The following is a 56,832-nucleotide window of genomic DNA, read 5'->3' on the forward strand; positions in this document are numbered from 1 at the left end:
GCTCCCGGACGCGCCCTCGGCCGAGCCACGCGCCGGCGGGGCCCCGGACCCGATCGAGACCGATCCGGCCGTCGTCACCGGGCTGATCGAGCGCAGCCAGGCATCCATCGCCGCGCTGCGGCGCGACGTCCGGACGAAGACCGGACCGGAACTGTTCGACTACCTGCTGGAGGCCTTCGAGGAACACAAACGAGTCCTCACCGATCCGCTGAACTTCAAGGCGATCATGGCCGGCATGGAGGCCACGTGGTGGCTCAACGACAAGCTGGAGGAGTGGCTCGGCGAGAAGAACGCGGCCGACACGCTGACCCTGTCCGCCCCCGGCAACGTCACCTCGGAGATGGGGCTCGCCCTGCTCGACGTCGCGGACGTGATCCGCCCCCGTCCGGAGGTGGTCGGCTTCCTGGAGGGCGTCGAGGACGACGGCTTCCTCGACGAGCTGGCGAAGCTGCCGGGCGGGGCCGAGGCACGTGACGCCATCGAGGCCTACCTCGACCGGTACGGCATGCGCTGCGTCGGCGAGATCGACATCACGAGGCCGCGCTGGCGCGAGCGCCCCAGCACGCTCGTCCCCGTGATCCTCGACCACGTCAGGAACTTCGAACCGGGCGCGGCCCGGCGGCGTTTCGAGCAGGGCCGCCAGGAGGCACTGAAGAAGGAACAGGACGTGCTGTCACGCCTGCGGGCCCTTCCGGACGGGGAGCGGAAGGCCGAGGAGACCAAGGGCATGATCGACCGGGTCCGCACCTTCATCGGATACCGGGAGTACCCGAAGTACGACATCATCAGCCGCTACTTCGTCTACAAGCAGGCCCTGACGGCCGAGGCGGAGCGCCTCGTGGAGGCGGGCGTGCTCACCGACGCGGAGGACGTCTTCTACCTCACCTTCGAGGAGTTCCACGACGTCGTGCGCTCGGGGCAGGTCGACGACCGGCTCGTCCGGGAGCGCAAGGACGCGTTCCGCTCGTACCAGGCGCTCACCCCGCCCCGGGTCCTCACCTCGGACGGTGAGGCCCTCTCCGGGGCGTACCGGCGCGACGACGTGCCGGACGGCGCCCTGATCGGCCTGCCGGTGTCCACCGGCACCGTCGAGGGACGGGCCCGCGTCGTCCTCGACATGGCGGACGCCGACCTCGAACCGGGCGACATCCTGGTCACCACCTTCACGGACCCGAGCTGGTCGCCGCTGTTCGTCGGCATCGCGGGCCTGGTGACCGAGGTGGGCGGCCAGATGACCCATGGCGCGGTGATCGCCCGGGAGTACGGCCTGCCGGCCGTCGTGGGCGTGGAGCAGGCCACCCGGCGGATCCGGGACGGGCAGCGGATCCGCGTGCACGGAACCGACGGGTACGTCGAGATCCTGCCCTGACCGCCGGGGCGGAGCCGGGACCCGGCTCCGCCCCGAGCCCGGCTCAGGGACGGGTGGCGCTCTCGCTGTCCGGGTGGAGGTGAAGATCTGGTCGAGGCCGACGATGCGCAGGACGCGCAGTATGTTCGGCGGTACGGCGGCCAGGACGACGTCCGCGCGGACGACCTGCGCGTTCCCGCGCGCGGCGATCAGGGCTGTGATGCCGCTGGAGTCGCAGAACTCCAGTCCGCCCATGTCCAGGACCAGGCACTGGCCCGGCCGGAGCGAGAGGCCGCCGAGCACTGCCTGAAGTTCGGCGACGTTGGCGTAGTCGAGTTCACCGAAAATCTCCAGGACGGGACCGGTCGCGGCATCTCGAATAGTGATCTTCAGCTTGCTCATCGTTCGTTTCTCGTCTGGGGTTCGGAGGCGGGGACACCGATGGCGAGCAGGGCGGTGTCGTCGTCGAGACCGTCACCGAAGCTGTCCAGCAGCCCGGTCAGGGCTTGGACGACGGCATGCGGTGGCTTGCCCGCGTGAGCGGTGACGAAGGCGAGCAGTGCTTCGTCACCGTAGAGACCGGTGCGGTCCCGGCCGGTGCGGGCTTCGGTGAGGCCGTCCGTGTAGAGAAGAAGCGTGTCGCCTGGGCCGAGCACGGTCCTGGCGTCGGTGAAGCGCGCGGAGGGCAGGATGCCGACGAGAAGGCCGCCAGGGGTGGGCAGGAAGTCGGCGGTGCCGTCCGCGCGCAGGACGATGACCGGTGGGTGGCCGCCCGCGGCCAGGTGGACGGCCAACCGTCCGGTCTCGGGATCGGGTTCGAGGGTGCCGAAGACGGCGGTGCAGTAGCGGGGGTCGCCGCTGCCGGCGTAGCGCTCGTGGAGCACCGTGTTGAGCGTGGTCAGGGTGGCGACGGGGTCGGGGTCGTGCAGTGCGGCTGCGCGCAGGGTGTAGCGGGTCAGCGAGGTGAGTGCGGCGGCCTGGGGTCCCTTGCCGCACACGTCTCCGAGGAAGAACCCGAAGCGTTTGCCGTCGAGGGCGAAGACGTCGTAGAAGTCGCCGCCCAGGCGGTCGGGCGAGGCGGTGTGGTAGTGGGTGGCCGTCTGCACGCCGGGCACCGGCGGCAGGCTGTCCGGGAGCAGGGACTGCTGGAGCACGGCGAGCGCCTCCTGCAGTCGGGCGCGGTCGGCCTCCGCCTGTCGGCGTGCTTCCTCGGCCGCTTGCCGACGACGCAGCAGTTCCTCTTCGTAGGCGCGGCGGTCGCGGGCGTCGAAGACCGTGGTGCGGATCAGCAGGGGCTGGCCGGTGGTGCCGTGTTTGACGACGGACGAGACCAGCACGGGCATCCGGCCGCCGCCGGTCTGCTTCATCTCCAGGGCTATTCCGCTGATCTCGCCCTGCATCCGCAGCAGCGGCGCGAAATGCGTCTCGTGGTACAGCTTGCCGCCGACGGTCAGCAGGTCGGTGAACCGCTTCCGGCCCACCACCGCCTTGCGCTCCAGACCGAGCCAGTCCAGCAGGGTGCCGTTGATCTTGGCGACGGTGCCGTCCATCAGCGTGGAGAGGTAACCGCAGGGGGCGTTCTCGTAGAGGTCCTCGGCGCCGTCCTCCAGGAGTGCGGCGAAGGCGGCGTCCGCGGTCTCGCCGTCCGTGTCGGCGTCCGCGTCGGCGTCCTGCGGGTCGGGCTGATGGTCGGCGCGGCACATCATCACAGGCTCGCGAGGAAGTCGACGATCGCCTGGTTGGTGGCCTCGGGCGCGGACAGGTGGGGGCAGTGCCCGGTGGCGTCGAGGGTGACCAGGGTCGAGCCGGGGATCGTCCGGTGGACGAAGGCTCCGACCTCACGGGGGGCTATCGCGTCCTGGGTGCACTCCAGCACCAGGGTCGGCACGCTCACGCCCTTCAGGTCGTCCCGCGAGTCCGACAGGAACGTGGTCCGGGCGAAGACGCGGGCCATGTCCGGGTCGGTGGCGCAGAAGCTGTTCCTGAGCTCGTCGCCGAGCTCGGGCCGGTCCGCGTGGCCCATGATCACCGGGGCCATCACCGCCGACCAGCCGAGGTAGTTGGCCTCCAGCGAGCCCAGCAGTTCGTCGATGTCCTCGGCGCTGAACCCGCCTCGGTAGCCCTCGTCGTCGATGTACCGGGGAGACGGAGCGACCATCACCAGCGCGCCGATCCGCTCCGGGGCCAGGCCCGCCGCCAGCACGCCGATCATCGCGCTGACCGAGTGCCCCACGAACACCGCGTCGCGCAGGTCGAGCGCCTCGCACACCTCGACCACGTCCCGGGCGTACCCGTCCAGAGAGGAGTACCGCTCCTCCGAGAACGCGGACCCGTCGGAGCGGCCCGAACCCACGTAGTCGAAGAGCACCACGCGGTAGTCGTCGACCAGTGCGGGCACCGTCAGCCGCCACATGTTCTGGTCACAGCCGAAGCCATGTGCGAGCACCACCGTGGGCCCCTGGGCGTTGCCGGTGACGGTCACATGGTTCCTGCTCACGATGTCCATACTCACCAGTCTCTCAAGCCGCACGCCCGAACCTCGACGCGCCCTCCGGCGCCCGCCCGTGCCGTCGCCGGGGCGCGGCCGAGGGGACGGGTCACGAAGCGTGCTCCGCATGTCCAGCACATCTCATGCCCCTTCCGCGACAGACCGGCCCACTCAGGCGCTGGTGCGTGCTCGTCCGCCGACGCCCGTCAAGGTGCGCAGCAGGCGGTTGCGTCCGCCGTTGGGCACGGTCCACAGGGGGTGGCCGCGTACCGCCCACGACTGGAGGAGGGCGTTGGCGGCGAGGAAGCCGCTGGTGGCGGCGCGTTCCATCAGGGCGACCGGGAGGTCCGTGCGCACCAGGTCGCCGGCGAGCACCAGGCCGGTCTGCGGGGTGCGTACCCCGGGGCGGTCGGTGTAGCCGCCGACGGGGAACAGGGGGCAGTCCTGGCGCCATTCGTGCCGTGCGTCGAGGACGCGCGCGTCGCGGGTCTCGGGGTAGACGTTCCGGAGCTGTGCGATCAGGTGCTGGGCCTGCGTGTCGGGGTCGGCGTCCCGCGGGAGCGCGTAGCCGTGGAGTTCGACCACGGAGCCGCCGGTGCGGGCGGACCAGCGGGCGGCCTCCCGCTCCCAGCGTTCCAGGACGCTGACGTTGTCCAGCGAGCCGTATCCGGCCGTGCCGAGGAAGCCTGGCCGGCCGGCGTCGACGGGGCGGTCGAGCCAGAGGCGGGAGACGAGGAAGGGCGGGGCGGTGCGGAGCCGGCCGACGCGTTCGCGCCAGGCGGCGTCGGCGAGCCGGGGTGAGCGGCCGACCAGGGAGCGCAGGCCGCCGGTGTCGAGGGCCAGGACGACGGTGTCGTACCGCCTCTCCTCGCGGTCCGTGGCGACGGTGAAGGCGCCGTCCGCGGTGGGCGAGACGTTCTCGACGGGGGTGGACAGGCGCAGGTCGGCGCGGTGGCGGCTCAGGTGTTCGGCGAGGGGATCCCACAGGGCTGTCGGGAAGGGGTCGTCGGGCACGTCGAAGAGGAGTCCCTCGGAACTGCCGAGGAAGTAGATGTGGAACATCAGGACCATCTCGGCGGCCGAGAGGTCGCGGGGGTCGGCGAAGAAGCTGCGGGAGAACACCTCGAAGGCAAGGTGGCGCGCGGCCGGCGGGAAGCGCAGCGACTCGAGGAAGTCGTGGGCACTGACGGTGTCCAGTTCGGCGTAAACATCAGGGACGCGGACGTCCAGCAGGGGAAGGGCCGCCGCGGGCCGCATGCGCGCCAGGTCCCGCCAGCGGAAGGAGGGGCTCAGTGCCACGAAGCCCAGTGCGCTCAGTGGCGGGGTGCGCGGCACCCTGCGGAAGCTGTCGTGCAGTCCGTCGCGGTGCCGCAGCGGGTAGTCGGGGAGGCCGGTGAGGCGGCCCGGCGGGGAGGCGGTACGGCTCAGCAGGCCGCGCAGGTTGTAGTACTGGCGGAAGAAGGCATGGAAGCCGCGGCTCATGGTCGCGGTGGTGCCGTCGGACAGGTGAGTGCTCCAGCCGCCGACGCGGCCGCCGAGGTAGGGCTCGCGTTCGTAGAGGGTGACGTCGACGCCGCGTTCGGCGAGCGCCGTGGCGGCGGCGAGGCCGGCGATGCCGCCGCCCACGACGGCGGTGCTGCGCGGCTGCCCGCCGACCCTGGTCGCTCCGGGCGGCGGGGGCAGGAGGACGGCGTGCCGGTCCCGTCCGGGACGGGCGGGGCCCGCCGCGGCGGTCACTGTCCGATCCCGGCGGCCGGGGCGGCGCGGCGGGCGACGACGGTGTGGGTGATGCCAGTCTGCCAGCCGGGCAGGGGCAGCGCCCGCACGCGGTCGAATCCCCGGGCCCGGACGCGGTCCGTGAACCGGTCGACCGTGTCGAAGTCGACGACGCTGCGCCACAGATGGCGGTACAGGTCGCCGTCGCCGAGGGCGGTGGCGACGGGCAGGACGAGGCCGCGGCACACGGCCGTCCAGACGGCACGGTGGATCGGGCGGCCGCTGAGGGTGTACTCGTGCACGGCGAGCCGGCCGTGCGGGGCCAGCAGGTCGTGGACCGTGTCCAGGACGGCGTCGGGGTCCGCCACGTTGCGGAACAGGTAGGCGGCGAACACCGCGTCGAAGGGCCCCCGCACGCCCGCGTCGGCGAGCGCCTCCGCCGGGGCGCACACGAAGCTGACGTTGCCGTGCCACGGCTTGGCCCGGGCACGGTCCAGCATCCCGGCGGAGGCGTCCACGGCCGTGATGTCGGCGTCGGGCAGCACGCGGGCGAGCGCGGCGGTGGAGGCGCCGGTCCCGCAGCCGAGGTCCAGGACGCGCAGTTCCTTGCCCGTCCGGGGCAGGCCGAGCCGGCGCGCCGAGCGGCGCAGGTGGGCGTGATAGCCGGGGTTGGCGGCCACGAGGGTGTCGTAACTGTGCGCCGCATGGTCGAATGCGGCGGCCAGGTCCGCGTCACGCAGCACGGTCACGCTGCCTCCTGGTACGGGTCGTCGGGGGGGCCGGGGATCGGGCCGCACGATGTCGGGCTCGGGGGGCCGCACCGCGGGTCAGGGGCCGGGGAACGGGCGTCGGGGCAGCCGGGGCACTTCCGCGGCGGCTCGCAGCATGGGCAGGACGGGGGTGCGCAGACCGATGGCGAGTTCTTCGTACGGTCGTGTTCCGCCGTCGAGGAAACGCAGGAGCCGGCTCATGGGGATCCTGGTGAACAGGCGTGCGAAAAAGTCCGCGCCGTCCACCAGGCCGCTGTCGAGGGCGTGCAGCAGGACCGCGTCCATGGCGCGGGAGCGGGGCGAGTGCGGCGACGGGGGTACGGGCCGCCGGCCTTGGCGCAGGGCCGCCGCGACGGCCGCGGTCTGGCGCTGCACGCCCGCGAAGGTGTAGCCCGTCGAGGGCCGGGTGGCTCCGCCGGCCGCCCCGATACGGAACAGGGACTCGCCCGTCTGCCGGGCGAACCTCGCGTCGGTCATCGGGATGACGCCGGTCTCGGTTCCGGTCACCTCGAAGTCCCCCAGCCCGAGCACGGTCCCGGTGTAGTGGCGCAGCGCCTGGTCGTACGCGTCCGCGGACAGGACGGCCGGCGAGAACTCCGTGTACTCCACCAGGGCCTGGTCCGGACGGGTGGGCAGCACGTAGCCGAAGGAGAGGCCCTTCGCGGGCTGGGAGGTGCGCAGGTCCATGAACTCCACGCGGGCCGGGTCGAAGACCGGGCGGCCGGTGCGGACGAACCAGCCGTGGAAGTGCTGGAGCAGCGTCGTACGGGCCGCGGGGAGGCTGCCCAGCGGCCGGGAGTCGAACACCCAGCGGGCCTGGACGGACGCGGGGCGCCCGTCCCCCGTACGGGCGTCGATCCGCGCTCCCTGCGGGAGTCCTTCGACGCTCTCGACCGTCGCCTCGACGCGCCGTACCCGTCCGCTCCGGTCGAGGGCGTTCGCGACCAGGGCCTCGAAGTCGTCCGAATGGATCATCTTGTAGCGCAGCGGGGAGATGTCGTGCTCGATCGGCTCCCCCGTGGGCCGGTGCACCCGCAGGCGCTGCCACGACCTGGTCACCGCCGCGTCGTAGGGTCCGCGGCCGGTCTCCCAGAAGCACCAGGTGCGCCGGGGCGGGCGCAGCGGGCCGGGCGGGGCGTCCACGAGGACGACGGACGGCTGCCGGGCGCCGGGGGCGGGTAGGGAGAGGCGGTGGGCCAGGGACAGCCCCGCGGCCCCCGCGCCGATGATGGCGACGTCCGCCTCGTACATGACCGGGTCACTCCCTCCGCGACTTCGCCGTGCCCTGCGGCGGTGTTCCGGTCGCAGTACCCGTCCGGATGCGGATGTCACCTGCCGAGCGTCGCGTGATCCGTCTGTCGCGGGCGACGGGGTGCATCGGTTCTGCGTCGTTGTCACGCGGCGCACTCGACGAGATCGTCCCTGCGCAGGCGGCCGGCGAGGCGGCGCAGGCCCCGGCGGGCGTGGCTCTTGACGGTTCCCAGGGGCCAGCCGGTGAGCTCGGCGATCTGGGTCTGGGTGAGGTCGTCGTAGAAGGCGAGGTTGAGCACCCGGCGCTGCGGTGCCGGAAGCTGCGACATCTCGTCGGCGAGCAGGACACGGTCGAGGGCGGCCTCCGGCAGTACGGCCTCGTCGTCGGCGCGCAGCAGCAACTGGGCGCCCGCGGCGGCGACGAGTTCGTTGCGCCGGGTGCGGGCGGCGAGCGCGTCGGCGATCTTGCGGCGGGCGATGCCGGTGAGCCAGCCGGGCAGGGTGCCGCGGTCCGGCGCGAAGCCGGCGCGGCCCCGCCACGCGGCGAGGAACACCAACTGGGTGATGTCCTCCGCCTCTCTCGCGTCCCCCAGGGAGCGTCTGGCGAGCGCGTGGACGAGCGGGCCCCACCGGCGGTGCACGACCGTGAGGCATGCCTCGTCCCCTTTGAGGAACCCCTCCACGAGGTCGCTGTCGTCGATGTCCCCGCCGGTTCGCTGTGCGGTCGTCATCGTCACTCCTCCGCTGGGCCTGGTGGTCGCCGAGAGCGACTGCGGCCCTTCCACCCTGCGGATTCCGCGCAGGAGCAGCAACTTGCATCGACTTCGCATCGAATCGAGCGGACGGGTGGGACACATGTCCAGCGGGACCGGTCCTTCCCTTCCCTCCCTTCACCTTTCCGCCCCGCATCCGTCTCCGCCACCCGAGGCGAACCGGTCATGACGACGCCAGCTCCGATCACGAGGATCCAGACGAGGGGAACCGGCATGAGTTCCACCGTGGCCAAGGGCCACCGCGCGGACCGGACTCCGTGCGCACCCACGACCGCCGAACGGGTCTCCCCCGCGCCGCCCCGCCGGACGGCCGCGGAGACCGGCCACGGCCAGGGTGACCACCGGCGCGCCACTCCGCCCGCGACGCGTCCGGCGTACGGCGACGATCCGCGGGCCGTGGACGCGGACGTGACCCACGCCGTGCGCACGGTGCTCGGCGACCTGCTCGACCGTCAGGTGGCCGCGGCCGAGGCCGTCGACCCGCTCTTCGGCGAGGACCTGGCCGCGCGGGTCGCCCGCTTCACGCGGGACGGCGGCAAGTTCGGCCGCTCCCGCTTCGTGTGGTGGGCGCTGCGGGCCTGCGGCGGCGACGAGCCCTGGCGGACTCGGTCCGCGCTGCGGATCGGCGCCGCCCTGGAGCTCATCCAGACCTGTGCCCTGGTCCATGACGACGTGATGGACGGCGCGCGCTCGCGCCGCGGACGGCCCGCGCTGCACATCGACGTGGCGGCCCAGTACGCCGGTGCGGGCGACGCGCGACGCGCTGGGCGCCTCGGGGAGGCCGCGGCGATCCTCGCCGGTGACCTGGCCCTGGCCTGGGCGGACGACGTGGTGGCGGACACCGAGCTGCCGCGCCCCACCACGCGGCGGGTCCGGGACCTGTGGAGCGCCCTGCGCACCGAGATGGTGGCCGGGCAGTACCTGGACATGCAGGGCGAGGCGACCTCGGCGCGTTCCGTGGCCAGGGCGATCCGCGCCGCCTGCCTCAAGAGCGCCCTGTACTCGGTGGAACGCCCGCTCGCGCTGGGGGCGGCGCTGGCCGACGCCGGCCCGGCCGCCACCAGGGCCCTGTGTTCGGCGGGCCGCTGCGTCGGGCTGGCCTTCCAGCTGCGCGACGACCTCCTCGACGTCTTCGCGGATCCGCGCGACACCGGCAAGCCGACCGGCGGCGACATCCGCAGCGGCAAACCCACCTACCTCGCCGCGGTCGCCCAGGCGCGGGCAAAGTCCTCGGGCGACCGGCGGGCCCAGGACCTGCTGCGCGACACGCTCGGTCGTACGGACGCCTCCGACGCCGAAGTCGCCGCGGTGCGCGAGGTGTTCGTGGCGATGGGCGCGCGCGACACCGTGGAGGAGAAGATCCGCAGGCTGGTCGCCCAGGGACTGCGCCACCTGGACACGGCGCCCCTCGAACCCGAGCCCACCAGGCAGTTGCGGACGCTGATGCGCTCCGCGAGCGGCGCGGCCGGCGCCGGGGCCTCCGACGCGGTGGCGGTCTCCCTGACCCTGGCGGCCGGCGAGGGGGCAGGCCGATGACGCGTACCGTTCCCGGGCGCACCGACCATGTGGTGGTCGTCGGCGCCGGCCTGTCCGGTCTGGCGGCCGCGCTGCACCTGCTGGGGGCCGGACGCCGGGTGACCGTGGTGGAGCGCGACGCGTCACCCGGTGGGCGTGCCGGGCGGATCGTCCGCGGCGGCTACCACATCGACACCGGGCCCACGGTCCTGACCATGCCTCACCTGGCGGACGAGGCGTTCGCCGCCGTCGGCGACAGCCTGGACGCCCGGGTCGACCTGGTGCCGCTGCACCCGGCGTACCGGGCCCGGTTCGCCGACGGCAGCGCCCTGGACGTCCACACCGGTGCCGAGGCGATGGAGGCGGAGATCGAGCGCTTCGCCGGGGGCCGCGAGGCCGCCGGGTACCGCCGGTTGCGGGCCTGGCTGGAGCGGCTCTACCAGGTGCAGATGCGGCGCTTCATCGACGCCGACTTCGACTCGCCCCTGCACCTGCTCCATCCGGACCTCGCACGCCTGGCCGCCCTCGGCGGGTTCGGGCGTCTGGACGCGCGCATCGGACGCTTCCTGCACGACGAGCGGCTGCGGCGCGTCTTCTCCTTCCAGTCCCTGTACGCGGGGGTGGCACCGGAACGCGCCCTGGCCGCGTACGCCGTCATCGCGTACATGGACACCGTGGCGGGCGTCTGGTTCCCGCGCGGCGGCATGCACGCCCTGCCCGGGGCGATGGCGGACGCCGCCGCGGACGCGGGGGCCGACCTGCGCTTCGGGCAGCCGGTCACGCGCCTGGAACGCTCCGGGGACCGGATCACGGCCGTCATCACCGACAGCGGCCGTATCGCCTGCGACGCCGTGGTCCTGACCCCTGACCTGCCCGTCACCTACCGGCTGCTGGGCCGCGCCCCGAGGCGCCCGGTGGGCCTGCGGTTCTCGCCGTCCGCCGTGATCCTGCACGTCGGCACGGACCGCACCTGGCCCGCTCTGGCCCACCACACCATCTCCTTCGGCGCGGCCTGGCGGCGGACGTTCGCCGAACTCACCAGGTCCGGCAGCCTGATGACCGATCCGTCCCTGCTCATCACGCGCCCCACCGCCACCGATCCGAGCCTCGCCCCGCCCGGACGCCACCTGCACTACATCCTCGCCCCCTGTCCGAACACCGTCCTCGGCCCCGACGCGGCCGACTGGGGCGACCTGGGTCCGCGCTACCGCGACAGTCTCCTCACCGAACTGGAGCGGCGCGGCCTGCCCGGTCTCGCCGCCGCCGTCGAGGAGGAGTGCGTGGTCACCCCGGCCGACTGGCAGGCCCAGGGCCACGCGGCCGGCTCGCCCTTCTCCGCGGCCCACACCTTCGCGCAGACCGGGCCTTTCCGGCCACGCAACCTGGTGCGGGGCACGGTCAACGCGGTCCTCGCCGGCTGCGGCACCACCCCCGGCGTCGGCGTCCCGACCGTCCTGCTGTCGGGCAAGCTCGCCGCGGCCCGCATCACCAGCGGTGCCCGCCCCGGGCGGCCGCGCCCCGCCGTACACGAAACCCGGGAACGGAGGCCGGCATGACCGACCGTGAACTCGACGCGGCAGGCGTCACCGAACCGGCACTGCGGCAGTCGTACACCCGCTGCCGACGGCTGAACGCCCTGCACGGCAGGACGTACTTCCTCGCCACCCGCCTGCTGCCCGTCGCCCGCCGGCCGGCCGTGCACGCCCTGTACGGCTTCGCCCGCTGGGCCGACGACATCGTCGACACGGTCGACGGTACGACCACCACCGCCGAGCGGGCCCGACGGCTGACCCTGCTCCAGCACGAGCTGGAGTTGGGACTGCGGGCGGGCGACAGCCCCGAGCCGGTGGTCCACGCCCTGGCCGACACCGCGCGGCGCTACGACATCGACCACCGCCACTTCACCGACTTCATGACCGCCATGCGCGCCGACCTCGACATCACCGGCTACGCCACCTACGCCGACCTGCGCACCTACACCTACGGTTCGGCGGAGGTCATCGGCCTGCAGATGCTGCCGGTGCTCGGCACGGTCGTCGCGCGCGAGGAGGCGGCACCGCACGCGGCGGCCCTGGGCGTGGCGTTCCAGCTCACCAACTTCCTGCGGGACGTGGGCGAGGACCTCGACCGCGGCCGCGTCTACCTGCCCGCCGACCTGCTGGCCGCCCACGGCGTCGACCGGCAACTGCTGCGCTGGAGCCGGGAGACCGGCCGGCCCGACCGCCGGATCACCGGCGCCCTAAGGGAGTTCGAGAAGCTGACCCGCCAGCTCTACCGCGAGGCCGCACCGGGGCTGGCCATGCTCGACCCGGTCTCGCGCCCGTGCATCCGCACCGCCTTCGTCCTGTACGGCGGCATCCTGGACGCGGTCGCCGCGGACGGGTACCGCTCGGTGCAGCGCCGTGCCGTGGTCCCCGGGCGCCGCCGTGCCGTCGTGGCCCTCGACGGGCTGGTCCGGGTGGGCGCGGCGCGACTGCGGCACGGCACGGCCCGCGAGCAGATGGACCCCCCGCCGGACCCGGCGGCCGACACCTCATCACCCTGGCGGAGGATCGCATGAAGCCGCGGCGACCCGCGGGACGCGCCCGCTACCCGCTCGCCCTGCGCCGCCGCCCGGTGCGGTGGGAGAACCAGCAGCCGACCTGGCGGCAGGCCCGGCCCGCCCTGATCGCCGAGGCGCTGAAGCGGGCCCAGGCCCGGCCGTCCGGCAACTGGTACGTCGTCGGCGCCACCCGGGACGTACACCGGGACCGCCCTTTGTCCGCGACGGTGGCCGGGCGGGAACTGGTGGTGTGGCGCACCGCCGACGGGCGGCTCGCCGCGGGTCCCGGCATGTGCCCGCACCTGGGAGCACCGCTCGCCGACAGCCCGGTGCGTTGCGGGACCCTCGTCTGCCACTGGCACGGACTGGCCCTGGACGGAGGGCCGTTCGCCGGCTGGGAGCCGCTGCCCGTGCACGACGACGGGCTGCTGGTCTGGGTGCGCCTGGACCAGATGGGCGGCGAACCGCCGACACGGGCACCGGTCGTCCCGCCCCGGCCCCGGCTGTCGCGCTCGGTCGCCGCCGTCTACACCGGGGTGGGCGTCTGCGAGCCGGAGGACGTCGTGGCCAACCGGCTGGACCCCTGGCACGGGGCCTGGTTCCACCCGTACTCCTTCGTCGACCTGACCGTGGTCGACACCCCCGCCCCGGAGGGGGTGGGCGAGGACGGGTTCACCGTGGACGTCTCCTTCAAGGTCGCCGGGCGCGTCGTCGTGCCGGTGCGGGCCCTGTTCACCACGCCCGAGCCACGGACGGTCCTCATGCGCATCACCGGGGGCGAGGGCCTGGGGTCCGTGGTCGAGACGCACGCGACCCCGCTCGGCCCCGACGAGCTGGGGCGGCCGCGCACCGCCGTCGTGGAAGCGGTCGTGGCCGCCTCCGAACGACCGGGATTCGCCGCGGCCCGCGCCGCGGCCCCCGTCCTGCGCCGCCTGATGACGGCGGGGGCGGCGCGGCTGTGGCGCGACGACCTGGCCTACGCCGAACGCCGCTGGCTGCTGCGCTCCAGCGGACGCTTCCCCGGCTGACCCTCTCGAAGGCGGCCGTGTGCCTGCCGCGTTCAGTCCGACGGGGCGGCGACCGCGTCGGAGTGATCGGTGAGGTAGTCCTGGAGCACCGACTGGAAGCTCGGGTCGGGGCCGAGTCCCAGAGCTGCGGCGCGCCGGTGGTCGAGGACGGCCGGCCAGGAGCCGACGATCGCCTCGACCGCCGGGTCGGGGGCGACGGTGACCCGGTCGGCGACCGTGTCACCGGCCACCCGCCGCAGGGTCGCGAGCATGTCGGCGACCGAGACGGTCAGGGCGGGCAGGTTGACCGGCAGCGGGCCCTCCAGGCGCCCCGGGCCGGTGCCGCGTTCGGCCTCGGCGACGCGGAGGATGCCCTCGACGGTGCGCCGTGGTGAGGACAGGGCCACTCGCAGACTGGGATCGACCGGGCAGACGGCGGGCTGGCCGGCGAGCGGCTCGCGGACGATGCCGGACAGGAAGCCGGAGGCGGCCGCGTTCGGCCTGCCCGGCCGTACCGCCACGGTCATCAGCCGCGCGACCCGCCCGTCGACGAAGCCGCGTCGGGTGCAGTCCGCGACGAGCTGTTCGCACATCAGCTTCTGGGTGCCGTAACTCGACCGCGGTACCGGCACCGTCGTCTCGCTGACCGCCGGCGGCAGAGGCAGGGCCGGGTGGGAGCCGTAGACGGCGAGACTGCTGGCGAACAGCACGCGCGGCACCGGCCCGCCCGACCGGGACTGCGCCCGCGCCGCCTCCAGCAGCGCGCGGGTGACGTCCACGTTGGCGCGCATCCCGAGGTCGAAGTCCGCCTCGCACTCGGCCGACACCGCGGCGGCGAGATGGAACAGCACGTCCACCGGCTCGGCGAACACCGCGTCCAGGTGCCCGAGCAGGTCCCCGTGCACCACCTGGACCGGCACTTCGGCCCCCTCCCGGTGGTCGGGCCGGGCCACGCGGTCCACCAGCACCAGACGGCTGATCGGCCCGCCGCCGAAGGTCCCGGCCCGCGCCAGCGCGCCGACCAGCAGTCGTCCGAGGAACCCGGACGCACCCGTCACGACGATTCTCACCTGTTCATCTCCCACCTCGGCCGACGCGCTCCCCCACGTGATATCAGGGCAGAACACGCAAGCCAGGACGCCTCCACGTGCCGAACTGGTGAAAGATTGACGGGAGTTGTGAAGACCGACAAGAATGCGGCTCGCTCGCTGCGACTGAAGCGAGCGAAGTGACGCGAGTGGCTCAGCCACGGCACGCATTCCCACTCTCCGCCCACCGCGGTCGCTCGCGTCCTGCCACCTCCCACACTTCGAAACCGCTAGGGCATATCTTGACGCGCCTTTCACGCTCCAGAACGTCGGCCGCTGTCGCCGCAACCGCCTTCCTCGCCATGGCCACTCCCCTCATCGGGGCCACCACCGCCGCCGCCACGCCCGAGGGCGGCTGCCGCACGGCCACGGTTCAGTACCGCCTCGTCGACGCCGCCGGAAAGCCGGTCGAAGCCGACTGGACCTCGCAGGGCGGATTCCACCAGTGGTCCGCCGCCCCCGGCACCGTCGAGGTACGGCTGGCCCCGGGACAGACCGTCGGCGAGGGCTGCAAGTACCCGGTCTCGCTGGCCGAGTACACCACCGAGGGCCCGAACTGGTACACCTCGGGCCTCCAGACACTCGTCGACCACGCCACCGTCTACCTCGGCGCCGCGGACCTTCCCGGCGCCGACGACGCCGAGCGGACCTGGCAGAAGCTCACGGTGAAGACGCCGGACTGCTACGGCCAGATCGACCTCTACGGCGACGACGTCATCTACGACGGCGGGTCGGGAGAGGGGCACGGCCCCGCGCCCTACCAGCCCGACAACGTCGTCACGCCCTACCACCTGATCGCCGCGTGGAACGGCGGCGACAAGTCGTGCACGCCCGAGCAGCCGAGCTCGCCCACGCCCCCGGCCTCCCCGTCCACGCCGGACAGCCCGAGCAGCCCGCCCGCCAGTCAGCCGCCCGCGGACGAGACGACCCCGCCGGCGACCTCGACGACCCCGCCGCCCACCTCCACCACTCCGCCGACCACCCCGGACGTCCCTCCGCTGGAGTCGACGCCCCCCACCTCCCCCGCGCCCTCGCCGAGCGACAGCACACCGCCGCTGGCCGAGACCGGTTCCAGCGCTCCGGTCGGCCCGATAGCGGGCGGCGCGGCGGCGGTGATCGCCCTCGGGGCGGCCGCCCTCTACGGCACCCGCCGCGCACGGCGTTCCTGACCAGGACCGCTGCCGACACCGCCACGCGGTGAGGCATCCGCCGCTTTCGCCCCGGACACCGGACACAGCCGGTCGACCGGACAGGGGTCCGGGGCGAAACCGGCGTCGCGGCGGCGCATCGAACGGGTGCGAACGGTGACGGGCAGGGCGGCCCCGGCCCAGGCCCCCTCCCCGATCTCCTGCCGGTTCAGTCCTGGCCGCGCGAGCCGCGGTCGGCAAGGCCACCGGCGCCGAGGGGGCCGGTGTACGCCACGGACCCTTCCGCCTCCAGTCGGGGCAGCGCGCGGCGCGACACACGCAGCACAAGGGGTGGCAGGGCCGCGCGCACCGGCTGGGTCAGGCGCAGCCAGGCCGGCGCGTACACGGCCGTACGGCGTCGTTCCAGGCCCCTGACCAGACGGGCGGCGACGGTTTCGACGGGGTACACACGGCGGGCCGGCGCGGGCATGCCGGAGCGCAGTCCCCGCAGGACCGCGTGCCGGTCGGCGTCGCGGATCATGTCGGTGTCCGTCCAGTTGAGGTAGCCGACGCCCACACCGACACCCCGGTGCGCCACCTCCGCCCGCAGCGAGTGCGCGAAGGCCTCGGCCCCCGCCTTGGAGGCGCAGTAGGCGCTCATCAGCGGGGCCGCGCCGATCGACGCGAGCGAGGCGATCTGGAGGAAGTAGCCCGCCGTGTCGAGGAGGTCGGGCAGGAACACCCGGGCGGTGTGGGCGCTGCCGGTGAGGTTGACGTCGACGACGCGGCTCCAGGCGTCCGGCGGCGGGGTGAGGAACGGGCCGCCTTCGGCTATGCCCGCGTTGGCCACCACGGCCGAGGGCGGTCCGAGGAGGGCCCGCACGGTGCGGGCCGCGGCGGCCAGCGCGTCCGGGTCGGTCACGTCGACCTCGACGGCCAGGGCCGGCCCCGGCAGGGACTCGGCCACCGCTTCCAGGAGGGCCTTCTCATGGCCCAGCAGCGCCACCCTGGCACCGCGCCGGGCGAGCTCGCGGGCCAGGGCCGCGCCCAGACCGCGGGCGGCTCCGGTGACGGCCACCGTCCGGCCGGCAAGGGGACTGTCGCGCATGGCCGGCTCTCCTTCCGTGGAACGTGTGCCCTGGCGCCCGCGGGGGCCGTCGGCCTCTCAGGTCCCGCCGGCGGGCGGACGGGCGGTGTGGTCGGGGTGGCCGCAGGTGCGGCGCTCCTCCTTCATCTCCGCCTCGTACAAGTGGTCACGGCCTTGCGCGAGTTCCTGCACCGCGCTCGTCTCCAACTGCTGGAAGGGCCGGTAGTAGGTGGCGTTGTAGGCCTCGACGATCTGGAACGTCCAGTGTCCGGGGATGACGTTGCGGCCTAGGATCTCCGAGCGGACCTTCGCGGCCCATTCGGGGTGGCCGGCCTCCTCCAACAGCCGTACAGCATGGTCGAGTTGCAGATCGGCCGTGCCGGTGAGCTGGTGGAAGTCGTACAGCCTGCCTCTGGCCCGCTCGGTCGTCTCCAGTGCCTTGGACAGCGCCCCGAGGGCCTCGACGGTCGTGTCGTCGACCCCCGCGGGGCGCCGGTGGTCGTGGTCGGGGCCGCCGGGGGCCACCTCGTGTTCGTGCACTGCTCCTCCTCGCGGATACGGCCGCCCCGGCGGGCGGCGCCCTGGGTCAGCGCCTGCTTCCGGTGCGGTCGCGGCGGGTCAGGAGTCGTTGGGCGCGGGCGAGCCCGGCGGTCCGGTGGCGGTGCAGGGCGGCCCTGGCCGCGTTGGCGCCCGGTGCTCCGTGCACGCCACCGCCCGGGTGGGCGCCGGAGGAGGCCAGGAACAGTCCGGGGACCGGGGTCTCGGGGCGTCCGGTGCCGGGCACGGGGCGGAAGACGAGTTGCTGGTGGAGGGCGGTGGTGCCGCCGTTGATGGCGCCGCCGCTGAGATTGGCGTCCATGGCCTGGAGGGTCGGAGGCGCCAGAACGCGGCGGGCGCGGATCAGGTCGCGGAAGCCGGGCGCGAACCGCTCCACCTGGCGTTCGACCCGGTCGGCCATGAGTTCCTGGTCCTTGGTGTCCCACTGGCCGGTGATGCCCTCGTCGGCGGCGTCGGCGCCGATCTCGTGGGGGACGTGGGTGTAGGCCCAGGCCGATTCCGTGCCCTGCGGGGAGCGCGTGGTGTCGGCGGTGGTCATCTGGCCGAACAGCAGGAAGGGGCGGTCCGGGACCTGCCGCATGGCGATCTGCGCGGCGAAGCGGGTGAGTTCGTCCACGCCGTCGGCGAGGTGCACGGTGCCGGCCCGGGACGCCTGCTCGGCCCGCCAGGGCACCGGTCCGTCGAGCGCCCAGTCGACCTTGAAGGTGGCGAAGTCCCACTGGAACCGGCGCAGGTCCTCCAGGAGCTGGGCGGGCAGGTGCTCGGGGTCGAGGAGGCTTCCGTACAGGGCGGGCACCGACACGTCCGCCAGCACCGCCCGGCGGGCCCGTACCGCGTCACCGGCCGCCGTCCGTACGCCGACGGCCCGGCCGCCGCGGACGACGATCTCGTCGACGCGCTGCCCGCAGCGCACCCGCCCGCCCCGGGCCTGGAGGCGGCGGACCAGGGACTGGGTCAGGGCGCCGGCGCCGCCGACGGGGACGGGGAAGCCGTACGTCTGCCCCAGCATGGCCATCAGCCAGCCGAAGCCGCCGCTGCCCGCCGCTTCCGGGGCGAGGTCGGCGTGCAGGGCGTTGCCGGCCAGCAACAACCGCCCGCCCTGTCCGCGGAACTCCTCCTCCCCCATCCGCCGTACCGGAAGGACCAGGGTCCGGGCCATCCGCAGGCCGCCCGCGGCGCGCAGCCGCCGCGCCAGGCGGGCCGTCGCGCGGACCGGCGGGAAGGGCGTGAACAGGGCGTCCAGGATGTCGGGCCGTAGGGACTGCCACACGTCGTGCAGCCGCCGCCACGCGTCCCCGTCACCCGGCGCGAAGGCGTCGAGGGACGCGGCGGTGGTGTCGACATCGCGGTCCAGCAGGGCGCAGCTCCCGTCGGTGAGGGGGTGTGCGACCACACTGGGGGCGTTGCTCCAACGCAGTCCGTGGTCCTCCAGGCGCAGCCCGGCGAGAACCGGGGAGGCGACCGCGAGCGGGTAGAAGGCACTGAAGAGATCGTTGACGAACGCGGGATCGACGCCGTGGTCGTGGCGCACCGCGCCGCCCGGCTCCGGTTGCTCCTCCAGCACCTCGACGCTCCAGCCGGCGTCCGCCAGCAGGTTGGCGGCGACCAGACCGTTGGGGCCCGCGCCGATCACCACGGCGTCAGGCATGACCGGCTCCCTGCACGCCCGGCACCGCCGCCCGGGCCGGTGCGGGGTGCGCGGCGTCGCGGGCCGGGTCCTCGCACAGCCTGGCCAGTCGGGCGAGCATGGTGCGGTGGCGCAGCTGGATCAGCGCGTCGAAGCCGACGTTGTGCAGCCGGCCACCGGCCCCCTGCAACGGGTGCTCGTCCACGATGACCAGGCAGTGGTCGCCCCACGGCCGCAGCTCGATCGCGATGCGGGCGGTGCCCAGCACGCCGGCGTGGGCCTCCAGCTCCAGACACACGCCTTCCTCGCAGCGGCGTACGACCGTCTCGTTGGTCAGCCGGAGCGGGCCGAGGCGGACCTCGAAACGGATCGCCGCGTCCTTGTGCGGCCACTTGCCTCGCGCCGGCTCGGACTGCGCGGTCCCCACGACCCATTCCGCGTAGCGGTGACCGTCGGCCAGGACGTCCCACACGGCACTCGGACCGACTCGGATCAGACGATGGCGACGAGCCACGGATACCTCCAGGACTGTGTGTACGGAGAGCTTCGGTCGTGAGCCCTCGTCCGGATGCACCGTCCCGGCCCCGGTCCTCCCGTAGGGTCGCGGGCTCCCTCACCCGTCCGGCAGGTGACGCAGAGCACCCTTTGTGGCTCGCCGATGAGGAGTGCCCATGTCCGCGGAGTTCAAGCGGCGACAGCCGGCCGCCCGAACGCCGGGCACACCTGTCACCGGCGCACCGGCGCCGAGCCGGTCGGCAGGAACCGCCGTCACACGTTCCGGACCAGCGGTCCGGGAGCCCTACCGCGGATCGTCGGTCAACGTCAGGCGGGCCGTGACGCACTTGCCGACCGGCTCCCGGCGCACCTCGATTCCCTGGACGACCGCCATCACGATCTCCAGACCGTGCTGACCCACCCGCCCCGCGTCGGCGGCGCGAGCCAGCGGAAGGGTCGGGTCGGTGTCCCAGACCTCGATCTCCAGCATGCCGTCGGTGATCCGCAGGTGCAGCAGTACCGGCCCCGGCGCGTATTTCAGCGCGTTGGTGACCAGCTCGCTGACCACCAGCTGCCCCAGGTCCATGGTGCGGGCCGCCACCGGCAGCCCGTACTCCTCCTGCACCCACGTCAGGAACTTCGACGTCTGGGCCCGCGCGTCGGCGATACAGCCGTCCGCTCCGTCCAGGGCCACGGTCACCTCGGCAGGTGCGGCTTCCGGCATCCGCGAACACTCCTCAGGCAGGACCCGCACCCTGCCGACCATCTCCAGTACCCCGTTCATGAGCGCGCGGTTACCCCGTGATTCGCGACTTACGCCTGTGCCGCGCTGTTCCTGATGCTGCCGCCGAAACTGAAGGGCCGTCTCATGCATCGCCCCCGGCCTTCCTGGGCAACGGTGGCACCAAGGACGTGGCAGCCCTCATCGAGTGCGCAGAGGACGCAAGTGGCAGACAACCGGGAAGCAGCGGGTCACGGCACATTGACCGTGGTCCGGACCGACGCCGACGGCATCACCGTCCTCGGCCTCGACGGAGAGATCGACCACCAGAGCGTGGGCGGCCTGACACGGGCCCTGGCTCCGGCGGACGGCGCCGTCGGTCAGCGGGTCGTCATCGACCTGAGCCGGGTCACGTTCATGGACTCCAGCGGTGTCAACGCCCTGATCGCCGCGTTCCAGGCCGCCCGGAACGCGGGGGGATGGCTGCGGCTCGTGCTGGTGCGGGGTGCCGTGCTGCGCACCTTGCAGCTCGTGGGACTCGACACCGTCATCCCCTTCCACCCCACCCTGGAGGACGCCCTCGCGTCGACGCGGCCGGGCCCGTGAAAACCGTGACGAGTACCCGGGATCTTCACCCTCACACCACTTTCATGACCTTTTTTCGGGCGGGTCACAACGCTCTCCCCAGCCTTTTGTCGAGGCTCGGCACCTGGGTTAATCTTCGACGGATTTCTCATCGGGCAGCTCCGTGGGGTGCGGAATTGTCGCTGGTGAGCGGGCCCTTGAGGAGCCCGTCACGGTTCCGAGTCCTCGGTGCGGGGGCTCTTGGGGAGCGGAACGAGGGTGCGCATGACCAGCACGTCGACGGAGGCCCGCGAACAGGCCCCGGGTGAGCAGGAGCTACGCCAGCTGCTGGCGGGGCTGACGGCCGTGCGCGACGGCGACTTCGGCACCCGGCTGCCGTCCGACGGACAGGGTCTGCTGGGCGACATCGCCACGGTCTTCAACGGCATGGTCGACCAGCTGTCCGTGTTCACGTCGGAGGTCACGCGAGTGGCCCGCGAGGTGGGCACCGAGGGCACGCTGGGCGGCCAGGCGGAGGTTCCGGGGGTCTCCGGCACCTGGGCGGACCTGACCGACTCGGTCAACGCGATGGCGGGAAACCTGACCACGCAGGTCCGTGACATCGCCCAGGTGGCGACCGCTGTGGCCAAGGGTGACCTCTCCCAGAAGATCGACGTGCCCGCGCGCGGGGAGATCCTTCAGCTGAAGGAGACCGTCAACACGATGGTCGACCAGCTCTCCGCCTTCGCCGACGAGGTCACCCGCGTCGCCCGAGAAGTCGGCAGCGAGGGGCGGCTCGGCGGACAGGCGCAGGTGCCCGGGGTGGGCGGGGTCTGGCGGGACCTCACCGATTCGGTCAACTTCATGGCGGGAAACCTCACTTCCCAGGTCCGCAACATCGCCCAGGTGACGACGGCGGTGGCCCAGGGCGACCTCTCCCAGAAGATCACCGTCGACGCCCGCGGCGAGATCCTCGAACTCAAGAACACCATCAACACGATGGTCGACCAGCTCTCCGCCTTCGCCGACGAAGTCACCCGCGTCGCCCGAGAAGTCGGCACCGAGGGGCGGCTCGGCGGACAGGCGGACGTCAAGGGGGTCAAGGGCACCTGGCGCGACCTCACCGACTCCGTGAACTTCATGGGCGGCAACCTCACCGCGCAGGTCCGCAACATCGCCCAGGTGGCCACGGCGGTCGCGCAGGGCGACCTCTCCCAGAAGATCACCGTCGACGCCCGCGGCGAGATCCTCGAACTCAAGAACACCATCAACACGATGGTCGACCAGCTCTCCGCCTTCGCCGACGAAGTCACCCGCGTCGCCCGCGAGGTGGGCACCGAGGGCAACCTCGGCGGCCAGGCGATCGTGCGGGGCGTGTCGGGGACCTGGAAGGACCTCACCGACAACGTCAACGTGATGGCCTCCAACCTGACCGGTCAGGTCCGCTCGATCGCCCAGGTCGCCACCGCCGTGGCCCGCGGTGACCTCTCGCAGAAGATCACCGTCGAGGCCAAGGGCGAGGTCGCCGCTCTGGCGGACGTCATCAACACGATGGTCGACACGCTCTCCGCGTTCGCCAACGAGGTCACCCGCGTCGCCCGAGAGGTCGGCACCGAGGGCCGCCTCGGTGGGCAGGCGCAGGTGCCGAACGTGGCAGGCACGTGGAAGGACCTGACGGACAACGTCAACTCCATGGCCAACAACCTCACCGGGCAGGTGCGCAACATCGCCCTGGTGACGACCGCCGTGGCCAACGGCGACCTGTCCAAGAAGATCGACGTCGACGCCCGGGGCGAGATCCTGGAGTTGAAGACGACCATCAACACGATGGTCGACCAGCTCTCGTCGTTCGCCGCCGAGGTCACCCGCGTCGCCCGCGAGGTCGGCAGCGAGGGACGGCTCGGCGGACAGGCCGAGGTCGAGGGCGTCGAGGGCACCTGGAAGCGGCTGACGGAGAACGTCAACGAACTGGCCGGCAACCTCACCCGGCAGGTCCGCGCGATCGCCGAGGTCGCCAGCGCCGTCGCCGAGGGGGACCTGACGCGGTCGATCCGGGTGGAGGCCTCCGGCGAGGTCGCCGAGCTCAAGGACAACATCAACTCCATGGTGGAGTCCCTGCGCGAGACCACCCGGGCCAACCAGGAGCAGGACTGGCTCAAGACCAACCTGGCCCGGATCTCCAGTCTGATGCAGGGCCACCGGGACCTGCCCGTGGTCGCCGAGCTCATCATGGACGAGCTCACCCCTCTGGTCTCCGCCCAGTACGGCGCCTTCTACCTGGCCGAGGACACCGAGCGCGGGCACGAGCTGCGGCTGGTGGGTTCGTACGGCTACCCGGACGACGACGAGCGGCCCACCCGGATCCCGGTCGGGCGCTCGCTGGTCGGGCAGGCCGCGCGCAACCGCCGTATGGTCACCGTGGAGGAGCTGCCCGAGGGGTACGTCACCATCTCCTCCGGACTCGGGCATGCCGTGCCCGCCGCTCTGGTGGTGCTGCCGATCGTGGTCGAGGAGCAGGTCCTCGGGGTGATCGAGCTGGCGTCGGTCAGCCGCTTCACGCAGATCCACCAGGACTTCCTGGCGCAGCTGATGCCGACCATCGGCGTCAACCTCAACACCATCGTGGCCAACGTCCGCACCGACGAGCTGCTGGACGAGTCCCAGCGGCTGACCGCCGAACTCCAGGCCCGCTCCGAGGAGTTGCAGGTCCAGCAGGACGAACTCCAGCGCTCCAACGCCGAGCTGGAGGAGAAGGCCTCCCTGCTGGCCTCGCAGAACCGCGACATCGAGGCGAAGAACCTCCAGATCGAGCAGGCCCGGCAGGAACTGGAGACCCGCGCACAGCAGTTGTCGCTGGCCTCCAAGTACAAATCGGAGTTCCTGGCCAACATGAGCCACGAGCTGCGCACCCCGCTCAACAGCCTGCTGATCCTGGCCCAGTTGCTGGCACAGAACCCCTCGCGCAACCTCACGCCGAAGCAGGTCGAGTACGCGGGCATCATCCACTCGGCGGGCTCGGACCTGCTCCAGCTCATCAACGACATCCTCGACCTGTCCAAGGTCGAGGCCGGCAAGATGGACGTGGCCCCCGAGCGGGTCCCGCTGCGCCAGCTCCTGGAGTACGTCGAGGCCACGTTCCGGCCGATGACGACGCAGAAGAGCCTGGAGTTCACCGTCGCCACCGCGCCCGGTACCCCGGCCGACCTGCTCACCGACGACTCCCGGCTGCGGCAGATCCTGCGCAACCTGCTGTCGAACGCGGTGAAGTTCACCGAGCAGGGCGGTGTGGAGCTGCGGATCGAGCCCGCGGCCGACCGGGAGGTGCCGGCGGGCGTGCACCGGGGCGGCCCGATCGTCGCGTTCCGGGTCAAGGACACCGGCATCGGCATTCCGCCGCAGCAACTGGAGACGATCTTCGGGGCGTTCCAGCAGGCCGACGGGACGACCAGCCGCAAGTACGGCGGCACCGGGCTCGGTCTGTCCATCACCCGGGAGATCGCCCATCTGCTGGGCGGCGCGGTCACCGTCGACAGCACTCCCGGCCAGGGCAGCACGTTCACCCTGTACCTGCCCGTCGCACGCGCCGACTTCGAGGAACTGATGGAGGGCGGCGGACGTCCGGCGGAACAGCCGTCCGGCACCGCCGGCGCCCTGGAGGCGGCCGAGCCCCGGACGCTGACCGCCGCCGCGCCCTCGCCCGAGCACCGCAGGCGCCGGCTGCTGGTCATCGAGGAGCGCCCGCGGGGTCTGCTCACGCTGGTCGCCGAGCGGGCCGTCGCGGACCTCGCGTACGACTCCGACGATCCGCACGGGGCGATCGACATCATCACGGCGGTGGGGGCGCAGGAGGCCGCGAGCACGCTGGCGGCCGACCCCTGCCACTGCGTCGTCCTCGAACTCGGCATGCCGCACGACGAGGGCGCCGACTTCCTGGAGGCCATGGGCGGGGACTCGGCGCTGGCCAGCGTGCCGGTCCTGATCCACACCGGGCACCGCGTGGACCTGGCCCAGGAGCAGGGTCTGCGGGCCCTGGCGGGCGACCGGCCGCTGGACTTCCTGTCCAGCCTGGACGACCTGCGCGAACGCATCACCCTTCACCTGTCCGCCGAGCAGCCCGGCGACGTGCTGTCGCTGGTGCGCCCGGAGGAACCGCAGCGCCCCGCCGCGCAGGTGGTGGACGACTCCTTCCTCGGCCGCACGGTCCTCGTGGTCGACGACGACGCCCGCAACCTGTTCGCGCTCAGCGGGGTGCTGGAGCTGCACGGCTTCCAGGTCCTGCACGCGGACAACGGCCGCAAGGGCATCGAGATGCTGCTCGCCCACCCCGACATCTCGCTGGTCCTGATGGACGTGATGATGCCGGAGATGGACGGGTACGCCGCCACCGCGGAGATCCGTTCGATGCCGCAGTACGCGGAGCTCCCCATCATCGCGGTCACCGCGAAGGCCATGCCGGGCGACCAGGAGAAGAGCCTGGCGTCGGGTGCCAACGACTACGTCACCAAGCCCGTCGACACCGGCGACCTGATCGCCCGCGTCCGACGGTGGCTGCCCGTGTGAGCGCGCGCAGAGCCCACCAGCCGACCGCGTGACGTCCCACCCGAGGAACAGGCCCACCGTGAGTGATCTCCGCCAGCCGTCCGAGCCCCAGACCGCCCCCCTGGGCGGCCAGCCCGCCGTCGACGGCGACGGGCAGGCCTCTCCCGTCGGCAGGCTGGCGGCGACCGTGGAACGGCTGCGCCAGGAGGTGCGGGCGGCGCAGGCCGAGGCGGACGGGCGGGCCCTGATCGAACTGGCCAAGGGCATCCTGGTCGAGCGGCTGGGCTGCGGCCCGGCGCAGGCATCGCGGCAGCTCGCCGAGCTCACCGCGCAGGCCGGGGTCACCCCGCTGGAGTTCGCCGTCGAGGTGATCAACCAGGCCTCGCGCGACCGGCTGTCGGAGGTGACCAGCGCCTTCCTCGCGGCCACCGCCTCCGCCGATCCGCCCGACGGGCACTCCTCCGCCGTACGGCTGCGTACCGCGGAGAGCGGGGCGCTGGCCGCCGACGACACCCAGGCCGTCGCCGACTCCCTGCTGGAGCACGCGCTCACCCCGCTGGGCGCGGAGGCGGTGGCCATCTGGGCTCTGGGGTCCGACGGGTCGCTCGCGCTGGCGGGCAGCGCCGGGTTCTCCGCAGCCGAGGCGGGACGCTGGCGCCATGTGCCGCCGGGTGTGACGACGGTGGCCCGCCGTGGGCTCACCGAGCGCTCGGGGGAATGGATCCGCAGTCTGTCCGAGACCGGCCTGCCGTCCATCGGCCAGCACGACCACCCCGACGGCGGGCGGGTCGCCGTTCCGGCCGGTACCGGCGGGCGCATCCACGGTGTGCTGGAGATCGCCTGGCCCACGCCGCTGGAGTCCCCTCCCCCGGCGATCGTCCGCCAGATCGAGGCGCTCGCCGAGCTGTGCGCGCACACCTTGGAGACGTACACGCTCCAGCACCCCGACGGCGCCCCGGCCCCGCGCGTCCTGCCGGACGTCTCCGAGCTGATGGACCTGGCCGACGGGCTGCATGATCCCGCCCTGGTGCTGGTGCCGCACCTGGACCTCGACGGGCACCTCGTCGACTTCCGCATCCACCACGTCAACAGTCGCTTCCTCGACCCGGCGGGCCGGCCGCGGGGCGCCGTGAACGGCGCGCTGCTGCTGGAGGCGTACCCGATGGCCGCGGGCCACAGCGAGCTGTTCGACCGGATCGAGCGCGTCTACGCCACCGGCGAGCCCTTCCGCGCCCACCGCATGCGGCTCACCGCCCTGGTGGACGACGTCCAGCTCGCCGCGGTCGCCGACATCAACGTCAGCCGGCACGGCGACAGCGTGCTGCTGATCTGGCGCATCGAGGACGAGACGGCCCGCCTGGCGAGCCTGCTCCAGCACGCCCAGCGCCTGGGGCGCATCGGCGGCTTCGAGGAGAACCTGCTGACCGGCGAGATCACCTGGAACGGCCAGCTCTACCACCTCTACGGCAGGCCCGTCACCGACTCCCCCGTGCCGCTGGAGGAGCTGGCCGCCCACGCCCACCCCGACGACGCCGTGGCCATCGGACGGTTCCTGCGCACCCTGCTCCACCAGCGCCGTCCCGCGTCCACCGCGTTCCGGCTGCAACGCCCGGACGGGGTCACCCGGCACATCCGGGTCGTGGTCGAACCGGTCCTGGACTCCGCCGGTCAGCTCTACCTGTTGCGCGGCGCCTACCAGGACATCTCCGCGCACCACTGGACCGAGGTCGCCCTCGCCGCCACCCGGGACCAGCTCGCCCACACCGAGCAGCAGGCCAGCGAACGCAACCGGCTGACGCTCCAGTTGCAGCACGCCATCATGCCGCCGACACAGGCCCCGCTGGAGGTTCCGGGGCTGGACGTGGCGGTGCGCTACCGGCCCGCGGAGACCCAGCACCTGGTGGGCGGCGACTGGTACGACGCGGTCGTGCTGCCGTCCCGGCTGGTGCTGCTGTGCGTGGGCGACGTCGCGGGCCACGGCATCGAGGCGGCCACCAGCATGGTCGTGCTGCGCAACGCGCTGCGCGGGCTCGCCGTCACCGGCGCCGGGCCGGCCCAGCTGCTGTCCTGGCTCAACATGGTGGCCCACCACCTGACCGGTGCCGTCACCGCCACCGCGGTGTGCGGTCTGTACGACCCCGAGAACCACACCCTGCGCTGGGCGCGGGCCGGGCACCTGCCGCCGGTCCTGGTGCGCGGCTCGGACGCGGCACCGCTGCCGCTGGTCACGGGGCTGCTGCTGGGCGCCGTGCCGGAGGCGAGGTACGAGGAGCACGAGGTCCAGCTCGCCGTCGACGACACGCTGCTGATGTACACGGACGGTCTGATCGAACGCCGGGACCGGTCCGTGGAGGAGTCCCTCGCGCAGTTCCTGACGGTCGCACGCGCTGTTCCGCCCACGCTGGACCAGCAGTTGGACCGTCTGCTCACGCACAGCAGGTCCGACACCGACGACGACACCTGCATCGTGGGAATCCGCGTGGCCTGAGGTCGGCGCGGGGGGCTTGTGTCCGCGCGTACGGGGAACGCGGTTGCTCCGAACGAGCGGGGAGTCGTCATGCCACGCGTCAAGGAGTACCGCGTCGCCGCGTCCGGTCAGTGGACGGACGAGGAGGAGGGACGGCGCCGGCTGCCCGCGGGAGAGGTCCACGCGTGGGAGCCGGGCCTGAACCAGACGGTCTGCGGTCTTTCCCTCAGCCGCTCGCGGCTGGACCGGTTCCCGCACGTCACCTGGTCCGACACGATCCCGGAGTCCGGGGGCGCGGCGGACCGGGTGCGGCGCCTGTGTCCGCGCTGTGCCTCGGTGGCGGGACGCCGTGGGGGCGACGCCCGCCCGAAGTGGCAGCGCACCAACCCCAGACCGTGAAGGGAGCCGGCATGGCCGACAGCAGGAGGAGTCGCGGAGTCCGGGACCGGTTGGCGCGGGCCGCCGACGAGGTGTTCGGCTGGAGCGAGCTGCGGCCGGGGCAGCTCACCGCGATGGAAGCGGTCATGCGGGGCCGGGACACCCTGGCCGTCATGCCCACCGGCGCCGGGAAGTCGGCAGTGTACCAGGTGCCGGGGCTGCTGCTCGCGGGGCCCACGGTGGTGGTCTCCCCGCTCATCGCCCTCCAGCGGGACCAGATCGCCGGCCTGCTCGGTCACGCCGACGCCCCCGACGCCGTCGCGGTCAACTCCGCCCAGGCGGCCGGGGAGACGGAGGCCGCCTGGGACGCGGTCCGGCACGGCGACGCCGAGTTCCTGTTCCTCTCCCCCGAGCAGCTCGCCAAGGACGACGTGGTCGAGCGCCTGGCGCAGGCCGCGCCCTCGCTGTTCGTCGTCGACGAGGCGCAGTGCGTCGCCGCCTGGGGCCACGACTTCCGCCCCGACTACCTGCGCCTGGCCCAGGCCGTCCGGCGGGTGGGCCGGCCCCCGGTCCTCGCCCTGACGGCCACGGCCGCCCCGCCGGTGCGCGAGGAGATCGTGGAGCGGCTCGGCATGGAGGATCCGGCGCTGGTCGTGGCCGGTTTCGACCGGCCGAACATCGCGTTGGAGGTGCGCCGCTTCCTGGACGACACGGAGAAGCGCCGGGTGGTCGTGGAACGCGCCGCCGCGGAACCCAAGCCGGGCATCGTCTACACCGCCACCCGCCGGGACGCCGAGGCGTACGCCGACGACCTGGCCGCGCTGGGCCTGTCGGCCGCCGCCTACCACGCCGGGCTGACAGCCGGTGAGCGCTCGCGGGCGCACGACGCCTTCCTGGCCGGCGAGACCGACGTCGTGGTCGCCACCTCGGCGTTCGGCATGGGCATCGACAAGGAGGACGTGCGGTTCGTGCTGCACGCGTCCGTGCCCGGCTCGCTCGACGCCTACTACCAGGAGATCGGCCGTGCGGGGCGCGACGGCGGGCCCGCGGTCGCCGTCCTGCACTACCGGACGCAGGACAGCGGCCTCCAGCGCCTGTTCGCGACGCGGGCGCCGGACGAGGACACTCTCGGCGCGGTCGCGGAGCGCGTTCACGGCAGCGGCGCCCCCGTCACGCGGGACGACATCGCGCAGGAGACGGGGCTCACGCGCAGACGCGTGACGGCGGCGGTCAACCTCCTGGAGCAGGCGGGGGCGGTGCGCGTGGAGGACGACGGGCGGGTGCGCGCCGTGGCCGGGACGACGGCGGAGGACGCGGCCGCCCGGGCGGCGGAGGAGGCCCGGTCCCGCAGAAGGCTGGAGCAGTCGCGGCTGGCCATGATGCTGGAGTACGCAGAGACGACGGGCTGCCGGCGCCGGTTCCTGCTCGGTTACTTCGGGGAGCCGTACGACGCCCCGTGCGGGGCCTGCGACCTGTGCGCGTCCCCCTCCACCGGCGACACCGTCGTGGACGGTGTGGGGGACACGGGCGAGGAGCCCCGGGAGACCCCTTCGCCTGCGGCTGCCTCCTACGCGGCGGGCACCCGCGTGCAGCACACGGAGTGGGGAGAGGGCACGGTGATGAGCGAGGAGGGCGACCGCGTCACCGTGCTGTTCGAGTCCATGGGATACCGGACGCTGTCCCTGGCCGCGATCGCCGGCAAGGGCCTCCTCAGCGCCGCGCCACCACCCGCAACGTCTTGACCGAGGGGTCGGCGGCGTCCGGGATCAGGACGCCGTGCTCGACTCCGCTGCGCAGGTAGTCGAGGACCTCGTCGGTGATGACCTCGCCGGGTGCGATCACCGGCACGCCCGGCGGGTACGGGCTGATCATCTCCGCTGCGACACGGCCCGCGGCCCGCTCGGCGGGGACGTGGTCGACCTCGGCGAAGAAGGCCTCGCGCGGCAGCATGGCCTGCTCCAGTTCCAGGGCCGAGGGCTCGGGCAGGCGTACCGGCGGCCTGCGCTCGATGGAATCGGCGCCCTCCGTGAGGGCCCGCAGGGCGTCCAGGAGCGTCTTCTCCGTCTCGTCGTCGTCCGCGTGCGTGATCGACGCGCTGATCCGGCAGGTGTCGGAGCCGCCGAGGTCCACGTGCCGCTCGGCCCGCAGCCACTCGGCGGCCTGCATGCCGCTGATCCCGAGTTCGCGCACGTCGATGACGATCTTCAGCGGGTCGAAGGCCGCGGCGAGTCCCTCCTCCACGATCTCCTGCCCCATGGGCCGCAGCCCCGGCAGCTCCTCGGCCGCCAGCCGGATCCGTTCCGCGCGGCGCAGCGCGGCGTCCAGGAGGTCGTGGCCCTGCTCGACCATCTGGCGGCGCCAGCCGTCCAGGGTCAGGTACACCAGGGAGGAGGCGCTGGTGGTGCCGAGCAGGTCCTCCCGTTGCTTGAGCGCCTCCGGGGAGACCCGGTCGTACTGGAGGTGGAAGACGGAGCTCTGCTCGATCGCCCCGCCCATCTTGTGGACGCTGGTGACCACCAGGTCCGCCTCGGCGTCCATGCCCCAGGCGGGCAGCTCGGGGTGGAAGGGCAGATGGGCGCCCCACGCCTCGTCGACGATGAGGGGCACGCCGAACTCGTGGCACACCCGTGCCACGCCCCGGATGTCGGCGCAGGTCCCCCAGTCGGTGGGGGTGATCAGCAGCATGCCCTTGGCGTCGGGGTGCTCCTGGAGGCTGCGGCGTACGTCCTCGGGCTCCGGCGGATGGGCGAGGTGCCGGTCGCGGTCGAACTTGGGGTGGACCCAGATCGGTTCGACGCCGTTGACGACGACGCCGGAGATCACAGACTTGTGCGCGTTGCGCGAGAGGAGCAGCTTCTCCCCCGGGCCGGCCACGGCCAGCATGGCCGTCTTGACGGACAGGGAGCTGCCGCACGTGGAGAAGAACGCCTGCTCGGCCCCGACCGCGTCCGCCATCAGGTCCTGTGCGTCACTGAGCACGCCCTGGGACTGACGGCGGTCGTCCAATCCGTTGAGGGACAGGACGTCCGAGCGGAACACGTCGAGCCCGACGATCTCCGCCACCCGCGGGTCGACGCCGCGGCCCTGCTTGTGGCCGGGCGGGCCGAAGGCGACGTCTCCGCGCCGCCGGAACTCCTCCAGCGCCTCCAGCACGGGCACCCGTGAGTGATCCATCGTTCCTCCCAGTCCGTCCGCCCCGTTCCGTTGTCGGGACCGTACGGCCCACTCGGTCCTCACCACCGTGTTGACCGCGGACGCCCGTCGAAACGCCCGGCCCGGCCGTCCCCTCCCCCGCGGAGGGTCAGAAGGGGTGCAGGTGCCGTTCCATCCAGTCGGCGGCGGCCCGGCGGAACAGGCGTCGGTTGTCTGCGCGCAGGAAGTCGTGCCCCTCGTCGCGCAGGACGAGGAGTTCGGCGGGGACTCCGTGCTCGCGCGCGGCCCGCACGAACTGTTCCGACTCCCCCGGCGGCACGTTGGTGTCGTGCTCGCCGTGCACGGCGAGCAGCGGGACCCGCAGCGCGTCGATCCGGCTCATCGGTGACAGGGCGTGCAGCAGTTCGCGGTCGCGCTCGGGATGGCCGTACTTGTGCGCCGCCGATTCCGCGATCCAGGGCTCGGTGCCGGCGAAGAAGGTCAGGAGGTCCGACATGCCGCAGACGGCGACACCGGTGCGGAAGAGGTCCGGGTGCCACACGAGGGAGGCGAAGGTCAGGTAGCCGCCGTACGAGCGCCCCATCACCGCCAGCCGGGTCGGGTCCGCGGGGCCCGCCGTGACCGCGTGCGCCGCGCAGTCGGCGACGTCGTCGAGGGCGGCGAAGCGGCCGGTGCCCAGGTCGGCGTCGACGAAGGACCGGCCGTGTCCGCCGGAGCCGCGGACGTCGGGGGCGAAGACGTCCAGTCCGCGCCCGAGCAGTTCGTGGTAGAGCGGGTCGAACACCGGGCGTTCCTGGTCCTCGGGGCCGCCGTGCAGGTGGATCACACAGGGCGCCGGTTCGTTCGGGGCGCGTCCGGGAGCGCGGTAGTACCAGCCGCTGAGGGGCAGGCCGTCCCGGGCGGTGAGGCGGGTGAGGACGGGGCGTACGGGCGGGCGGCCCGGCGGGACCGCGTCCTCGTCCCGGGAGGACCACGGGGTGCGCAGCAGGGACACGCCTTCGTGGGCCCACCACACGCCGGGGCGGCGTTGTGAACCGGACAGCGCCAGCAGCAGCCGTCCCGTCCCGGCCGCCGCGATCCGCGTGACGACCTCGTGGGGCAGCGGCACCGGCCGCGCCGGTCCGACGGCGTCCGGGGCGCCGTCCGCCGGGGAGGTCTCGACGATGTCGAGTTCGCTGGCGCCGCGCACGTTCCACGCCAGCACGGCCGTGCGGCCGTCGTGCGCCATCGCCAGCAGGTCGAGGCCGCTGTCCTCGCGTTCGGCCGCGACCGTGCTGCCGCCCGGGGTGCCGTCGGGGTCGAGGGCGACGGCGAACAGGGCCGCGTACTCCCGGTCGGCGTCGCTGCGCAGCCACAGGGTCCGCCCGTCGAGTGAGAACCGGCCGATCCACTGGTCGCCGTCGGCGACGGGCAGGGTGAAGGTCGTCACCGCGTCGGAGACCCGCCGGACGAACGCCTCCCGCCGTCCGCGCGGCCCCCGGCGCAGCAGCGCGAGCCGGCCGTCGTGGCTGAGGTCGCACACCCGGAGTGTGGGGGCGTCCGGTTCCGTGGCGAGCAGCACGGGAGAGGCCAGGCCGTCGGGGTCGATCAGGTAGGCGGACAGGCCCCCGCCCGCCCGGGTCGCCGGTGTCCCGTCCGGCCCCACGGCGTACTCGGTGGTGCCGAGGAGGGTCGCTCGGCCGTCCCGGACCGTCCAGCGGGCCGCGGCGTCCGCCGCCTGCCACAGGCCGTCCCCCTGGGCGCGGGCGGTGGCCGGTGCGGCGAGGGTGACGGCGACGGCCGAGCCGTCGTGGGCCCAGCAGCCGAGGTAGGCGGAGGTGTCCGGGTCGGCACCGGCCAGCAGGCGGCGGCCGGTGCCGTCGGGGCGCACGCACAGCACGCGGGTGTGCTCACCACCGCCCGGTGCGGTGGTGTACGCGATCCAGCGGCCGTCGGGTGACCAGGACACCTCCTTCACGGGGTCCGGGGAGGAGTCGAGCAGCCGGACGCCCTCCCCGTCCACGGGTCCGGCCCACAGCTGGGGGACGCCGCCCCGGTCGCAGATGAAGGCCGCCCGGGTGCCGTCGGGGTCGGCGGAGGGGTACCAGCAGCCGTGCGCGTGCAGCCGGGTCACGGCGTCCCGCGGGCCTTCCGCCTCGGGCAACGGCATCGGGGCGGGGGCCGCGGCGTGGGCCGGCTCCCGCGCCGGTGCGGGCACCGCCCTTTGCGAGGGCCGGGTGCCGGGCTCGGCGGTCACGTGATTCCGTGCGTCTGCAGCCATATCTCCAGTAGTGCCACCTGCCACAGGGCGTTGGCGCCTCGTTTGGTCCGGTGCTCGTCGGGCGCCGCCAGGAGTTCGGCCACGTACGACTCCTGGAAGATGCCCCGCTTCTTCGCCTCGGGCGCGGCGAGCGCCTCGCGCACCCGGTCCAGAACGGGGCCGGCCATGTGCCGGACGGCCGGGACCGGGAAGTAGCCCTTGGGCCGGTCGACGATCTCCCGCGGCAGGAGCTTGCGGCCGACCTCCTTCAGTACGCCCTTGCCGCCGTCGGCGAGCTTGAGCTCCGGCGGACAGGCCGCGGCCAGCTCCACGAGCTCGTGGTCGAGGAAGGGCACGCGGGCCTCCAGTCCCCAGGCCATGGTCATGTTGTCGACCCGCTTCACCGGGTCGTCGACGAGCATGACGTGCGTGTCCAGGCGCAGTGCCGCGTCCAGGGCGGTCTGCGCGCCGGGACGTGCCATGTGCTCCCTGACGAAGCGGCCCGACACGTCGTCCGGAGGCAGCATGTGCGGCTGGAGGATGTGCGCGAGGTCGGCGTGGGGGCGGTCGAAGTACGTCTCGGCGTACTGCCGCGGCTCCTCCTCGCGGGCGACCGCGGCCAGCTCCGGGTACCAGTGGTACCCGGCGAACACCTCGTCGGCGCCCTGCCCGCTCTGCACGACCTTCACCTCCTTGGAGACCTGCTCGGACAGCAGGTGGAAGGCGACCACGTCGTGGCTGATCATCGGCTCGCTCATCGCGGCCACGGCGTCGTCCAGGGCGGTCGAGACGCGGGCCGAGGGCACCATCATCCGGCGGTGGTCCGTGTCGAACTCCCGGGCGACCAGGTCCGACCAGCGGAACTCGTCGCCCTCCTCGCCGCCCTCGGCCTCGAAGCCCACGCTGAACGTCTTCAGGTCCCGCTGGCCCTCGTCGGCGAGCAGCGCGACGATCAGGCTGGAGTCCAGACCGCCGGAGAGCAGCACGCCGACCGGCACGTCGGAGACCATCCGGCGGCGTACGGCCGTGCGCAGCGCGTCCAGCACCGCGTCACGCCACTCGTCGGGGCCCATCTCCGCGAGTTCGGCGCGGCGCGTGTAGGAGGGCTGCCAGTAGCGGTGGTCTTGGTGGCTGCCGTCGGGCTCGACCACCCGTACGGTGGCCGGCGGCAGTTTGCGCACGCCGTTGAGGACGGTGTGCGGCGGGGCGACCGTGGCGTGCCAGCTCAGGTACTGGTGGACGGCCACCGGATCGACGGAGGTGTCCACGTCTCCGGCGGACAGGAGGGCGGGCAGGGAGGAGGCGAACCGCAGGCGGCCCGGCGTCGGCGCGAGATACAGCGGTTTGATCCCCAGCCGGTCGCGGCCCAGCACGACCCGGCCGGTGCGGTGCTCGACGATCGCGAAGGCGAACATGCCGTAGAAGCGTTCCACGCAGGCGGTTCCCCACTGCCGGTAGGCGTGGAGTATCACCTCGGTGTCCGACGTCGACCTGAAGCGGTGCCCGAGGCTGCCGAGCTCCTCGCGCAGCTCCTTGTAGTTGTAGACGCAGCCGTTGAAGACGCCGGTGATCTCGCCGTCGGCGTCGGTCATCGGCTGGGCGCCGAGGTCCGACAGGTCGATGATCTTCAGTCGTCGGTGTCCCAGCGCCACCGCGCCCCGTGTCCAGATGCCCTGGCCGTCGGGCCCGCGGGCGGCGAGCCGGTCGGTCATGCGCTCGACGGCCGCGAGGTCGGGTCGGCTGCCGTCGAAGCGGATCTCGCCGCTCAGACCGCACATGACGCGCCGCCCCCTTTCCGGGAACCGTCGGCCGGGAGCCGGGACGGGAACCCCGGGTCGCGCCTGCCGGTCGCGACCCGGGCGGAATTGCTGGACATGACGGAACATCTCCTCGGGGTTGTCGGGTGAAGGACGGGCGGGCAGCGGTGTGCGCCGCGCGGAACCGGGTCAGGTCCCCAGGACCTCCGGCGCACCGGAACCGGCCGCGCCCGCCACGAAGCGCGTGACCTTCCTGCGGGGCACGGGGGCCGCGGGGGCCGGCCTGCGCTGTCGGCGCTCGCCGCGGGTCTCCGCGATCAGCAGATCGGTGCAGGCCAGCAGGTCCTCTTCCCGCGCCGTGCGGCGGATGCGCTCGGCCGCGCTGCCGTCCGCGAGGGCGGCCTCGGTCAGATCCCTGACGGTCTGCCAGTCGCCGTGGGACTCGAGCGCGGGGCGCAACCGGGCGAGCAGCGCGCGGACGACGTCGGCGGCGGGCGCCTCCCGGTGGGTGCGGGGATCCACCAGGACGCCTTCCAGGCCGGAGCGGGCGGCCCGCCAGGACGCGCCGCGCAGCCATTCGTGGCGGCCGTCGCACAGGACCGCACCGGTCGCGCGGCGCTCGAGGGCCTCGGTCACCAGGGCACGGAACAGGCCGGCCACGAGCACCACGGTCTCCACGCGCGGGCAGGCGTCGCAGATCCGGAGTTCCAGGGTCGGCAGGTGGGCGGAGGGGCGGACGTCGTAGTAGATCATCCCCGGGTCGCTGATGACCCCGGCCCGGACCAGGTCGCCCACCGCGGCGTCGTACTCGGCCGCGTCGGTGAAGCAGCCGACGGGTCCGGCGGTCGGCCAGCGCTGCCAGAGCAGGGTGCGCCAACTGGCGTAGCCGGTGTCGGCGCCCTGCCAGAACGGCGAGCTGGCGGACAGTGCCAGCAGCGCGGGCAGCCAGGGCGAGACCGCGCACATGACCTCCACGGCCGTGTCGCGGTCGGGTATGTCCACGTGGACCTGGGCGCCGCAGATGAGCTGCTCGTCGGCCACCTGGCGGTACTCCTCGACCATGTGGCGATAGCGCGCGCCGGCGGTGGGGTGCCCGGAGGCGGCGGGCGCCAGGGGCGCCGTGCCCGCGGCCGCGACCGCGAGCCCCAGCGAGGACGCGGCCGCGTCGAGCCGCCGTCTGGTTCTGGAGAGGTCGGCGTACAGGCCGCCCAGGGAGGCGTGCACCTCGCTGTTGGACTCCAGGGTGGACTGGTGCAGTTCCGTGGTGAAAGTGCGCCGGGGAAGCCGGCGCAGGACCGCGTCAGCACGCGGCACGAGCAGTCCGCTCTCCACTTCCAGGAGGTGGAACTCCTCCTCGACACCGATGCGCATGGCCACAGTCGCTCCTTGAGGTTTTGCCGTCGGTCCCGCCCCCTCTCGGGGGTGACCCCCAAGTGCCCAGGAGATCGACGGATAAGCGCCGCTTTGCGCGTTTGACGAAGGTAGTACGCAGATGAGCGGGTTTCCTGGTCAGCTGTCGGTGGTCTTGTCGACCAGCGCGCCGTACGCGAGCTGCAAGGCGTCCGCCCCGGCCAGCGCCGCCAGCGCGCCCATCGCGGTGCGCGTCGCGCGGGGCCACAGGAGCTGGCCGGCGGTCAGGCTCGACGCCACCCAGACGCTCATGCAGAACGGGCAGGTCATCAGCTCACCCACGGTGTCCTTGCCGGTCTCGGACTGCGCCTCCTCGTGCAGTTCGGCGGGGCCCTGCGGGCCGACGTACGTCGTGAAGGGGGCTCGGAGCGGGCTGGTCACGGACGCCTTGCTGATCAGTCTGCTGAGCCGGAAGGTGGCCACCGAGGTCAGGAGCACATCCCAGGGCTGCGGCCGGTCGGGCAGGGGGCGCCCGCGCAGCCGCACCGCCGTGGCCCAGGCCGCGGTGTAGGTGCCGAACGCGGCCATGGCCGTGAGGTAGCCGCGCAGGGGCCGGTCGTGCGCGCCCGCGTAGGTGCGGCCCGTGCGCTGGAGGAACGCCTGGGCCCGGCGGCCGAGACGGCTGTCAGTGGATGTGCTCATGTGCTGCCTCGCTCAGGTTCTGGTCCTGTTCCCCACCGTCCGCGTCCTCGCCGTCCTGGCCGCGCAGGCGCACCTCGACCTGTCCGTCGGTGACCCGGGTGTCGAAGGCCGGCTGGGGCGCGATGGCGGGGCCTTCGACGTTCAGGCCGTCCGAGAGCCGGAAGACGCTGCCGTGCCAGGGGCACCGCACACATCCGTCGGACACCGTCCCCTCGGACAGCGGTCCCGCCAGGTGGCTGCACCGGTCGGCCAGCGCGTGAATCGCCCCGCCGGTCTCGCGCAGCACCATCACCGGCACGTCGTCCACACTGCGCCGCACCGGCAGTCCGGGCGGGAAGTCGTCCTCCGCGCCGATCCGGTGCCAGCCCGGCGTGACGAGGTGGGGTACGGCCTCGGCGTGGTTGACGCCCGCGGCCTGCCGGTAGGCCAGGTGGCCGCCCAGCATGCCGCCCGCCCCCACGGCCGTGAGTCCCAGGAAGCCCAGGGCCCGACCCGCGCGGCTACGGCCGGTGGCCCGGCAGACCAGCGAGGCGGTGTACAGGCCGACGGCCGCCGTGTTGGACAGCGCGTGGACCAGTCCGACGCGCATCTGCGGGCGCTGAAGCTCCGCCCAGTCCGCGGCGCCGGTCAGGGCCGCGGGGACGGCCGCGGCGAGGCCGACGCCCACCAGCAGGCCCGCCTCACGGCCGCGGTCCCCCCGCAGATCCAGGACCGTGGCGGACAGCCAGCTGCCGATCGGCACCTGCACCAGCAGTGGATGGACGGGATGGCCCAGCCACTTGCCGTGCAGCACGTCCCGGCCGCGCCCCAGCGGCAGGGACCGTACTCCCGCTCCGATGGCGTCGATCACCGGGTCCGCTCTCGGTTCCCGCTCCAGGCGGTCCAACAGCCGCAGGACCCGGTTCTCTCGTGTACGTGGATGACGTCGTCGCGCGTTCATGGGCAGCCGGGTCTCCCTCTGGACGTGCGGCAAACGAGGAACGGGAGCTCAGCCGCCCGGCCGGATGACCGCGCGCACACAGCCGTCCGACTTCTGCTTGAACATGTCGTACGCCCGTGGCGCCTCGTCCAGGGACACCGTGTGGGTCGCCAGGTGGGCGGTGCTCAGTTCCCCGGCGGCCAGCCGTTCCAGCAGCATCGGGATGTAGCGCTGACCGTGCTGCTGGGCGCCCCGTACGGTGAGTCCCTTGTTGATGACCGCGCCGAGCGGGAACTTGTCGACGGCGCCCGCGAAGACGCCCAGGACGAACACGGTGCCGCCCTTGCGACAGGCGTGGACGGCCTGCCGTACGGCGGTGGGGCGGTCCGTCTGGAGCCGCAGCTGCTGCTTCACCTGGTCGTACAGGTGGACCGGGCTGTCGCTGTGGGCCTCCATGCCGACGGCCTCGATGCACACGTCCGGGCCACGGCCTCCGGTGCGTTCGCGCAGCTCCGCGCCGACGTCGGTGGCCGTGTAGTCGATGACCTCGCTGCCGATGTACCGCTCGGTCATCTCCAGACGCTCCGGGATCCGGTCGATGGAGATCACCCGTTCCGCGCCCAGCAGCATCGCGGCGCGGGCCGCCATCTGGCCGACGGCGCCGCAGCCCCAGACCGCGACGACGTCGCCCGGGCGGACCCCGCCGAGGTCGGCGCCCATCCAGCCGGTCGGCACCGAGTCGGAGACGAACAGCGCGCTGGTGTCGTCCACACCCTCGGGGACCTTGAAGGCCCCGTAGTCCGCGAAGGGGACGCGGACGTAATCGGCGTGGCTGCCGCGCAGTCCGCCCATGGCGTGGGAGTAGCCGAAGATGCCCGCGGTGTCGGCGCCGAAGAGGGCCTGGCCGATCCCGGGGTTGGTGTTGGTGTTGTCGCACAGCGACCACAGGTCGTGGGTGCAGTACCAGCAGCGGCCGCAGCCGACGAAGGAGGAGACGACGACCCGGTCGCCCACGGTGTGCCTGCGCACCCCGTCACCGACCTCGACGACCTCGCCGAGGAACTCGTGTCCGATGACGTCCCCGGACCCCATGAACGGGATGTAGCCGCCGATGAGATGGAGGTCGGATCCGCAGGTGGTGCCCGCGATCAGCCGTACGATCATGTCCTGGTCGTTGCGCAGGACCGGGTCCGGCACCTGCTCGACGGCGAGCTTGTTCACGCCTTCCCAGCACAGAGCCTTCACAGCACACCCTCCCCGCTCGCGCGCCGGCTGAACAGTCCGATGACCTTGCCGCCCGGGGTGTCGTGCGTGGTCGGCTCGTCCGGGACCAGCACCTCGCCCGCCTCAAGGAGCGCCTTGGACTCGCGCAGGGCCCGCCGCAGATCCTGGCGCGGGTCCTGGCCGGCGAGCCTCGCGGGCACGGACCGCGCGAGCTCCGGGGGCGGTTGCCTGAAGCGCACGGCCAGTTCGGTGCCGCGGTCCGCGGGTGCCGCGCTGATGCGCGTCTCGATGCGTTCGCCGTACTCCTGGAGCGGGGACGGCAGCTTGTCCGGCCGGAGGTCCTCCGGTTCGCAGTTGACCGTCACCGCCAGCCAGCGGTGGGCGCTGCTCGCCGCCCCGGGCGTCCGGGCCATGCGCACGGCGACGGCGGCTCCGGCGAGTCCCGCGGCCACCCAGAGGGACTTCTTGGCATACATGGGGGTCACCTTTCAGTCGTGCGCGACGCGGCACTTCTGCCGGGGCACCGCGGTGAGCGCCCGGCCGCGCGAGTACCCCGGTATCGGCGGGCAAGCCCGGCGACACCGGGGTACTGGAGGTGACGGCCCGAGGTGATCAGGACTTGGACAGGGCGTGGCGCCCGGTGTTTCGGGAGAACGCCACGTGATGAGCGGGCCGGACGGCACCGCTGGGCGCGAGATCCCGCAGCCACCGGGAGGCCATGGCCAACAAGACCGTGAAGACGGTCAGGAGCAGCAACGAGGTCCACATGGGCCGGCTGCCGGGGGAATCCCACATCGTCCAGGCCGACGATGCCGTCCACAGGGCGACGCCGGCGGCGTAGAAGGCCCGGATACGGCGCAGTTGCCTCGCGGCTCGCGCCGCCGTGGGGTCGTCAGTGTGTGTCATGCCGACCCGTGTACCCCGATCAAGGCGGTCCACCGGGTGCGATCACGCGGACGCCGCGGCGATTGCTCAGCCCGGCAGGCGGCCTGCCGGTGATCGTCCGCGGCACCCGGCCCCGGGGCGTCATCCCGTCTGCGCGTTCGTTCCGCTGTGGCGGGACAGCTTGCCGGTCACGTCGACGGTGTCGGCCGGTGCGGGCGCGGCGACGTCGACGTCGGTGCCGAAGTCGCTGAAGTCCATGACGACCTTCGCCTTCGCCTGCCGGGCGGAGGTGCCCGAACCACCGCTCTGCGCGGTGTCCTTGACGGTCATGCTGAGCTGCTGGCGGCGGGTGAGCCCGTCCTCGTCGATCCACAGGTCGACGGGCACGCTGTCACCCAACTGCGTGCGCAGTTCCCGTTCTTGGGCCGAGTCGCCGCGGGCCAGCTTCGACAGGTCGAGGTCGACCCGGTAGTGCGTGGTGGACACGCCGTTCAGGTCCTCCTTGCCCACCTTCCGCACGTCCTTCTCGGACAGGGACTTGGTGTAGGCGAAGGAGCTCGCCGGGTCGCTCATCGCGGGACCGCCGGTGCCCTGCGAGGCGTTCAGCCGCCTCAGGTCGACCTTCATCCAGCTCTTGCCGTCGGGCAGTCGGCCGCTTCCGGCGGGGGGCTTCTGGTACAGCACCTGGTTCACGATCCGCTGTTCGAGCTGCCGGCCGCCCTGGCCCATCCGCATGCGGCTCGTACCGTCCCGCAGATCCAGGACGCCGGAACCGGTGACGGTCTCGCTGTCGCCGCCCGCGGCGACGGTGGTCGCCAGCTTGATGCGGGCGGTCCTCGCCTGCGTGGTCTTCTTGTTGGTCGCCTGCACGACCTGGGCCGGGGAGCGCTCGGACCGCCCCTGTGCGGCGGACGCGTCCGCGCTGCCGGTTCCTCCTGCCCCGTCGTCGCCGCATCCCGTCAGCAGGGCGACGGACACCACGCCGCCGGCGCCCAGTGCGGCGATGCGAGAAGTACGTAAGGACCGTTTCATCACGCCTGTCATCCCTTCATCACTGTCTGGTGCCGAAAGTGCTGTGCGGCACCGGATGCCCCGCCCCCTGCCCGCTACACGCGACGGCGGCGGCCACGGGCCGGGCCGGCAGACCCACGGGTGCGGCACAAGGGCAGAACAAGACAGGTGTCCTGCGTAGTATCACTACGACATAGGCGTGCGGCAGAAGCTGTCACCGCGCATCCGGAAGCAGGCGACACAGCACGCCCATGCCCCAGGAAGAGGTGCGAGCCCATGTCCGAATCCGCTCCCGACACCACCGAGTTGACCTCGCAGTACAGCACCCAGGTGGCCGGTGACCTCGAACGCAACCTCAAGGAACAAGAGCGCCTCAGCGGGGAGATCGAGGCGCTCCAGGGCCAGTTGGCCGCCCTGCGGCACGATCACACCGTCCTGCTGAACATCCAGCAGGTCCTGGGCACCCCGCCACCGGCACCTTCGTCCGGCGCACCGGCCGAAGCGGCGGTGCCCGCTCCCCGCAAGAGGGCCGCCGCCCGGGACGAGCGGTCGGGCACCCGGAAATCCGCCGCACCGGCCCGACGGCGTACCGCGACGAAGGCAGCCGCGAAGGCCTCGCCCGAACGGTCGGGGCCGACACTGGTCGAGCTGGTCCGGGAGCACCTGGCCGGGCAGAAGGAGCCCCGCTCAGCGGCCGAGATCTCCACGGCGCTCGGCGGGCAGCACCCGGAGCGCACGATCAAGGCCACCGTCGTCCGCACCACGCTCGAAGGACTCGTGGCGCGGAACCAGGCCCAGCGCACCAAGCAGGGGACCTCGGTCTTCTACACCTCGCCCGACGCGACCGGAGCCGCCTCGCAAGCAGAGGGCGGCTCCGCGCAGTCCGATTGACGAACGTCCCGTGCGGCTTGTTCAGCCGGACCACCGTGCGGGACGCAGACCGCTTCCCTGCCGTCCGGCGGCCGCGAGGACCGCGGCCGCCGCACCGGTGCCCAGGACGGCGCCGGCGACGACGTCGCCCGGGTAGTGCACGCCGGTGTGGATCCGCGAGTAACCCACCGCGCAGGCCAGCAGGCCCAGCGGAATCGTGGCGACGGGGAGCGCGGGTCCGACCGCCGCCGCGAAGGCGACCGCGGACGCCGTGTGCCCGGAGGGGAAGGACGCGGACTCGGGCATCGGCACATGCCGTCCCGGGAACGGCGAGTCCACCGCCCGGTGCGGACGCGGCCGGCGCACCAGGCGCTTGCCGAGCATGTTGGCGCTCGCCGAGGCGACACCGATGGCCGCGACCCCGAGGGCGGCGGCGCGCCGCGGCCGGCCGGGCCACAGGGCCAGCAGGCCGGCGATCGTGAACGAGATCTTGGAGTGGTCCGCCGCGGCCGACAGCCGCCGCAGGGCGTGGTCGAGGGCCGGTGTCCTCGTGACCGTGACGGCCTCGTACAGCGCCTGGTCGAGGGCGGCGAGATCCCTCAACAGCTCTTTGGAGGTGCGCTGTTCGCGCTGCGGTCGGTCAAGCATCGCTCTGCTCCTGGTTCTTGACGGCCGGGAAGGGAGTCCGGTCGAGGGCGAGCCGCACGACACGGCGCCAGTCGACGGACGGGGCAGTGTACGGCGCACCGGGACGGTCTTTCGGCACCCGCACCCGCAGGGCCTTCGGTCGTACGGTGCACACGACAGGCTGGGGCAGCATCAGCGCTTCCCCGTCCACGGCCACCGGGATCGTCTCCGTGTCGGCCGCGACGGTCACCCGCCGCGAGGTCGACGAGGTGATCCCGCTGGCCCGCTCCCCCAGCAGGGCCAGTTCGGCGGCCTGGGCGGCGCCCTCGATCCGCACACTGATCACACCGAGTCGGCCCCCGTCGAGGTGTGACCTTCGGCCGACGCCCATCGGGCCGGCCTGCGCGTAGGGGTTGTTGCTCACCAGCAGCGCGTGCGGCGCCTCGAGCAGCCGGCCGTCCGCCGTGGCGGTCAGCTGTGCTCCGGCCTCGCCGACCAGCAGGTCCGGCAGCAGGTCGAGCGTGGTGGAGGCCTTGGCGTCACGGTAGTCGGGGCTCTGCACGATCTCCGCGTACGTCCCGAAGGAGACCGTGTTCACGAAGGGCCGACCCGCCACGTCGCCCAGGTCCACACGGATCTCCACGCCGTGCGTGAGGGCGTCGAGACCGCTCGCCGGGTCGTCGCGGTCCAGGCCGAGGTCCATCGCGAAGTGGTTGCGGGTCCCGGCGGCGAGGACCATGAACGGCACGTCGTGTGCCGCGGCCACCCCCGCCACCAGGGCCTGGGTGCCGTCCCCGCCCGCGACACCGAGCAGGTCGGCGCCCTCCGCGAGCGCCTGGCGGGCCAGCGCCGCCGGATCGGGGTCGCCGTCCACGTCGAGCAGGATCACCCGGGCGCCCAAGGCCTCGGCCCGCTCCACCAGGGCGTGCTCGACGACCTTGCCGCCGCCCGACCGCGGGTTCATGATCAGGACCGGCCTGCGGGGCGGCCGGACCGGGTGCGAGTGCGGGCCACGGGGTGCGCGCAGCCGGCGCAGCGCGCTACGGGCGCAGGCCAGTGCCGCCACCCACAGGCCGAGCGCCGAGGCGGCGAACGGCCACAGGCCGGACACCGCGTACAGGACCAGGACGGCGACGGGCGCGGCCACCGCCAGGAGGGCGCCGCACAGCCGGGCCAGGCCCCGGTGGGCCAGCGCCCACCAGAGCCCCGCGCCGGCCACGCCGAGGCCGACGAGGCCCAGCAGCAGGAGCAGCCACTGGCCCGCCGCGAGCACGGCCGTGAGCACTCCTGCCAGGCAGAGCAGAGCCAGCCGGGCCAGCGTCCGCGCCGCGGTGCCGGAGCCGTCCGGCTCCACCTCGTTCATCGTTCGGGTCGCCTCTCACCGATCGGTGGCCCAACGATCTCATGCTGTCGCTCTCGCCGCCGGTGCCGTCCTGGTCCGCCGGGGTTCAACGGGTAACGACGTGCCGCTCGTCCGGCACACAGTGGGTCATGGTCAGGCCCTCGACGTCCCGCGGCGGGTTCTTGCCGAGGTTCGCCAGCCGCTTGCGGTCCTCGTCGGTGAGGTCCTGGCTCGCCAGCGGCTCGAGGCCGGCGACGTCCTCCGGGCTGATGCCGAGCCCTTCGCCGACCCTCAGGCCGAGGTCGTTCTCGACCAGCAGGAAGTGCCACACCATGCGTTCCTGCACGGGCCGGTCGCACTGGGCGAGCAGGTCGGTGAGGTTCTTCACCAGGTCGTCGCGCTCCCACTCCTCCAGGAGGAGGTACCGCTGGCCGGCCTGAAGGTAGTCGTTGGTGCGGGGGATGCGCTTGCGGGTGAGTCGGCCGTGGATCTCCGGGCCCTGTTCGTCGTGCGTGGGGTACTGCCCCTCGCGCAGACCGCCGGTGATGGACGGCTCGTAGTTGACGATCGGGTTCTCGCCCCCGCCGTCCACGTGGTACGTCATCTGGCCGTCGCGCTGGTTGGTGCGCACCTCGGCGTTCTTGGCCTGGTTGACGGGCAGCTGGAGGTAGTTCGGGCCGACCCGGTAGCGCTGGGTGTCGCTGTACGAGAAGGTCCGGCCTACCAGCATCTTGTCGTCGGAGAAGTCCAGTCCGTCGACGAGGACTCCGGTGCCGAAGGAGATCTGCTCGTTCTCCGCGAAGAAGTTCTCCGGCATGCGGTCCAGCACCATGCGGCCCACCGGCTTCGGCGGGAACTCCTGCTCGGGCCAGGTCTTGGTGTCGTCCAGCGGGTCGAAGTCCAGCTCGGGGTGCTCGTGGTCGTCCATCATCTGGACCAGGAGCTCCCACTCGGGGTGGTCCCCGCGCGCGACCGCCTCGTACAGGTCCTTGGTGGCGTGGCCGAGCGAGTCGGCCTGCACGTTGGCGGCGTCCTCCTCGGTCATCGAGCGGACGCCCTGCTTGGGCATCCAGTGGTACTTGACCAGCTTGGTCTCGCCCTCGGCGTTGACCCACTTGTAGGTGTTGACGCCGAAGCCCTGCATGTGGCGGTAGTCCGCGGGGATGCCGCGCGGGCTGAACAGGTTGACCAGCATGTGCATCGACTCCGGTGTCTGCGACATGAAGTCGAAGATCCGGCGTGGCTGCTGTTCGAAGGTGACCGGGTCGGGCTTGAGCGCGTGGATGACGTCCGGGAACTTGATCGCGTCCCGGATGAAGAAGACGCCCAGGTTGTTGCCCACCAGGTCCCAGTTGCCGTCCTCGGTGTAGAACTTCACGGCGAAGCCGCGCGGGTCACGGGCGGCCTCGGAGGAGTCGCGCCCGCCGATGACGGTGGAGAAGCGGACCGCCAGGTCGGTGCGCTTGCCGCGCTCCTGGAACAGCTTGGCCCGGGTGTACCGGCTGATCGGCTCGTCACCCCAGGCGCCGTACGACTCGAAGTAGCCGTAGGCGGTCACGCCGCGCGCGTGCACGACGCGCTCGGGGATGCGCTCCCGGTCGAAATGGCTGATCTTCTCCAGGAACTGGTAGTTCTCCAGCGTGGCGGGCCCGCGGGCGCCGACCGTGCGCTGGTTCTGGTTGTCGTGGACCGGGTGGCCCTGGCGGTTGGTGAGCACCTTGCGGTCGTCCGCCGGAGCGGGACCGGTACCGGACACGTCCGTCATGGGGGCTCCTTAGGTTCTCGGGTTCTCGGCAGGTGGCGGCCCCTGGCACGGCGGGCCGCCTCCGGCCGGTGTTCGGCGGATCACCCGAGTACCCGATCGGCTCGCACCAGTCACGTCACGCACCGGCCACCAGCGAGTCGTCCTTGGGGCGGACGCCGGACAGCTGACGGCGGGCCGCGGCCAGGGCGGAGTCGATGTCGCGGGTGCCCGTGGCGATGCACAGGGTGTAGGACACGTCTTCAAGGCGCTGACGCGCTCCGGCACTGCCGTCCTCCGCGTGCAGGACATGCAGCGCCTCGTAGCGCTCGAGCAGGTCGGTGAGCAGGGCGGGGTGGGCCATGAGCATGATTCGCTCCTCCATGTGCGCAGTGGGAGTGCGGGCGGTCGGGTCCGCCGCGTCACTCGGACTGTCGCGGGAGAGGCCTCGGCGGCACGCACCAAGGAGAGCCGCATTCGGCCGCTTCCGCGGTGGGCCTGTGATCCCAAGCACCTGAACCGCCGTCTGCCCGGGCGGAAGAAGCTCAAACCCTGTGAGGAGGGTCACTCCCGGCGGGCGTCGACGTCGCCGTTGACCGTGGTCAGCGTCATGGTGTGGGTCCGGTCGGCGGCGCGTACCGGGACGGCCACGGTGGCACGGCCGTTGTCGGTGGAGGCGGTGACCCGGTAGGGCGGGCTGTCGTGGGGCACGGTGACGTCGACCGAGCCGTTGACGGTCGCGGCGCCCACACCCGACGGGACCGCCGCGCAGGCGACGACCACGTCGCCGTTCGTGGTCGCCGCGTGCACCCGCCGTGCCTTGACGCTCGTCGCGCGCACCGAGCCGTTGCGGGTGGACAGCCGTACGTCGGCGTCGTCGCGTCCGGAACCGGTCACCGTCACATCGCCGTTGACGGTCGTGATGTCCAGGGCGGCGGCGACACCCGTCACGTCGACGCCTGCGTCGCGGGCGGTGGCGGTGACGCGGACGCCGTCGGGGATCTCCACGTACGGCATCCGCGGGCAGTCCCGGTCGCCCGTGCTCCGGTCCTCGCACGACAGGTCGAGGGTCCACACCGTCCCGTGGTGGGACCAGTGCGCGTCGACGTGGTCGTCGACGGCGACGTCTCGGCCGTCCGCCGGGCGCAGCCGCAGGCCGTTGTCGGTGGTGATCACGAGGTGTTCGCCGGAGGCCGCGACGCGGAGCGTTCCCGCCGCCCGCCGGTCGCCGGACGCCCTGTCGTGATGGTCACCGCACGCGGCGGCGAGGGGCAGCAACGCCAGCACCACCATCAGGCGCGTCAGGCGCCGTTTCGGGATCGCCTTCATCCCCGTCGGATGCCCCGCTTCGCCGTGGGCATGGCACAGGCGGACGGCGGGGAGGGGACGGTCCAGGCCTACGGCACCGGGGCCGTGTCCGTCTCCCTCGCGCCCTCGGTGGCCGCGAGCGCCTTGTTGCGGCGCACGGAGGACCAGAAGGACCAGCCGATCAGGACCACCCCGACGAGGCCGGTGATGATCTCGTTGATCTGGTACTGGATGGTGACCATGAGGATCACGGCCAGGGCGCCGATCGCGTAGTGCGCGCCGTGCTCCAGGTAGACGTAGTCGTCGAGGGTGCCCTGGCGGACCAGGTAGACGGTCAGCGACCGGACGTACATCGCGCCGATGCCCAGGCCCAGCGCCATCAGGACGATGTCGTTGGTGATGGCGAACGCGCCGATCACACCGTCGAAGGAGAAGGAGGCGTCGAGGACCTCCAGGTAGAGGAACATGAAGAACGCGGCCTTGCCGGCCAGTTTGACAGCCGAACCGGTCCCGCCGGAGCGTTCGGCTTCCTTCTCGCGTTCCTCTTCGTCCTCGAGCTTGTCCTCGAAGTAGCCGGAGAGACCGCCCACGACCATGTAGGTGATCAGGCCCGCGATACCGGAGATCAGGACGGTCTGCGCCTTGTCGACATGCGCGCCGCCGTGCTGGTGGGCGTGGGTGGCGAAGGTGAACGCGGTGACCAGCAGGACGACCAGGGCGATGCACACCGACAGCATGTCGACCTTGCCGAGCTTGGCCAGCGGCCGCTCCAGCCAGGCCAGCCACTTGATGTCCCGGTCCTCGAAGATGAAGTCCAGGAAGATCATCAGCAGGAACATGCCACCGAACGCGGCGATCGCCGGGTGCGCGTCGGTGACGAGCTGCTGGTAACGGTCTTTGTCGGTCACGGCCAGGTGGACCGCGTCGTACGGATTGAGCTTCGCGGTGATCGCGACGATCACGACCGGGAAGACCAGCCGCATGCCGAAGACGGCGATCAGGACGCCGATGGTGAGAAAGATCTTCTGCCAGAAGTCGTTCATCTTCTTCAGGACCCCGGCGTTGACCACCGCGTTGTCGAACGACAGGGAGATCTCCAGCACGGCCAGGATCGCCACGATGCCGAACGCGGCCCAGCCGTCGTAGAGCACTCCTGCGGCCAGGCCGAGCGCGGTGACCGCGAACGCCCAGCGAAAGGTCTTCAGAATCACTGGCACCAAGTCCTGTTGTCGGGTGGTCGCCGGGGGGCGCAACGGCCCGCGGGCCGACGGGGGTTGTCTATCACGGTGGTGGGTCGCCGGGGCGGCGCGGGGTACAAGCGTGCGCCGTGCCGGGCCGGCTTCCCGGTTCACGTTCTGGTGGGCGCTCGTACGGCGAGCAGGGCGACGTCGTCGTCGTTGCGGACGTGCCGCACCCGCCGCAGCACCTGGTCGGTGAGGGAGGCCAGCGGGCGGTGGGCGAGGGCGGCGGCGTGCCGGCGCAGGGTCTGCAATCCCTCGTCGAGGGAACGGCCGGCCGCCTCGATCAGGCCGTCGGTGTACAGCAGCAGGGTGGAACCCGGCGGCAGCAGGGCGGTCGCGTCGGTGCGCGGTGCGTGCACTCCGGTGCCCAGCAGGATGCCGTGGCCGTCGGTGAGGTAGTGGGCCAGGCCGTCGTGGCTGATCAGGAGGGGTGGCGGGTGGCCGGCGTTGGTCCAGGTCAGGGCCCAGTGGCCGTCCTCCCGCTCCTCGATCCGCGCGAAGATCATCGTGGCCATGGTGACGTCGGTGATGTGCATGACCGCCGCGTCGAGCCGGGCGACGATCCGGCTGGGCGGCTCGTTGTGGGCCCAGGCGTAGGCGCGGAGCATGTTGCGCAGTTGTGCCATGCCGGCCGCGGCCTCCAGGTCATGGCCCACCACGTCCCCGACCGCGAGCGCGGTGGCGCCGTCGGAGAGGGTGAAGGCGTCGTACCAGTCGCCGCCGACCTGTGAGGCGTCGGGGGCGGGCAGGTAGCGGGCGGTCATCTGCAGCCCGGGCACGCGCGGCAACTGGGGCAGCAGGTGGTTCTGCATGGTCTCGGCGACCTTGCGCTGCCGCTGGTAGAGACGTGCGTTGTCCAGCGCCAGGCCGGCCCGGCGGGCGATGTCCTCGATCAGCGGGAGATCGACCGTGGTGAAGTCCACCGGGTCCTTGGCCCGGCCCAGGGTCAGGGCGCCCAGGACGGCGCGTGTGCTGCGGATGGGGGCGATGGCGGCGGAGCGGATGCCGGTGGCCTCGAACAGGCGGCGCTGCTCCAGGGCTATCCCGGAGTCCGGGTCCCGCTGGTAGGTCTGCGGCCCGGCCAGGGTGGAGGCGACCCCGCGCAGGGCCCTGGACAGGGGCATCGGCGATTCCTCGGGGACGGGCGGCATCGGCCCCTGAAGGTCCTCGTGGCGCACCAGGGTGTCGCCCTCCGCGTGGACGACCGCGGTACGCCACACCTCGTCGCGCTCGGTGATCAGGTCGACGACGGCCCAGTCCGCCAACCGGGGCACGACCAGGGCCACCAGCCGCCGCAGCGTCTCCTCGACGTCGAGGGTGGACGTCAGGCGGGTGGTGGCCTCGGCCAGCAGGGCGAGCCGCTCGAGTTCCGGCATCGACTGGGCCGCCGGTTCCGGTCGGCTGTCGGTCTCGGGCGGGCGCCGGGCGTGGACCAGCACGAGCGTGCCGGCTTGTCGGCCGTCCACGACGTACGGCGTGATCAGCCACGACACGGGCAGCAGGGAGCCGTCGCCGCACTCGAAGTGGTCTCCGTCGGCCTGGGCGGTGCGCCCGGCGTGGAACGCCTGCCGCATGCTGCACCGGCTGCGCGGCAGGGGGTGGCCGTGGGCGTCCCGGTGCAGCAGGTCGTGGGCGTCGCGGCCGAGGAAGGCCTCGGCGGGGCGGGCCAGCAATTGTTCGGCGTGGGTGTTCACGGCGATGACGTGGCCCTCCTCGTCCACGACGTAGGCCGCGGTCCCGATGGCTTCCAGCGCCCGGGTGAGCTCCGCAGCGGTTGCTGCCGGTGGTCGTCCCCCGACGGTCCCCGTGTCCTCCGCCCCTGCCATGTCGCCCTCTCCTAGCTGGTCGGCCGCCGCTGCGTGCCGGTCCGTGGCGTGTTCACCCGGCCGTCCTGTCCTTCCCGTGTGCCCCGGTGCCCATGTGTCCAGCCTCGCGTGTGAGCGAGCACTCGCAACCGGGTCGGTGGGGACGGTGGTGCGCGGCCGTCCCGGGCGGGCTCCGGGCGGCGGAAGGGAGCTGCCTCGGTGCGGGGATCCGCGCTCGGGGAAAGAAAGCTCTGTCGCGCCTTCCTACGCGCCCCCTGACGCTTCCGTGCGCTGGGTGCGCGTGGCTGAAATGCCCCTGCCTGTACGGCACTTGGCCGTCCGCTGGGTATCCGTGAAGTGACGGGTGCGTCCGGGCGGCACGGGGAGGGCTGGGGCTGTGGCACGCCTATCGTGGACGTCCGGCCTCCTACCCTCACGCCGAGGGGGGAAGCGGCACGTCGTGCGGACGCTGCGGGACCAGGGGCGTTACGGGCCCAGGTTCCGTGAGGTGCTGCCCGCCTTCGCCGGTGTCGTGGCGGCCGTGTGCGCGGTGGCGGCTCTGCTCGCCGCGGGGTACCGTGCCGCCGGGCTCGTCGTCCCCGTGGCCGGTGTCGCCGTCCTGGCCCTGCTGGTCACGGCCGCCGTACGGCACGGCCGGCCTGACGCTCGCCGTCGTCTGGGCTACTACACCGAGGACGAGCTGCTCGATCTCGACACCCAGCAACTCGCGCTGGCGGTGGCGCGGATGCTGCGCCGGGACGGGTGGCGGGTGCGGCTGGTGCCGGCGCCGGACCGGCCGCGCCTGTGCGCCCGGGACGCGGCCGGCCGTCGTATCGACGTGGCTTTCCGGCCGGTGGCGGAACCCCTCCCCGACGAGGACGTGCCGCATCCGCACCCGCACCGCGGGGGCCACGTGCCGCCTCTGCGTCTGGTGGTGCACCGGGGGGTCTTCACCGCCCGCGACATCCGGTGGGCACGCAGGGAGCAGACGATCCGCCTGCTCGACGGTCCCGCTCTGCGGCGGTGGGCGGCGGGCGCCCGTCTCAACGACCTGCTGTCGCAGGAACGATGACAGGACGTCGGTGGGCGCCCGCCGGCAAGGGATGCCTCCGGGCCCGCCCCTCCCCCGTCAGATCCGCCCGCCGGTCAGGCGGGTGATCGGACCGTGCGTGTGACGGGCCGCGCGTCGGCCCACCGCGTACGACGTGGCGGTCAGCGCGGTCAGGCCCGCACCCACGCCCGCGGCGATGAGCTTGCGCTGGGCGATGACCGTCCAGGCCGTCTTGGCGACGGCCGCGGCCTGCCCCGAGGCGGCGATGACGGTCTGACGGCCGGCCTCGACGCTCTTGGCCGCGGTCTGCGCGGCCCCGCTCGCGGCCTTGGCCGTCCGCTCCGTCGCCTCCGTGCCCGCTGACGCGGCGTCATCCGCCTTCGCCGCGGCCTTGTTCGCCGCCTTCGCCGCCGGGGCGGTGGCCTTGGCCGTGCCGCGCCGGGCCTTGGCCGCCGCGGTCCGGGTGGACGTGGAATCTTGGTTCGTCTGCTCGTTCGATTCACTCATGGACATCGCGTTACCGCTCGCTTCGACGGCAAACACGCTCCGTCGGCGGCGTTTTCCCGACCTGGCCCCGTCGGTACGCCGCCGCGGACGGCGACGGCCCGGTGCCGTGGCGCACCGGGCCGTCGTCGATGGCCTGTCAGCCGATGTGGTAACTGTCGCCGTACACCTTCCAGTCCAGGGGCGGGTTCAGGTCGAGGTTGCCCTGGCGCAGGAAGACGCGCTGGGCGGTGTCGACCCGGCTGGTGTCGCTGTGCGCCTCCTCCTGTTTCATCGCCCACACGCGCGCGTCGAGGAACGCGTCCAGGTACGTCGTCTCGTTGCCGCCCTGCGCCGGGGGCCTGGCCTGGCGCAGGGCCCGGCGGCGGATGCTGCTGAAGCTGGTCGGGTCGCCGCCGTCGCCGTGCATGACGATGGCGTCGTAGTAGGCGAACTGGCCGAGTACGCGCAGCCCGTCCGCCTTGCCCTGCCGGACGGCGGGGTTGAAGTAGACGCGGTCGCGTTCGTCGTTCTGCGCCTGCTGGAAGACCGTGTCCCGGGCGGCCTTGCGCCAGTCGTCGGGGAAGTTCGGGTCCAGTCCGTCGTGGGAGTCGGTGCCGTCGACGCGGCGCAGCGCCGGCAGGTAGCGGGCGAGGACGTTGCCGGGCTTGCGGTCGGCGTAGAGCTGGACGAGGTCGAGCATGTCTCCGGTGCCGGAGCAGAAGCCGATGATGCCGGCCGTGTACCCGCGGCCGTCACCGATGTCCTCGATGTACCGGTACTGCGCCTTCCAGTCGAGCGAGGAGTTCTCCGCGCTCGACACCAGTTTCATGGCGATCTCCTTCTTCGCGGGGTCGTCGAGTCCCGGTGCGGCCGCGGGTGCCGCGGCGGCGGACGCGGGACTGAGGATGCCGACGCAGGTCGCCGCTCCCATCAGGGCGAGCAGGGTGCGGCGGGACGGGTGGGCGGCCGGGGGCACTGTGTCAGGTTCCACGGGGGCTCCAAGTGGAGGTGGGGGGTGGAGAGTTGGTCCAGACCTGATTGTTAGGAACGTTTCCTACCAGTGCGGGGCGCGATCAGTAACCCACTGCGCGGGAACTTCGTAGGTTCGAACGAATGACGGCCTTCGGCGCGTGAGTTCGACGTGCCGAAAGACGGGGGCGGCTAGCTCCGCGTGACGTCCTTGACGAACACGAGCCCGTCGACGCCTGCCAGTTGGGCCGGGTCGAGGGAGGCGTAGCCGAACCACGGGGACACGCGGGTCGCGGGCGGGGTGTCGCCAAGCGCGGTGGTCAGGCGCCGGGGGTCGATGAGGCTGCGCTCCTCCGGGAGGGCGTACAGGATCCCCTCGACGGTGCCCTGCGGCGGTGTGTCCACTCCCTGGTGGCGGATCGTGCCCAGGGCGGTGGCCACGAAGGCGTAGTCCTCGCCGAGCCGGGCGCCGGCCAGCGCGCCGGCGCTCCACCACTCGACCGGCCCCTCCCACATGCGCATCGAGCTCTTCTCCCGCTGGAGATGGGAGTTGTGGGCATGGACGAGTGCCGGGCCCCGGGCGGCGACGGCGAGGAGGTTGTGGGCCATCATCGCGTCCCGCAGCGCGCACAGGCGTGTCATCCGTGCCGGTGACGCGTCCGCCATCGAGTGGTGGTAACGCAGCAGACCGGTCGCCGTACGCCCGTGCAGGCAGGCCCGCTCCCAGTCGTCCCGTGAGGTCGCCGTGAGCAGGTGGGGCGTCTGGACGTCCAGCAGCGTCACCAGCTCGTCGGCGAGCAGCCGCAGCCGGTCCGCCTCGGCCGATCGCCCCACCGACCGGGCCGGGTCCGTCATCGCGGCGGGGTCGGTCCACCGGTCGTCGGCACCGAGCAGGCGGTCGAGCGTCCTCGTGGTGCACGGGAGCAGGTTCGGGTCCGTGTGGGCCGCGAGGTAGCCGTGGAGCGCGGTGAGTGCCTGGCGGGGGCTCGCGGCGGCGGTGATCTCCAGCGGGCCGTCCAAACCGGCGAAGCGGACCCGCTCGGAGGCGGGCCGGCCGTCGTTGTGGGCGCGCATCCAGCGCACGAGTGCGCGGTTGGCCGCGGAGGCGCCCCAGCCGTGGCTGAATCCGTGTTCCATGACGTCGTCGAGGGCGCCTGTGCCCGAGGTGACGTAGTCGTCCACCAGCAGGCCCTTCACGCAGTCGCTCTCGAGCGCGATCGTGCGGTAGCCCTCCTGCTCGACGAGTTGCCGGAAGAGCTCGTTGCGCAGGTCGAGCAGGGTGTCCTCGCCGTGGGTGGGCTCCCCCAGGGCGAGCAGCCGGGGCCGGGACGGGAGCAGTGCCATGAGGGCGGCAGCGTCGACGGCCTGGGCGGTGTCCTTGATGTCAGTCGCCATGCCTTCAACGCTATCGTTGAACCTTCGGTTGAGACTTTCCCGCGATATGGTCGCTGACGTGGGAAGAAAGCTTCAAAACGAGGGGCGCCTCAGGCCGGTCGATCTGGCGCGCGGACACGGTCTGTCGACCCAGGCGGTGCGGAACTACGAGGAGGCCGGCATCCTTCCGGCCGCCGAGCGCACGCCGCACGGCTACCGCGTCTACACCTCGCTGCACGCGAGCGCTCTGCGCGCCTTCCTCGCCCTGCTGCCCGGCCACGGTCACCGGACGGCGTCGGCGATCATGCGGGCGGTGAACGAGGGCGTCGTCGAGGACGCGTTCCGTCTCGTCGACGAGAGCCACGCGGAGCTCCTCGACGACCGGCGGACTCTCCAGGCCGTGGAGCGGGCGCTGCGCGACCTGGACGCCGCCCCGTCGTCCGAGCCGCTTGCGCACTACGGGGCGGGATCCGGGTCCGGGTCCGGGGGAGTTTTCATCGGGCCGCTGGCCGGCAGGCTCGGCATCCGGCCCGCGACGCTACGCAAATGGGAGCACGCCGGGCTGGTGCGGCCACGCCGGGACGCGGTGACCGGATATCGCGTCTACGACGAGGCGGCCGTACGGGACGCCCGGCTGACGCATCAACTCCGGCGGGGCGGCCATCTGCTGGAGCAGATCGCCCCACTGATCGACCGGGTGCGGGAGGCCGGCGGACTGGAGCCGCTGGAGGGCGCGCTGCGCGACTGGCACGGTCGACTGGCCGACCGCGGCCGGGCGATGCTCGCCGGGGCCGCGGAGCTGGAGGCGTACCTCCGCGAGCGCGGATGAGACCACGGTCGCCAGTGGGGCGGAACATGGACGGTTCCCCCGCCCTCCCTGGTGACCTCAGAAGTGGCGTGGCAGTCGGACGACCTGGACGAAGAAGTCGTCGATCTGGCGGACCGCGGCGATGAACTGGTCCAGGTCGACCGGCTTGGTCACGTACGCGTTGGCGTGGAGCTTGTAACTGCGCAGGATGTCCTCCTCGGCCGCGGAGGTGGTGAGGACGACCACGGGGATGTGCGCCAGCTCCGGGTCGGACTTGATCCTCTCCAGGACCTGACGGCCGTCGTACTTGGGGAGGTTGAGGTCCAGCAGGATGAGGTCGGGCTGGGGGGCTTCCGTGTGGTCGCCGCGCCGGTAGAGGAAGTCCAGCGCCTCCTCGCCGTCCCGGACCACATGGAGCGTGTTGCCGATCTTGTTGTCCTCGAACGCCTCACGGGTCATCAACTCGTCGCCGGGGTCGTCCTCGACCAGGAGCACGTCTATGGGGTTGGCGGCGGGGGTGGTCATGTCAGAACCTTTTCCTCGGTGCCGATACCGGACGCCTCCGGGCTCTCGGCGAGGGACGGAAGGGTGAAGCAGAAACGCGTGCCGTCCGTGTGTGCGGTGTCGATCCAGATCTTGCCACCATGTTGCTCCACGATCTTCTTGCACAGTGCCAGACCGATGCCGGTCCCACCGTAGGCGTCCCGGCCGTGCAGCCGCTGGAAGATGATGAACACCTTCTCCGTGAACTGCTCCGGGATGCCGATGCCGTTGTCCGTGACGGACACGAGCAGGCTGTCGGGTTCGTCGGGGTCCGTCCCGCACGTGATGGAGACGTGCGGGGTGCGGTCGGGGTGACGGAACTTGAGGGCGTTGCCGACCAGGTTCTGCCAGAGCATGGTCAGCAGGGTCGGGTCCCCGACGACCTCGGGCAGGTGTTCCGGGCGGTCGACACGGGCGTCGGACTCCTCCACGGCCGTCCCGAGGTTGGTGAGCGCCTTGTCCAGTGCCTGGTCGAGACCGACGGGCACCCGGGCGTCGTTGACCCGCCCGACCCTGGAGAAGGTCAGCAGGTCGTTGATGAGGACCTGCATGCGCCGGGCCCCGTCGACGGCGAAGTCGATGTACTGCCGGCCGCGGTCGTCGAGCTTGTCGCCGTAGCGCTTCTCCAACAGCTGGCAGAAGGAGGCGATCTTGCGCAGCGGCTCCTGGAGGTCGTGGGAGGCGACGTAGGCGAACTGCTCCAGTTCGGCGTTGGAGCGGCGCAGTTCCACGGCCTGCTCGTCCAGGTCGGCGGCTTGCCGGGTCAGTTCCTGCTGTTGTTCGCGGGAGGCTTCGAGTTCGGCCACGATGTGCCAGCGCATCCCCTCGACGGCGTTGGCGACCGCGGTCAGGTCGGCCGGGCCGCCGCTGGTGATGACGTGCGAGAAGTCGCCGCCCGACACTCGCCGGGAGGCCGTGCCCAGCGCCTCCAGCGGGCGGGTGACCAGGATCCGGACCAGGACGGCGCTTGCGAGGCCGGCCAGCAGGAAGACCACGACCATGCCCGCCAGGACCCAGTTGCGCACCTTGCGTTCGTGGGCGAGGTGGGAACGGCCTTCCTCCACCGCCTTCGCCAGGTCGGTGTTCTGCTTGGCCCACAGGGCGCGCAGCCGGTCGAACTCCTTCTTGCCCTGGTCGGCCTTCTGCTGGTCCAGCGGCTTCGGTCGGCCGGGCGTGACCGAGGCCGCGAGGGGTTCGGCGTAGCCGCGGCGCCAGTGGGCCGCCTGGGTCTCGATCGCCTCCAGGTCCGCCAGCAGTGCGGGCCGGTCGCCGATGAACTCGCGCAGTCGGGCGGCCGAGCTCGCCTCGTCACGCTTGCCCTGGGTGTAGGGGACCAGGAACTGCCGGTCGGCGGCGATCGCGTAAC

48 protein-coding genes and 1 pseudogene (2 of these 49 cut by a window edge) are annotated in these 56,832 nt (G+C 72.7%); 14 read left to right on the forward strand and 35 right to left on the reverse strand.

What is annotated here, in order from left to right; all coding sequences use genetic code 11:
* A protein-coding gene (rph, locus tag ABZ098_RS34970; RefSeq protein ID WP_356597759.1) for a rifamycin-inactivating phosphotransferase crosses the window boundary here: on the forward strand, positions 1-1,369 show its 3' portion. The gene continues 1,229 nt to the left of window position 1, outside the view; the window shows 1,369 of its 2,598 coding nt (coding positions 1,230-2,598); its start codon lies off the left edge, out of view; the stop codon is at positions 1,367-1,369.
* A 43-nt stretch (positions 1,370-1,412) separates the two neighbouring features.
* On the opposite strand, the pseudogene ABZ098_RS34975 reads toward rph, so the two are convergent.
* From ABZ098_RS34975 to ABZ098_RS35005, 7 genes and pseudogenes are all read right to left on the reverse strand, one after another.
* A pseudogene (locus ABZ098_RS34975) lies at positions 1,413-1,750 on the reverse strand (STAS domain-containing protein).
* Positions 1,747-3,051: a SpoIIE family protein phosphatase gene (locus tag ABZ098_RS34980; protein WP_356597760.1), complete on the reverse strand. Its 1,305-nt coding sequence runs from the start codon at positions 3,049-3,051 to the stop codon at positions 1,747-1,749. The pseudogene ABZ098_RS34975 and the gene ABZ098_RS34980 overlap by 4 nt, the downstream one beginning before the upstream one ends.
* Before the next feature lie 2 nt (positions 3,052-3,053).
* Positions 3,054-3,854: an alpha/beta hydrolase gene (locus ABZ098_RS34985; RefSeq protein WP_356597761.1), complete on the reverse strand. Its 801-nt coding sequence runs from the start codon at positions 3,852-3,854 to the stop codon at positions 3,054-3,056.
* A gap of 153 nt (positions 3,855-4,007) precedes the next feature.
* On the reverse strand, positions 4,008-5,573 hold the full coding sequence (locus ABZ098_RS34990; protein ID WP_356597762.1) for an FAD-dependent oxidoreductase: 1,566 nt from the start codon (positions 5,571-5,573) through the stop codon (positions 4,008-4,010).
* Positions 5,570-6,301, reverse strand: coding sequence for a methyltransferase domain-containing protein (locus ABZ098_RS34995; protein WP_356597763.1), 732 nt, complete (start codon positions 6,299-6,301; stop codon positions 5,570-5,572). The genes ABZ098_RS34990 and ABZ098_RS34995 overlap by 4 nt, the downstream gene beginning before the upstream one ends.
* A 78-nt stretch (positions 6,302-6,379) precedes the next feature.
* A complete protein-coding gene (locus ABZ098_RS35000; RefSeq protein ID WP_356597764.1) occupies positions 6,380-7,573 on the reverse strand; it encodes a lycopene cyclase family protein in 1,194 nt (397 codons plus the stop codon).
* A gap of 143 nt (positions 7,574-7,716) precedes the next feature.
* Positions 7,717-8,304 carry a sigma-70 family RNA polymerase sigma factor gene (locus tag ABZ098_RS35005; RefSeq protein ID WP_356597765.1) on the reverse strand — a complete coding sequence of 196 codons (588 nt, stop codon included), beginning with the start codon at positions 8,302-8,304 and terminating at the stop codon, positions 7,717-7,719.
* Between the two features lie 255 nt (positions 8,305-8,559).
* On the opposite strand from ABZ098_RS35005, the gene ABZ098_RS35010 reads away from it, so the two are divergent.
* Genes ABZ098_RS35010 through ABZ098_RS35025 form a run of 4 tightly spaced genes read left to right on the forward strand, consistent with a single transcriptional unit; the run spans position 8,560 to position 13,431 of the window.
* The gene (locus ABZ098_RS35010) at positions 8,560-9,882 is read left to right on the forward strand and encodes a polyprenyl synthetase family protein (RefSeq protein WP_356597766.1); all 1,323 of its coding nucleotides are present in this window, start codon (positions 8,560-8,562) and stop codon (positions 9,880-9,882) included.
* Positions 9,879-11,417 carry a phytoene desaturase gene (locus tag ABZ098_RS35015; RefSeq protein WP_356597767.1) on the forward strand — a complete coding sequence of 513 codons (1,539 nt, stop codon included), beginning with the start codon at positions 9,879-9,881 and terminating at the stop codon, positions 11,415-11,417. The genes ABZ098_RS35010 and ABZ098_RS35015 overlap by 4 nt, the downstream gene beginning before the upstream one ends.
* Positions 11,414-12,421, forward strand: coding sequence for a phytoene/squalene synthase family protein (locus tag ABZ098_RS35020; protein WP_356597768.1), 1,008 nt, complete (start codon positions 11,414-11,416; stop codon positions 12,419-12,421). Before ABZ098_RS35015 ends, ABZ098_RS35020 begins: the two co-directional genes overlap by 4 nt.
* Positions 12,418-13,431, forward strand: a complete 1,014-nt coding sequence (locus ABZ098_RS35025) for a DUF5914 domain-containing protein (protein ID WP_356597769.1) — start codon at positions 12,418-12,420, stop codon at positions 13,429-13,431. Before ABZ098_RS35020 ends, ABZ098_RS35025 begins: the two co-directional genes overlap by 4 nt.
* A gap of 32 nt (positions 13,432-13,463) precedes the next feature.
* Here the strand turns inward: ABZ098_RS35025 and denD are convergent, their stop codons facing one another.
* Complete coding sequence (gene denD / locus ABZ098_RS35030) at positions 13,464-14,480, reverse strand: D-erythronate dehydrogenase (RefSeq protein WP_356597770.1); 1,017 nt, start codon at positions 14,478-14,480, stop codon at positions 13,464-13,466.
* Between the two features lie 320 nt (positions 14,481-14,800).
* Here denD and ABZ098_RS35035 point away from each other — a divergent pair, with 320 nt between their 5' ends.
* Positions 14,801-15,667 (forward strand): hypothetical protein, encoded by an 867-nt coding sequence (locus ABZ098_RS35035; protein ID WP_356597771.1) that lies wholly within the window; start codon positions 14,801-14,803, stop codon positions 15,665-15,667.
* Positions 15,668-15,854: 187 nt separating this feature from the next.
* On the opposite strand, the gene ABZ098_RS35040 is transcribed toward ABZ098_RS35035, so the two are convergent.
* From ABZ098_RS35040 to ABZ098_RS35060, 5 genes are all read right to left on the reverse strand, one after another.
* Positions 15,855-16,733: an SDR family oxidoreductase gene (locus ABZ098_RS35040; protein ID WP_356597772.1), complete on the reverse strand. Its 879-nt coding sequence runs from the start codon at positions 16,731-16,733 to the stop codon at positions 15,855-15,857.
* Positions 16,734-16,790: 57 nt separating this feature from the next.
* Positions 16,791-17,252, reverse strand: coding sequence for a hypothetical protein (locus ABZ098_RS35045; protein ID WP_356597773.1), 462 nt, complete (start codon positions 17,250-17,252; stop codon positions 16,791-16,793).
* 46 nt (positions 17,253-17,298) lie between these two features.
* The gene (locus ABZ098_RS35050; protein WP_356597774.1) at positions 17,299-18,918 is read right to left on the reverse strand and encodes an NAD(P)/FAD-dependent oxidoreductase; all 1,620 of its coding nucleotides are present in this window, start codon (positions 18,916-18,918) and stop codon (positions 17,299-17,301) included.
* Positions 18,911-19,411, reverse strand: coding sequence for an SRPBCC family protein (locus tag ABZ098_RS35055; RefSeq protein WP_356597775.1), 501 nt, complete (start codon positions 19,409-19,411; stop codon positions 18,911-18,913). The genes ABZ098_RS35050 and ABZ098_RS35055 overlap by 8 nt, the downstream gene beginning before the upstream one ends.
* A gap of 285 nt (positions 19,412-19,696) precedes the next feature.
* Positions 19,697-20,176, reverse strand: coding sequence for an ATP-binding protein (locus ABZ098_RS35060; RefSeq protein ID WP_356597776.1), 480 nt, complete (start codon positions 20,174-20,176; stop codon positions 19,697-19,699).
* A 162-nt stretch (positions 20,177-20,338) separates the two neighbouring features.
* Here ABZ098_RS35060 and ABZ098_RS35065 point away from each other — a divergent pair, with 162 nt between their 5' ends.
* From ABZ098_RS35065 to ABZ098_RS35085, 5 genes are all read left to right on the forward strand, one after another.
* Positions 20,339-20,719, forward strand: coding sequence for an STAS domain-containing protein (locus ABZ098_RS35065; protein WP_356597777.1), 381 nt, complete (start codon positions 20,339-20,341; stop codon positions 20,717-20,719).
* 243 nt (positions 20,720-20,962) lie between these two features.
* Positions 20,963-25,237 carry a HAMP domain-containing protein gene (locus ABZ098_RS35070; protein WP_356597778.1) on the forward strand — a complete coding sequence of 1,425 codons (4,275 nt, stop codon included), beginning with the start codon at positions 20,963-20,965 and terminating at the stop codon, positions 25,235-25,237.
* Positions 25,238-25,337: 100 nt separating this feature from the next.
* The gene (locus ABZ098_RS35075) at positions 25,338-27,704 is read left to right on the forward strand and encodes a SpoIIE family protein phosphatase (protein WP_356597859.1); all 2,367 of its coding nucleotides are present in this window, start codon (positions 25,338-25,340) and stop codon (positions 27,702-27,704) included.
* Positions 27,705-27,773: 69 nt separating this feature from the next.
* Positions 27,774-28,082, forward strand: coding sequence for a hypothetical protein (locus ABZ098_RS35080; RefSeq protein WP_356597779.1), 309 nt, complete (start codon positions 27,774-27,776; stop codon positions 28,080-28,082).
* 11 nt (positions 28,083-28,093) lie between these two features.
* Positions 28,094-29,803 carry a RecQ family ATP-dependent DNA helicase gene (locus tag ABZ098_RS35085; protein WP_356597780.1) on the forward strand — a complete coding sequence of 570 codons (1,710 nt, stop codon included), beginning with the start codon at positions 28,094-28,096 and terminating at the stop codon, positions 29,801-29,803.
* Here the strand turns inward: ABZ098_RS35085 and ABZ098_RS35090 are convergent.
* From ABZ098_RS35090 to ABZ098_RS35135, 10 genes are all read right to left on the reverse strand, one after another.
* Positions 29,772-31,235, reverse strand: a complete 1,464-nt coding sequence (locus tag ABZ098_RS35090) for an ornithine decarboxylase (protein WP_356597781.1) — start codon at positions 31,233-31,235, stop codon at positions 29,772-29,774. The two genes, ABZ098_RS35085 and ABZ098_RS35090, sit on opposite strands and share 32 nt — an antisense overlap.
* Before the next feature lie 127 nt (positions 31,236-31,362).
* Positions 31,363-33,363, reverse strand: a complete 2,001-nt coding sequence (locus ABZ098_RS35095; RefSeq protein ID WP_356597860.1) for a prolyl oligopeptidase family serine peptidase — start codon at positions 33,361-33,363, stop codon at positions 31,363-31,365.
* 83 nt (positions 33,364-33,446) lie between these two features.
* Complete coding sequence (locus ABZ098_RS35100; RefSeq protein WP_356597782.1) at positions 33,447-35,231, reverse strand: N-acetylglutaminylglutamine amidotransferase; 1,785 nt, start codon at positions 35,229-35,231, stop codon at positions 33,447-33,449.
* A 168-nt stretch (positions 35,232-35,399) separates the two neighbouring features.
* A complete protein-coding gene (locus ABZ098_RS35105) occupies positions 35,400-36,581 on the reverse strand; it encodes a glutamate--cysteine ligase (protein ID WP_356597783.1) in 1,182 nt (393 codons plus the stop codon).
* A gap of 138 nt (positions 36,582-36,719) precedes the next feature.
* On the reverse strand, positions 36,720-37,262 hold the full coding sequence (locus tag ABZ098_RS35110) for a DUF1360 domain-containing protein (RefSeq protein WP_356597784.1): 543 nt from the start codon (positions 37,260-37,262) through the stop codon (positions 36,720-36,722).
* On the reverse strand, positions 37,246-38,202 hold the full coding sequence (locus ABZ098_RS35115; RefSeq protein WP_356597785.1) for a Rieske 2Fe-2S domain-containing protein: 957 nt from the start codon (positions 38,200-38,202) through the stop codon (positions 37,246-37,248). The genes ABZ098_RS35110 and ABZ098_RS35115 overlap by 17 nt, the downstream gene beginning before the upstream one ends.
* A 48-nt stretch (positions 38,203-38,250) precedes the next feature.
* Positions 38,251-39,426 (reverse strand): zinc-dependent alcohol dehydrogenase, encoded by a 1,176-nt coding sequence (locus ABZ098_RS35120; RefSeq protein ID WP_356597786.1) that lies wholly within the window; start codon positions 39,424-39,426, stop codon positions 38,251-38,253.
* Positions 39,423-39,881 (reverse strand): hypothetical protein, encoded by a 459-nt coding sequence (locus tag ABZ098_RS35125; protein ID WP_356597787.1) that lies wholly within the window; start codon positions 39,879-39,881, stop codon positions 39,423-39,425. Before ABZ098_RS35125 ends, ABZ098_RS35120 begins: the two co-directional genes overlap by 4 nt.
* 136 nt (positions 39,882-40,017) lie before the next feature.
* A complete protein-coding gene (locus ABZ098_RS35130) occupies positions 40,018-40,311 on the reverse strand; it encodes a hypothetical protein (RefSeq protein ID WP_356597788.1) in 294 nt (97 codons plus the stop codon).
* A 120-nt stretch (positions 40,312-40,431) separates the two neighbouring features.
* Positions 40,432-41,322 (reverse strand): hypothetical protein, encoded by an 891-nt coding sequence (locus ABZ098_RS35135; RefSeq protein ID WP_356597789.1) that lies wholly within the window; start codon positions 41,320-41,322, stop codon positions 40,432-40,434.
* Positions 41,323-41,577: 255 nt separating this feature from the next.
* Here ABZ098_RS35135 and ABZ098_RS35140 point away from each other — a divergent pair, with 255 nt between their 5' ends.
* Positions 41,578-42,192, forward strand: coding sequence for a hypothetical protein (locus tag ABZ098_RS35140; protein ID WP_356597790.1), 615 nt, complete (start codon positions 41,578-41,580; stop codon positions 42,190-42,192).
* Between the two features lie 21 nt (positions 42,193-42,213).
* Here the strand turns inward: ABZ098_RS35140 and ABZ098_RS35145 are convergent, their stop codons facing one another.
* The 7 genes from ABZ098_RS35145 to ABZ098_RS35175 all read right to left on the reverse strand — a co-directional run bounded on the left by ABZ098_RS35145 (position 42,214) and on the right by ABZ098_RS35175 (position 50,256).
* Positions 42,214-42,819: a phosphatase PAP2 family protein gene (locus ABZ098_RS35145; RefSeq protein WP_356597791.1), complete on the reverse strand. Its 606-nt coding sequence runs from the start codon at positions 42,817-42,819 to the stop codon at positions 42,214-42,216.
* The gene (locus ABZ098_RS35150) at positions 42,812-44,161 is read right to left on the reverse strand and encodes a diacylglycerol kinase family protein (protein WP_356597792.1); all 1,350 of its coding nucleotides are present in this window, start codon (positions 44,159-44,161) and stop codon (positions 42,812-42,814) included. The genes ABZ098_RS35145 and ABZ098_RS35150 overlap by 8 nt, the downstream gene beginning before the upstream one ends.
* Before the next feature lie 85 nt (positions 44,162-44,246).
* Complete coding sequence (locus tag ABZ098_RS35155) at positions 44,247-45,905, reverse strand: catalase (RefSeq protein ID WP_356597793.1); 1,659 nt, start codon at positions 45,903-45,905, stop codon at positions 44,247-44,249.
* Positions 45,906-46,020: 115 nt separating this feature from the next.
* Entirely contained in the window at positions 46,021-46,251 is a 231-nt protein-coding gene (locus ABZ098_RS35160; protein WP_356597861.1) for a DUF5133 domain-containing protein, read from the reverse strand.
* 194 nt (positions 46,252-46,445) lie between these two features.
* Entirely contained in the window at positions 46,446-47,210 is a 765-nt protein-coding gene (locus ABZ098_RS35165) for a DUF4097 family beta strand repeat-containing protein (protein ID WP_356597794.1), read from the reverse strand.
* Positions 47,211-47,278: 68 nt separating this feature from the next.
* Complete coding sequence (locus ABZ098_RS35170; protein WP_356597795.1) at positions 47,279-48,400, reverse strand: DUF475 domain-containing protein; 1,122 nt, start codon at positions 48,398-48,400, stop codon at positions 47,279-47,281.
* A 137-nt stretch (positions 48,401-48,537) separates the two neighbouring features.
* On the reverse strand, positions 48,538-50,256 hold the full coding sequence (locus tag ABZ098_RS35175) for a SpoIIE family protein phosphatase (RefSeq protein WP_356597796.1): 1,719 nt from the start codon (positions 50,254-50,256) through the stop codon (positions 48,538-48,540).
* A 439-nt stretch (positions 50,257-50,695) separates the two neighbouring features.
* Here ABZ098_RS35175 and ABZ098_RS35180 point away from each other — a divergent pair, with 439 nt between their 5' ends.
* A complete protein-coding gene (locus ABZ098_RS35180) occupies positions 50,696-51,307 on the forward strand; it encodes a hypothetical protein (RefSeq protein WP_356597797.1) in 612 nt (203 codons plus the stop codon).
* A 57-nt stretch (positions 51,308-51,364) separates the two neighbouring features.
* Here ABZ098_RS35180 and ABZ098_RS35185 read toward each other — a convergent pair whose 3' ends face one another.
* The 3 genes from ABZ098_RS35185 to ABZ098_RS35195 all read right to left on the reverse strand — a co-directional run bounded on the left by ABZ098_RS35185 (position 51,365) and on the right by ABZ098_RS35195 (position 54,136).
* Entirely contained in the window at positions 51,365-51,799 is a 435-nt protein-coding gene (locus ABZ098_RS35185) for a hypothetical protein (RefSeq protein ID WP_356597798.1), read from the reverse strand.
* 130 nt (positions 51,800-51,929) lie between these two features.
* Positions 51,930-52,703 carry a chitosanase gene (locus ABZ098_RS35190; protein ID WP_356597862.1) on the reverse strand — a complete coding sequence of 258 codons (774 nt, stop codon included), beginning with the start codon at positions 52,701-52,703 and terminating at the stop codon, positions 51,930-51,932.
* A gap of 230 nt (positions 52,704-52,933) precedes the next feature.
* Entirely contained in the window at positions 52,934-54,136 is a 1,203-nt protein-coding gene (locus ABZ098_RS35195; RefSeq protein ID WP_356597799.1) for an erythromycin esterase family protein, read from the reverse strand.
* A gap of 58 nt (positions 54,137-54,194) precedes the next feature.
* Here ABZ098_RS35195 and ABZ098_RS35200 point away from each other — a divergent pair, with 58 nt between their 5' ends.
* On the forward strand, positions 54,195-54,944 hold the full coding sequence (locus ABZ098_RS35200) for a TioE family transcriptional regulator (RefSeq protein WP_356597800.1): 750 nt from the start codon (positions 54,195-54,197) through the stop codon (positions 54,942-54,944).
* Positions 54,945-55,001: 57 nt separating this feature from the next.
* On the opposite strand, the gene ABZ098_RS35205 is transcribed toward ABZ098_RS35200, so the two are convergent.
* Both ABZ098_RS35205 and ABZ098_RS35210 read right to left on the reverse strand, forming a co-directional pair.
* A complete protein-coding gene (locus ABZ098_RS35205; RefSeq protein ID WP_356597801.1) occupies positions 55,002-55,448 on the reverse strand; it encodes a response regulator in 447 nt (148 codons plus the stop codon).
* A protein-coding gene (locus tag ABZ098_RS35210; RefSeq protein ID WP_356597802.1) for an ATP-binding protein crosses the window boundary here: on the reverse strand, positions 55,445-56,832 show its 3' portion. The gene runs 238 nt beyond the window's last position; only the last 1,388 of its 1,626 coding nucleotides appear in the window; its start codon lies beyond the right edge, outside the window; it ends in the stop codon at positions 55,445-55,447. The genes ABZ098_RS35205 and ABZ098_RS35210 overlap by 4 nt, the downstream gene beginning before the upstream one ends.

The sequence above is a fragment of the Streptomyces sp. NPDC006335 genome, from assembly GCF_040612795.1.
Classification (GTDB): Bacteria; Actinomycetota; Actinomycetes; order Streptomycetales; family Streptomycetaceae; genus Streptomyces.

Excerpts from the sequence above, each read along its gene's own strand:
- ABZ098_RS34980 (WP_356597760.1), bottom strand. The coding sequence starts at position 3,051 with ATGTGCCGCGCCGACCATCAGCCCGACCCGCAGGACGCCGACGCGGAC.
- ABZ098_RS35015 (WP_356597767.1), top strand. The coding sequence starts at position 9,879 with ATGACGCGTACCGTTCCCGGGCGCACCGACCATGTGGTGGTCGTCGGC.
- ABZ098_RS35050 (WP_356597774.1), bottom strand. The coding sequence starts at position 18,918 with ATGCCTGACGCCGTGGTGATCGGCGCGGGCCCCAACGGTCTGGTCGCC.
- ABZ098_RS35080 (WP_356597779.1), top strand. The coding sequence starts at position 27,774 with ATGCCACGCGTCAAGGAGTACCGCGTCGCCGCGTCCGGTCAGTGGACG.
- ABZ098_RS35135 (WP_356597789.1), bottom strand. The coding sequence starts at position 41,322 with ATGAAACGGTCCTTACGTACTTCTCGCATCGCCGCACTGGGCGCCGGC.
- ABZ098_RS35020 (WP_356597768.1), top strand. The coding sequence starts at position 11,414 with ATGACCGACCGTGAACTCGACGCGGCAGGCGTCACCGAACCGGCACTG.
- ABZ098_RS35070 (WP_356597778.1), top strand. The coding sequence starts at position 20,963 with ATGACCAGCACGTCGACGGAGGCCCGCGAACAGGCCCCGGGTGAGCAG.
- ABZ098_RS35195 (WP_356597799.1), bottom strand. The coding sequence starts at position 54,136 with ATGGCGACTGACATCAAGGACACCGCCCAGGCCGTCGACGCTGCCGCC.
- ABZ098_RS35100 (WP_356597782.1), bottom strand. The coding sequence starts at position 35,231 with ATGTGCGGTCTGAGCGGCGAGATCCGCTTCGACGGCAGCCGACCCGAC.
- ABZ098_RS35145 (WP_356597791.1), bottom strand. The coding sequence starts at position 42,819 with ATGCTTGACCGACCGCAGCGCGAACAGCGCACCTCCAAAGAGCTGTTG.
- ABZ098_RS35190 (WP_356597862.1), bottom strand. The coding sequence starts at position 52,703 with ATGGGAGCGGCGACCTGCGTCGGCATCCTCAGTCCCGCGTCCGCCGCC.
- ABZ098_RS35125 (WP_356597787.1), bottom strand. The coding sequence starts at position 39,881 with ATGTATGCCAAGAAGTCCCTCTGGGTGGCCGCGGGACTCGCCGGAGCC.
- ABZ098_RS35140 (WP_356597790.1), top strand. The coding sequence starts at position 41,578 with ATGTCCGAATCCGCTCCCGACACCACCGAGTTGACCTCGCAGTACAGC.
- ABZ098_RS35165 (WP_356597794.1), bottom strand. The coding sequence starts at position 47,210 with ATGAAGGCGATCCCGAAACGGCGCCTGACGCGCCTGATGGTGGTGCTG.
- ABZ098_RS35110 (WP_356597784.1), bottom strand. The coding sequence starts at position 37,262 with ATGAGCACATCCACTGACAGCCGTCTCGGCCGCCGGGCCCAGGCGTTC.
- ABZ098_RS35095 (WP_356597860.1), bottom strand. The coding sequence starts at position 33,363 with ATGCCGTTGCCCGAGGCGGAAGGCCCGCGGGACGCCGTGACCCGGCTG.
- ABZ098_RS35150 (WP_356597792.1), bottom strand. The coding sequence starts at position 44,161 with ATGAACGAGGTGGAGCCGGACGGCTCCGGCACCGCGGCGCGGACGCTG.
- ABZ098_RS35000 (WP_356597764.1), bottom strand. The coding sequence starts at position 7,573 with ATGTACGAGGCGGACGTCGCCATCATCGGCGCGGGGGCCGCGGGGCTG.
- ABZ098_RS35160 (WP_356597861.1), bottom strand. The coding sequence starts at position 46,251 with ATGCTCATGGCCCACCCCGCCCTGCTCACCGACCTGCTCGAGCGCTAC.
- ABZ098_RS35185 (WP_356597798.1), bottom strand. The coding sequence starts at position 51,799 with ATGTCCATGAGTGAATCGAACGAGCAGACGAACCAAGATTCCACGTCC.
- ABZ098_RS35175 (WP_356597796.1), bottom strand. The coding sequence starts at position 50,256 with ATGGCAGGGGCGGAGGACACGGGGACCGTCGGGGGACGACCACCGGCA.
- ABZ098_RS35090 (WP_356597781.1), bottom strand. The coding sequence starts at position 31,235 with ATGGATCACTCACGGGTGCCCGTGCTGGAGGCGCTGGAGGAGTTCCGG.
- ABZ098_RS35115 (WP_356597785.1), bottom strand. The coding sequence starts at position 38,202 with ATGAACGCGCGACGACGTCATCCACGTACACGAGAGAACCGGGTCCTG.
- ABZ098_RS35005 (WP_356597765.1), bottom strand. The coding sequence starts at position 8,304 with ATGACGACCGCACAGCGAACCGGCGGGGACATCGACGACAGCGACCTC.
- ABZ098_RS34985 (WP_356597761.1), bottom strand. The coding sequence starts at position 3,854 with ATGGACATCGTGAGCAGGAACCATGTGACCGTCACCGGCAACGCCCAG.
- ABZ098_RS35085 (WP_356597780.1), top strand. The coding sequence starts at position 28,094 with ATGGCCGACAGCAGGAGGAGTCGCGGAGTCCGGGACCGGTTGGCGCGG.
- ABZ098_RS35060 (WP_356597776.1), bottom strand. The coding sequence starts at position 20,176 with ATGAACGGGGTACTGGAGATGGTCGGCAGGGTGCGGGTCCTGCCTGAG.
- ABZ098_RS35035 (WP_356597771.1), top strand. The coding sequence starts at position 14,801 with ATGGCCACTCCCCTCATCGGGGCCACCACCGCCGCCGCCACGCCCGAG.
- ABZ098_RS35205 (WP_356597801.1), bottom strand. The coding sequence starts at position 55,448 with ATGACCACCCCCGCCGCCAACCCCATAGACGTGCTCCTGGTCGAGGAC.
- ABZ098_RS35155 (WP_356597793.1), bottom strand. The coding sequence starts at position 45,905 with ATGACGGACGTGTCCGGTACCGGTCCCGCTCCGGCGGACGACCGCAAG.
- ABZ098_RS35010 (WP_356597766.1), top strand. The coding sequence starts at position 8,560 with ATGAGTTCCACCGTGGCCAAGGGCCACCGCGCGGACCGGACTCCGTGC.
- ABZ098_RS35130 (WP_356597788.1), bottom strand. The coding sequence starts at position 40,311 with ATGACACACACTGACGACCCCACGGCGGCGCGAGCCGCGAGGCAACTG.
- ABZ098_RS35025 (WP_356597769.1), top strand. The coding sequence starts at position 12,418 with ATGAAGCCGCGGCGACCCGCGGGACGCGCCCGCTACCCGCTCGCCCTG.
- ABZ098_RS35040 (WP_356597772.1), bottom strand. The coding sequence starts at position 16,733 with ATGCGCGACAGTCCCCTTGCCGGCCGGACGGTGGCCGTCACCGGAGCC.
- ABZ098_RS35105 (WP_356597783.1), bottom strand. The coding sequence starts at position 36,581 with ATGCGCATCGGTGTCGAGGAGGAGTTCCACCTCCTGGAAGTGGAGAGC.